The sequence below is a fragment of the Geodermatophilus sp. SYSU D00684 genome (assembly GCF_054050455.1).
On record NZ_JBJGZI010000032.1, the window covers coordinates 1 to 56,438 of the forward strand.

The 56,438-nt window shown below is 74.6% G+C and carries 57 protein-coding genes and 1 tRNA gene (1 of these 58 running past the window's edge); 30 read left to right on the forward strand and 28 right to left on the reverse strand.

The window, feature by feature from the left end; translation table 11 throughout:
- Positions 1–86 precede the first annotated feature (86 nt).
- From ACI79L_RS20080 to ACI79L_RS20090, 3 genes are all read right to left on the reverse strand, one after another.
- Positions 87–398: a rhodanese-like domain-containing protein gene (locus ACI79L_RS20080; RefSeq protein ID WP_456938479.1), complete on the reverse strand. Its 312-nt coding sequence runs from the start codon at positions 396–398 to the stop codon at positions 87–89.
- Positions 399–418: 20 nt separating this feature from the next.
- Positions 419–685, reverse strand: coding sequence for a metal-sensitive transcriptional regulator (locus ACI79L_RS20085; protein WP_456938480.1), 267 nt, complete (start codon positions 683–685; stop codon positions 419–421).
- A 458-nt stretch (positions 686–1,143) separates the two neighbouring features.
- Complete coding sequence (locus ACI79L_RS20090) at positions 1,144–1,998, reverse strand: hypothetical protein (protein ID WP_456938481.1); 855 nt, start codon at positions 1,996–1,998, stop codon at positions 1,144–1,146.
- A gap of 563 nt (positions 1,999–2,561) precedes the next feature.
- Between ACI79L_RS20090 and ACI79L_RS20095 the strand changes: the two genes are divergently transcribed.
- Positions 2,562–2,768 carry a hypothetical protein gene (locus ACI79L_RS20095; RefSeq protein ID WP_456938482.1) on the forward strand — a complete coding sequence of 69 codons (207 nt, stop codon included), beginning with the start codon at positions 2,562–2,564 and terminating at the stop codon, positions 2,766–2,768.
- Positions 2,769–2,964: 196 nt separating this feature from the next.
- Here the strand turns inward: ACI79L_RS20095 and ACI79L_RS20100 are convergent, their stop codons facing one another.
- Positions 2,965–3,264: a hypothetical protein gene (locus tag ACI79L_RS20100; protein ID WP_456938483.1), complete on the reverse strand. Its 300-nt coding sequence runs from the start codon at positions 3,262–3,264 to the stop codon at positions 2,965–2,967.
- A 119-nt stretch (positions 3,265–3,383) separates the two neighbouring features.
- Between ACI79L_RS20100 and ACI79L_RS20105 the strand changes: the two genes are divergently transcribed.
- Complete coding sequence (locus ACI79L_RS20105) at positions 3,384–3,755, forward strand: sigma factor-like helix-turn-helix DNA-binding protein (protein WP_456938484.1); 372 nt, start codon at positions 3,384–3,386, stop codon at positions 3,753–3,755.
- Between the two features lie 68 nt (positions 3,756–3,823).
- Here ACI79L_RS20105 and ACI79L_RS20110 read toward each other — a convergent pair whose 3' ends face one another.
- Together ACI79L_RS20110 and ACI79L_RS20115 are read right to left on the reverse strand one after the other, a co-directional pair.
- Positions 3,824–4,396, reverse strand: a complete 573-nt coding sequence (locus ACI79L_RS20110; RefSeq protein ID WP_456938485.1) for a hypothetical protein — start codon at positions 4,394–4,396, stop codon at positions 3,824–3,826.
- The gene (locus ACI79L_RS20115) at positions 4,393–5,388 is read right to left on the reverse strand and encodes a hypothetical protein (protein ID WP_456938486.1); all 996 of its coding nucleotides are present in this window, start codon (positions 5,386–5,388) and stop codon (positions 4,393–4,395) included. The genes ACI79L_RS20110 and ACI79L_RS20115 overlap by 4 nt, the downstream gene beginning before the upstream one ends.
- A 515-nt stretch (positions 5,389–5,903) precedes the next feature.
- Between ACI79L_RS20115 and ACI79L_RS20120 the strand changes: the two genes are divergently transcribed.
- Positions 5,904–6,110 (forward strand): hypothetical protein, encoded by a 207-nt coding sequence (locus tag ACI79L_RS20120; protein WP_456938487.1) that lies wholly within the window; start codon positions 5,904–5,906, stop codon positions 6,108–6,110.
- A 22-nt stretch (positions 6,111–6,132) separates the two neighbouring features.
- On the opposite strand, the gene ACI79L_RS20125 is transcribed toward ACI79L_RS20120, so the two are convergent.
- Positions 6,133–6,393 carry a hypothetical protein gene (locus ACI79L_RS20125; protein ID WP_456938488.1) on the reverse strand — a complete coding sequence of 87 codons (261 nt, stop codon included), beginning with the start codon at positions 6,391–6,393 and terminating at the stop codon, positions 6,133–6,135.
- Between the two features lie 270 nt (positions 6,394–6,663).
- Between ACI79L_RS20125 and ACI79L_RS20130 the strand changes: the two genes are divergently transcribed.
- Genes ACI79L_RS20130 through ACI79L_RS20140 form a run of 3 tightly spaced genes read left to right on the forward strand, consistent with a single transcriptional unit; the run spans position 6,664 to position 9,898 of the window.
- The gene (locus ACI79L_RS20130; RefSeq protein WP_456938489.1) at positions 6,664–6,930 is read left to right on the forward strand and encodes a hypothetical protein; all 267 of its coding nucleotides are present in this window, start codon (positions 6,664–6,666) and stop codon (positions 6,928–6,930) included.
- The gene (locus tag ACI79L_RS20135; protein ID WP_456938490.1) at positions 6,927–8,504 is read left to right on the forward strand and encodes a hypothetical protein; all 1,578 of its coding nucleotides are present in this window, start codon (positions 6,927–6,929) and stop codon (positions 8,502–8,504) included. Before ACI79L_RS20130 ends, ACI79L_RS20135 begins: the two co-directional genes overlap by 4 nt.
- Positions 8,501–9,898, forward strand: coding sequence for a hypothetical protein (locus tag ACI79L_RS20140; RefSeq protein ID WP_456938491.1), 1,398 nt, complete (start codon positions 8,501–8,503; stop codon positions 9,896–9,898). Before ACI79L_RS20135 ends, ACI79L_RS20140 begins: the two co-directional genes overlap by 4 nt.
- A 95-nt stretch (positions 9,899–9,993) precedes the next feature.
- Here the strand turns inward: ACI79L_RS20140 and ACI79L_RS20145 are convergent, their stop codons facing one another.
- Together ACI79L_RS20145 and ACI79L_RS20150 are read right to left on the reverse strand one after the other, a co-directional pair.
- Positions 9,994–11,688, reverse strand: coding sequence for a tyrosine-type recombinase/integrase (locus tag ACI79L_RS20145; protein WP_456938492.1), 1,695 nt, complete (start codon positions 11,686–11,688; stop codon positions 9,994–9,996).
- A 267-nt stretch (positions 11,689–11,955) separates the two neighbouring features.
- Positions 11,956–12,459, reverse strand: a complete 504-nt coding sequence (locus ACI79L_RS20150; RefSeq protein ID WP_456938493.1) for a hypothetical protein — start codon at positions 12,457–12,459, stop codon at positions 11,956–11,958.
- A gap of 297 nt (positions 12,460–12,756) precedes the next feature.
- Here ACI79L_RS20150 and ACI79L_RS20155 point away from each other — a divergent pair, with 297 nt between their 5' ends.
- Positions 12,757–14,925, forward strand: coding sequence for a zinc-ribbon domain-containing protein (locus ACI79L_RS20155; RefSeq protein ID WP_456938494.1), 2,169 nt, complete (start codon positions 12,757–12,759; stop codon positions 14,923–14,925).
- A gap of 14 nt (positions 14,926–14,939) precedes the next feature.
- On the opposite strand, the gene ACI79L_RS20160 is transcribed toward ACI79L_RS20155, so the two are convergent.
- The 4 genes from ACI79L_RS20160 to ACI79L_RS20175 all read right to left on the reverse strand — a co-directional run bounded on the left by ACI79L_RS20160 (position 14,940) and on the right by ACI79L_RS20175 (position 18,390).
- The gene (locus ACI79L_RS20160; protein WP_456938495.1) at positions 14,940–15,407 is read right to left on the reverse strand and encodes a hypothetical protein; all 468 of its coding nucleotides are present in this window, start codon (positions 15,405–15,407) and stop codon (positions 14,940–14,942) included.
- 568 nt (positions 15,408–15,975) lie between these two features.
- Positions 15,976–17,157 (reverse strand): hypothetical protein, encoded by a 1,182-nt coding sequence (locus tag ACI79L_RS20165; protein WP_456938496.1) that lies wholly within the window; start codon positions 17,155–17,157, stop codon positions 15,976–15,978.
- 404 nt (positions 17,158–17,561) lie between these two features.
- On the reverse strand, positions 17,562–17,921 hold the full coding sequence (locus tag ACI79L_RS20170; RefSeq protein ID WP_456938497.1) for a hypothetical protein: 360 nt from the start codon (positions 17,919–17,921) through the stop codon (positions 17,562–17,564).
- Positions 17,922–18,018: 97 nt separating this feature from the next.
- Positions 18,019–18,390, reverse strand: coding sequence for an antitoxin Xre/MbcA/ParS toxin-binding domain-containing protein (locus tag ACI79L_RS20175; RefSeq protein WP_456938498.1), 372 nt, complete (start codon positions 18,388–18,390; stop codon positions 18,019–18,021).
- 83 nt (positions 18,391–18,473) lie between these two features.
- Here ACI79L_RS20175 and ACI79L_RS20180 point away from each other — a divergent pair, with 83 nt between their 5' ends.
- From ACI79L_RS20180 to ACI79L_RS20200, 5 genes are all read left to right on the forward strand, one after another.
- A complete protein-coding gene (locus tag ACI79L_RS20180) occupies positions 18,474–18,860 on the forward strand; it encodes a hypothetical protein (RefSeq protein ID WP_456938499.1) in 387 nt (128 codons plus the stop codon).
- Positions 18,857–19,636, forward strand: a complete 780-nt coding sequence (locus ACI79L_RS20185; protein ID WP_456938500.1) for a DUF2442 domain-containing protein — start codon at positions 18,857–18,859, stop codon at positions 19,634–19,636. Before ACI79L_RS20180 ends, ACI79L_RS20185 begins: the two co-directional genes overlap by 4 nt.
- Positions 19,633–20,601, forward strand: coding sequence for a tyrosine-type recombinase/integrase (locus tag ACI79L_RS20190; RefSeq protein ID WP_456938501.1), 969 nt, complete (start codon positions 19,633–19,635; stop codon positions 20,599–20,601). Before ACI79L_RS20185 ends, ACI79L_RS20190 begins: the two co-directional genes overlap by 4 nt.
- Positions 20,602–20,624: 23 nt before the next feature.
- Positions 20,625–21,071 (forward strand): hypothetical protein, encoded by a 447-nt coding sequence (locus ACI79L_RS20195; protein WP_456938502.1) that lies wholly within the window; start codon positions 20,625–20,627, stop codon positions 21,069–21,071.
- A gap of 111 nt (positions 21,072–21,182) precedes the next feature.
- Positions 21,183–22,202, forward strand: a complete 1,020-nt coding sequence (locus tag ACI79L_RS20200; RefSeq protein ID WP_456938503.1) for a hypothetical protein — start codon at positions 21,183–21,185, stop codon at positions 22,200–22,202.
- Positions 22,203–22,282: 80 nt separating this feature from the next.
- Here ACI79L_RS20200 and ACI79L_RS20205 read toward each other — a convergent pair whose 3' ends face one another.
- Positions 22,283–23,326, reverse strand: coding sequence for an HNH endonuclease (locus tag ACI79L_RS20205; protein WP_456938504.1), 1,044 nt, complete (start codon positions 23,324–23,326; stop codon positions 22,283–22,285).
- 307 nt (positions 23,327–23,633) lie between these two features.
- Here ACI79L_RS20205 and ACI79L_RS20210 point away from each other — a divergent pair, with 307 nt between their 5' ends.
- On the forward strand, positions 23,634–24,758 hold the full coding sequence (locus ACI79L_RS20210) for a DUF3644 domain-containing protein (RefSeq protein ID WP_456938505.1): 1,125 nt from the start codon (positions 23,634–23,636) through the stop codon (positions 24,756–24,758).
- Positions 24,759–24,838: 80 nt separating this feature from the next.
- Here the strand turns inward: ACI79L_RS20210 and ACI79L_RS20215 are convergent, their stop codons facing one another.
- From ACI79L_RS20215 to ACI79L_RS20235, 5 genes are all read right to left on the reverse strand, one after another.
- Entirely contained in the window at positions 24,839–25,114 is a 276-nt protein-coding gene (locus tag ACI79L_RS20215) for a hypothetical protein (protein WP_456938506.1), read from the reverse strand.
- On the reverse strand, positions 25,111–25,644 hold the full coding sequence (locus ACI79L_RS20220) for a hypothetical protein (RefSeq protein WP_456938507.1): 534 nt from the start codon (positions 25,642–25,644) through the stop codon (positions 25,111–25,113). The genes ACI79L_RS20215 and ACI79L_RS20220 overlap by 4 nt, the downstream gene beginning before the upstream one ends.
- Before the next feature lie 198 nt (positions 25,645–25,842).
- On the reverse strand, positions 25,843–27,162 hold the full coding sequence (locus ACI79L_RS20225) for a hypothetical protein (protein WP_456938508.1): 1,320 nt from the start codon (positions 27,160–27,162) through the stop codon (positions 25,843–25,845).
- Positions 27,163–27,222: 60 nt separating this feature from the next.
- Positions 27,223–27,930, reverse strand: coding sequence for a hypothetical protein (locus ACI79L_RS20230; RefSeq protein ID WP_456938509.1), 708 nt, complete (start codon positions 27,928–27,930; stop codon positions 27,223–27,225).
- A gap of 272 nt (positions 27,931–28,202) precedes the next feature.
- Positions 28,203–28,290: transfer RNA gene (locus ACI79L_RS20235), tRNA-Leu, on the reverse strand.
- A 119-nt stretch (positions 28,291–28,409) separates the two neighbouring features.
- Here ACI79L_RS20235 and ACI79L_RS20240 point away from each other — a divergent pair.
- From ACI79L_RS20240 to ACI79L_RS20250, 3 genes are all read left to right on the forward strand, one after another.
- On the forward strand, positions 28,410–29,729 hold the full coding sequence (locus ACI79L_RS20240; RefSeq protein WP_456938510.1) for a M20/M25/M40 family metallo-hydrolase: 1,320 nt from the start codon (positions 28,410–28,412) through the stop codon (positions 29,727–29,729).
- 162 nt (positions 29,730–29,891) lie between these two features.
- Positions 29,892–30,698, forward strand: coding sequence for an SDR family oxidoreductase (locus ACI79L_RS20245; RefSeq protein ID WP_456929045.1), 807 nt, complete (start codon positions 29,892–29,894; stop codon positions 30,696–30,698).
- Between the two features lie 56 nt (positions 30,699–30,754).
- Positions 30,755–31,708, forward strand: a complete 954-nt coding sequence (locus ACI79L_RS20250; RefSeq protein ID WP_456938511.1) for an NADPH:quinone oxidoreductase family protein — start codon at positions 30,755–30,757, stop codon at positions 31,706–31,708.
- A 73-nt stretch (positions 31,709–31,781) separates the two neighbouring features.
- On the opposite strand, the gene ACI79L_RS20255 is transcribed toward ACI79L_RS20250, so the two are convergent.
- Positions 31,782–31,982: a DUF5703 family protein gene (locus ACI79L_RS20255; RefSeq protein ID WP_387989578.1), complete on the reverse strand. Its 201-nt coding sequence runs from the start codon at positions 31,980–31,982 to the stop codon at positions 31,782–31,784.
- A gap of 121 nt (positions 31,983–32,103) precedes the next feature.
- On the opposite strand from ACI79L_RS20255, the gene ACI79L_RS20260 reads away from it, so the two are divergent.
- Positions 32,104–32,367, forward strand: coding sequence for a hypothetical protein (locus tag ACI79L_RS20260; RefSeq protein ID WP_456938512.1), 264 nt, complete (start codon positions 32,104–32,106; stop codon positions 32,365–32,367).
- A gap of 128 nt (positions 32,368–32,495) precedes the next feature.
- Here the strand turns inward: ACI79L_RS20260 and ACI79L_RS20265 are convergent, their stop codons facing one another.
- Positions 32,496–32,642: a hypothetical protein gene (locus ACI79L_RS20265; RefSeq protein ID WP_456938513.1), complete on the reverse strand. Its 147-nt coding sequence runs from the start codon at positions 32,640–32,642 to the stop codon at positions 32,496–32,498.
- Positions 32,639–33,262, reverse strand: coding sequence for a 5'/3'-nucleotidase SurE (gene surE, locus ACI79L_RS20270; protein WP_456938514.1), 624 nt, complete (start codon positions 33,260–33,262; stop codon positions 32,639–32,641). The genes ACI79L_RS20265 and surE overlap by 4 nt, the downstream gene beginning before the upstream one ends.
- A 110-nt stretch (positions 33,263–33,372) precedes the next feature.
- Between surE and ACI79L_RS20275 the strand changes: the two genes are divergently transcribed.
- Together ACI79L_RS20275 and ACI79L_RS20280 are read left to right on the forward strand one after the other, a co-directional pair.
- Positions 33,373–33,861 carry a hypothetical protein gene (locus ACI79L_RS20275; protein ID WP_456938515.1) on the forward strand — a complete coding sequence of 163 codons (489 nt, stop codon included), beginning with the start codon at positions 33,373–33,375 and terminating at the stop codon, positions 33,859–33,861.
- 66 nt (positions 33,862–33,927) lie between these two features.
- Positions 33,928–34,698, forward strand: coding sequence for a DUF2470 domain-containing protein (locus ACI79L_RS20280; RefSeq protein ID WP_456938516.1), 771 nt, complete (start codon positions 33,928–33,930; stop codon positions 34,696–34,698).
- A gap of 40 nt (positions 34,699–34,738) precedes the next feature.
- Here ACI79L_RS20280 and ACI79L_RS20285 read toward each other — a convergent pair whose 3' ends face one another.
- Together ACI79L_RS20285 and ACI79L_RS20290 are read right to left on the reverse strand one after the other, a co-directional pair.
- Entirely contained in the window at positions 34,739–36,688 is a 1,950-nt protein-coding gene (locus tag ACI79L_RS20285; RefSeq protein WP_456938517.1) for an AAA family ATPase, read from the reverse strand.
- An 11-nt stretch (positions 36,689–36,699) separates the two neighbouring features.
- Positions 36,700–37,680 carry an aldo/keto reductase gene (locus tag ACI79L_RS20290; protein WP_456938518.1) on the reverse strand — a complete coding sequence of 327 codons (981 nt, stop codon included), beginning with the start codon at positions 37,678–37,680 and terminating at the stop codon, positions 36,700–36,702.
- 177 nt (positions 37,681–37,857) lie between these two features.
- Here ACI79L_RS20290 and ACI79L_RS20295 point away from each other — a divergent pair, with 177 nt between their 5' ends.
- The 4 genes from ACI79L_RS20295 to ACI79L_RS20310 are packed head-to-tail and all read left to right on the forward strand — an operon-like array spanning position 37,858 to position 40,743.
- A complete protein-coding gene (locus tag ACI79L_RS20295) occupies positions 37,858–38,691 on the forward strand; it encodes an undecaprenyl-diphosphate phosphatase (protein ID WP_456938519.1) in 834 nt (277 codons plus the stop codon).
- An 18-nt stretch (positions 38,692–38,709) separates the two neighbouring features.
- Positions 38,710–39,396 carry a histidine phosphatase family protein gene (locus ACI79L_RS20300; RefSeq protein WP_456938520.1) on the forward strand — a complete coding sequence of 229 codons (687 nt, stop codon included), beginning with the start codon at positions 38,710–38,712 and terminating at the stop codon, positions 39,394–39,396.
- Positions 39,397–39,431: 35 nt separating this feature from the next.
- A complete protein-coding gene (locus ACI79L_RS20305) occupies positions 39,432–39,983 on the forward strand; it encodes a DUF3090 family protein (RefSeq protein WP_456938521.1) in 552 nt (183 codons plus the stop codon).
- Positions 39,984–39,999: 16 nt separating this feature from the next.
- A complete protein-coding gene (locus ACI79L_RS20310; RefSeq protein WP_456938522.1) occupies positions 40,000–40,743 on the forward strand; it encodes an SCO1664 family protein in 744 nt (247 codons plus the stop codon).
- A 100-nt stretch (positions 40,744–40,843) separates the two neighbouring features.
- Here the strand turns inward: ACI79L_RS20310 and ACI79L_RS20315 are convergent, their stop codons facing one another.
- Both ACI79L_RS20315 and ACI79L_RS20320 read right to left on the reverse strand, forming a co-directional pair.
- Positions 40,844–41,560, reverse strand: coding sequence for a maleylpyruvate isomerase family mycothiol-dependent enzyme (locus ACI79L_RS20315; protein ID WP_456938523.1), 717 nt, complete (start codon positions 41,558–41,560; stop codon positions 40,844–40,846).
- Between the two features lie 41 nt (positions 41,561–41,601).
- Positions 41,602–42,585, reverse strand: a complete 984-nt coding sequence (locus ACI79L_RS20320) for a sugar-binding transcriptional regulator (protein WP_456938524.1) — start codon at positions 42,583–42,585, stop codon at positions 41,602–41,604.
- A 178-nt stretch (positions 42,586–42,763) separates the two neighbouring features.
- Here ACI79L_RS20320 and ACI79L_RS20325 point away from each other — a divergent pair, with 178 nt between their 5' ends.
- The 5 genes from ACI79L_RS20325 (at position 42,764) to ACI79L_RS20345 (ending at position 49,366) form a co-directional block, all read left to right on the forward strand.
- On the forward strand, positions 42,764–44,509 hold the full coding sequence (locus ACI79L_RS20325) for a glycerol-3-phosphate dehydrogenase/oxidase (protein ID WP_456938525.1): 1,746 nt from the start codon (positions 42,764–42,766) through the stop codon (positions 44,507–44,509).
- A 140-nt stretch (positions 44,510–44,649) separates the two neighbouring features.
- Complete coding sequence (locus ACI79L_RS20330; protein ID WP_456938526.1) at positions 44,650–45,375, forward strand: MIP/aquaporin family protein; 726 nt, start codon at positions 44,650–44,652, stop codon at positions 45,373–45,375.
- An 88-nt stretch (positions 45,376–45,463) separates the two neighbouring features.
- The gene (glpK, locus tag ACI79L_RS20335) at positions 45,464–46,981 is read left to right on the forward strand and encodes a glycerol kinase GlpK (protein ID WP_456938527.1); all 1,518 of its coding nucleotides are present in this window, start codon (positions 45,464–45,466) and stop codon (positions 46,979–46,981) included.
- 91 nt (positions 46,982–47,072) lie between these two features.
- Complete coding sequence (gene mshC / locus ACI79L_RS20340) at positions 47,073–48,335, forward strand: cysteine--1-D-myo-inosityl 2-amino-2-deoxy-alpha-D-glucopyranoside ligase (RefSeq protein WP_456938528.1); 1,263 nt, start codon at positions 47,073–47,075, stop codon at positions 48,333–48,335.
- Positions 48,335–49,366, forward strand: coding sequence for an HD domain-containing protein (locus ACI79L_RS20345; RefSeq protein ID WP_456938529.1), 1,032 nt, complete (start codon positions 48,335–48,337; stop codon positions 49,364–49,366). The genes mshC and ACI79L_RS20345 overlap by 1 nt, the downstream gene beginning before the upstream one ends.
- A 202-nt stretch (positions 49,367–49,568) precedes the next feature.
- On the opposite strand, the gene ACI79L_RS20350 is transcribed toward ACI79L_RS20345, so the two are convergent.
- Entirely contained in the window at positions 49,569–50,432 is an 864-nt protein-coding gene (locus ACI79L_RS20350) for a PAC2 family protein (protein ID WP_456938530.1), read from the reverse strand.
- Between the two features lie 160 nt (positions 50,433–50,592).
- On the opposite strand from ACI79L_RS20350, the gene metH reads away from it, so the two are divergent.
- A complete protein-coding gene (gene metH / locus ACI79L_RS20355) occupies positions 50,593–54,396 on the forward strand; it encodes a methionine synthase (protein WP_456938531.1) in 3,804 nt (1,267 codons plus the stop codon).
- A 5-nt stretch (positions 54,397–54,401) separates the two neighbouring features.
- Here the strand turns inward: metH and ACI79L_RS20360 are convergent, their stop codons facing one another.
- The gene (locus ACI79L_RS20360) at positions 54,402–55,880 is read right to left on the reverse strand and encodes an AAA-type ATPase lid domain-containing protein (RefSeq protein WP_456938532.1); all 1,479 of its coding nucleotides are present in this window, start codon (positions 55,878–55,880) and stop codon (positions 54,402–54,404) included.
- A gap of 173 nt (positions 55,881–56,053) precedes the next feature.
- Here ACI79L_RS20360 and ACI79L_RS20365 point away from each other — a divergent pair, with 173 nt between their 5' ends.
- Positions 56,054–56,438 carry the 5' portion of an amidohydrolase family protein gene (locus ACI79L_RS20365; protein ID WP_456938533.1) on the forward strand. Its footprint extends 665 nt past the window's final position, so 385 of the gene's 1,050 nt are visible here — the first part of the coding sequence; its start codon is at positions 56,054–56,056; its stop codon lies beyond the right edge, outside the window.

The following is a 56,438-nucleotide window of genomic DNA, read 5'->3' on the forward strand; positions in this document are numbered from 1 at the left end:
CGGTGGTCTCGATGACGTCGATCTGCACGGAGAGCTCCTCGGTACGGTACGGGGCAGGGGTATCTGCGGGTGACGCGAGAGACCGGTCAGCGGGTCGCGACCGGCCGGCCGTCGGCGGTCCAGGCGGTCATGCCGCCGGCGAGGTTGGCGACGTCGTAGCCCTGGGCGGCGAGGAAATGCGCGGCCTGCGCACTGCGGCCGCCGCTGCGGCAGACGGTGATGACCGGACGGGCGCGGTCGAGCTCGAAGGCGCGGGCGGCCAGCTGGCCCAGCGGGACGTGGGTGCTGCCGGCGATGTGGCCCTCGGCGACCTCGGCGGCCTCGCGGACGTCGAGCAGGACGGCCTCTGGGCGGTCGGCGGCCTGGGCGGGGCTGAGCTGGGGGATCTGTGGGTGCATGGCTGCTCCGGTGTTGTCGGTCAGGCGAGGGTGAGGAAGAGGCGCTCGAGCTCGCGCAGGTCGACCTCGCGGGTCTCGCCGTCCTCGGCGGTCGAGCAGTAGCGCATCCCGGTGGAGATGACCGCGAAGCCGGCCTTGCTCAGCGCCTTCGACGCCGCGGCCATCTGGGTGACCACGGCCGAGCAGTCCCGGCCGTCCTCGATCATCTTCACGATGCCGCCGATCTGACCCTCGATCCGGCGGAGGCGCTTGACGACGTCGGCGAGTTCGCCCTGGGGGATGTCCACGTCCTCCATCATGCATACCCCCCGGGGTATGTGCAACCTGCCGATCCGTGGTGGTCGGCACAGCCGCGCGCACTTCCGCGTTGCCGGGCCGCGGACGGTCGCCGCGTGGTGACGCGCGGATCGAAGGGGAGGCCGAGGCGGCCCTGCGGGGCCCGGACGGCTGAGCTCGGGGGTGAGGTCGTCGACGGGGCGGCGTACGTCTACAACAGGGCGCCTTCCCCAGTCACTTTGCCGGCGGCGTAGCCATCCCCTCGAACCGGTCGCCCTTGAACGCCTTTGTGTCCGCGATGACAGTCGTCGCCCAGCCCAGCATGGAGTCACAGCTCAATGACGGGTAGCTCAGCCGTGTCCCACGACGAGCACGGCCTCGCATCCTGAGCGGAAGCGAGGCCGTGCTGGTGGGTGTCAGCGGCTCGGACTGATGGGTGAGCGGCGAGCCGGCGCGATGACGCGACGCCTCAGCGGACGGTCGAGTGGATCGTGGCCACGACGTCGAGGAGGTCGTTCAGGGTGCCGGGGAAGGCCTCCTGGACCTGTCCCGCCGTCCTGCGCTCAGGGGTGCCGACGCCGAGGCGCGCGTCGAGGTAGCCCTGCATCCGTGCGCGAGAGGCCTCCCTCGAGACGAGCAGTGGCACCGGCAGGAGCGCCACGCCCACGTTGGGATGCGTGAGGGCGGCGATGGCCACGTGCGACCAGGCCTGGTCGCAGTGGTGTTCCGCGATTGCGGCGATGGTCTGTGCGGTTGCGCGGGGGTCGCGGACCACCATGTAGGCGATCGACGGTCCTCGTTCGGCCAGGGCGGTGAGCGCGGACACGGGGGCGCGGTGCCTCACGGCGAGCCGCTCCGCCTCCCAGATGTCGACCTCGGCGGCCAGTTGCGCGGCCGTGGCGTCGTCCAGGTCGGCGATGCGCCTGACGATGGCGTCGCGGAAACGGCTGCTGGCGATCTGCTTGAGCTGGTCGAGGGTGAGTGTCTCGTCGCACTCGAGGGCGCATCGGACCATTCGCACGGAGTTGTCGGACAGTGGGTCGGCGTCAGTCCAGCCGCCCTGCGCGGCGAGGTCGAAGGCGGCTCCGCGGCGGCCGATCTCCTGGGCGATCAGTGGTGCGTCCGCTCCCGACTGGAGAGCGGTGAACTGCAGGACCTCGGTCGACAGCGTGGCGAGGCGGCCGGCGACGTCCCCGTTGAGCGTCCAGGGGAACGCCTCGCGGAGGCTGCCCCGGTCGACGTCGGCGGGCAGGAGCGCGGTGCGGTGCAGGAGGTCGTTGGTCGGGTTGTCGCGGAGCCGGGCGACTCGCTGCTTGCGGCTCATCCGGGCCAGTTCGCCGCACGGGCGGCAGAGCGGGCCGCTGGTCTCGCGGTACCGGCTGGGGCCGACCGGCTCGCTGCAGCGGTGGCAGTGTGCGGTGGCGGCCCGGGCGGTGTGTGCGGAGTGCGCCGCGGGCTGGACGGTCGTGCTGCTGGGGGCGGCCCCCGTTCGCGACGGGGGCGGGGTGAGGGAGTTGCGGTGGTCCGGCGATGGGGTGTTGCGCTTGATCATGCACGGCACCCGTGTCGAGCCGTCGCGGGTGCGCAATCGGCTCCAAGGTTGTTGCCGCCGGTGTACGACGATGATCGCGCGATGCAGTGGCCGGTGCCGGAGAGGACGGTGCGCCGTGCTGAGCGGCGCAGGGACCCTGCACGTTCATCGTCCGCTGTGTGAGAACGCTGGAGCGGTCGTCGCTGGCGAACCCAGAGGTTCGCCGTGCTCAGGGCTTGGGTGCCTCTGCAGCGGCGGGTCGGCCAGGTCGCCGCTGCCACGGTCGATTGCGGGCGCTTCGCTCCCCGGAACGGTGTCCAACGGGCAGCAGCGCCCAGGACAGACGGGGAGGAGCGATGTGGGTCGTGGTGCGCCAGGACGACTGGGTCGGTGGAGAGGACGTGCTCGGCGTCGTCGGCCCCTTCGGCACGGAGGCGGAGGGCCGGGCCCAGCTGATGGACATGCAGCGCCGGCTGCCCGCGAAGCCCTACCCGCGCGAGCGGCTGTGGCCGATGCCGATCGAGCTGGCCTTGATCGGCGCTGAGGGCACGGTGCAGCCGTAGCCAGCGGTTCGGCAGGGGCAGCGGGCGGTGTCAGCCCTCGGTCCTAGCCCCGCTCGCCCTGGCGGGTACGCGCCGACCCCGCGCATGGGGAGGCGGTGCCCGGCGTGGTGCTGCGGCCTGTTGACCGCGGGGAAGTCGATGGGCAAGACGCAGCGACCGGTGTAGGGGGTCCGCCCTACATGCGGGTGGGACTGCTTCAGGCGGTGATCCAGGGATCGTCGTCCGGTGCCGGTGGCTGCCGACGTGCGCAGCGGGACGTGGAGGTGCTGAACGAGCTGGCCGTCCGGGTGAACGCCTGGCGGGTCGACCACGCGGTGCGCCGGTTCGCGCCCTTGATGGCGCCGGCCCAGCTGGAGGAGGTGCAGGCCGCTGCCGCGGAGGCGCTGGTGCGGTCGGTCATGACCTTCGACCCGGCGCGCGGCCGGTTCGGGCAGTGGGCGTTCAAGGCGATGCGCGGGGCGGTGCTCCAGGCGGTGCACGCGCTGGTGGACCCCATGCTGAGCTGGTCGGAGTTCCTGAGCCGTCCGGCGGTCCTGGCCGCGCGCGAGGCCTTGTCCGGCTCCGGGCGGCAGGAGCCGACCCGTCGCGGACGTCGCGGCGGCGTGCGGGACCGGTGTGACACCAGGCCAGGTGGCGCGGGTGCTGCGGCCGGCGCAGCTGCGGAGCCTCGAGGGCTTCGTCGGCCACGACGGCCACCGCCTCGAGAACGTGCTGGTCGACGAGGGGACCTCCGTGGAGGACGCGGTGGTCCACGCGCTGCTCGGCGCCTCGGTGCTCGAGTCCGGGCTGGTCGAGCTCGACGCGCGGGAGCACTTCGTCATCGTCCGTCGCTTCGGACTCGACGGTGAGCCGGAGCAGTGCCTGGCCAGCATCGGCAGGCAGCTGAAGCTGACGCGAGAGGCCGTGCGGCAGATCGAGCGGAAGGCACTCGACCGGCTGCTGACCGTCATCCATGGCGCGCCGGCACCGCAGCGCTCCTCCCGCTGACCGATCCGACTGTGAGCCCGCACCAGCTGGTGCGGGCTCACAGTCGTTGAGCACCTCGTCGCTCTTGCCTACTCGTGTCGGCCGACCGGCACGGTCTCGGGTCGGCAGAGATGGTCAGGATCGCTGAGGACGGCGGCGATGATGGCCGTCGTCTCGGGCGGCGTGAGGTGCGGGTCGCGGGTCCAGAGGGTGAGCGCGAGCTGGCGGGCCGGTGGGGGCTGGCCGTCGAGCCACTCGGCCCAGCGGGCCTGCCGGACGCGTCGGCAGGCGAGTACCCGCACCAGTCTGTCCGCCTGCAGGTGGCGGAACTCGTCGGCGGTGGCGGCGTAGATGGCGGCGACGGCGGCCCAGGTGGTGGGGATGGTGGTCGCGATGTGGTCGCGGGTGCAGCCGCCGCCGGGCAGGTCGAGCGCCGGCGGGAACGGCTGGGGGAGGGCCAGGCTGGCCTGCCACCGCTGGGCGCGCCGGCCGCAGGTGGTGCAACGGCCGCGGACCGCGTCGCGGCGGCCGAGGTAGACGGTGCCGCCGTCGTCGCCGACGGGGCCGGGGACGGTCGCCCGCCAGGCGGGCCAGCCCGGGCCGGTGTGCCGCCGCCATCGCCACGTGGGGGACGGGCGGGAGGCGTCGGGCGTTTCGCTCACGGCCGGTGGCCTCCGGCGGTGGCCGCCAGCCGTGACGCGGTGGCGACGCCGGTCGGGGTTGTCGGCGGTGTGGGCGCGGCTGCGGCGGCGGTGCGCGGGCCGGCGAGGTCGAAGACGGTGGTGGGGGTGCAGAACTGGCAGCGGCACCACTCGGTGGTGGCGGAGGCGGGGATGGGCAGGCGGCCGTGGGGCCGGGCGGCGCGCTGGGCGGCGTAGTCGGCGAGCGCATCGCCGGGGGTCGTGACACCGGCCGGGTAGAAGACGACGACCTTGCCGTGCTGCACGTGGCCGACCCGGATGTCGTGGTCGTCCTCCCGCTGGGTGAGGTCTCTGCGGGTGACCGCGTCCTGGCGCACGGAGTTCTGGGTGGCGCCCGCGGCGGAGAGCATCGCGACGACCTGGTGGGTGTCGACGGCCCTGCCTCCCAGGCGGTGGAGGAGCGCTGCTGCGTGGTCTCGGGCGTTGCGCAGGCGCCATGCGGCCACGTTCACGCGGCCGGCGTGCGCGTACACGGAGATGGCGTCAGCGATCTGGCGGCCGAGGGCGTCGGCGAGCGCTCGCTGGGCCGGGGTGAGTCGGCGGACGGCGTCGGCGGCGCTGGTGCGGACGTTGAGGGCCCGGACGCGCATCGTCCGGTACCGCAGGGTGGCTGCCTCGACGGCGAGGAGGAGGTCCAGACCGTAGGGCTGGGGCCGGGTGAGGGTGCTGAGCGCGGCGGGGCGCAGCTGGCTGACCCGCTGCCGCAGGGAGGTGATGACCCGGTGGCCGCTGATCTCCTCGCTGATCCCGGTGTAGTCGGTGAGGCCGCAGACGCCGTTGCCGAGGAAGTTGTAGAGCAGGGTGTTGCGGGCGGCGGCCAGCCGCAGTGCCGTGTTGGGCGGGGCGACGGTGATCGTCAACTGGCAGTGGTCGAGCAGGTGGACGGTGACCGGCTGGACGGGGATGCCGTGCACCAGCGAGAGGGGGCCGAGCGGGCGGACGAGCGGGGACATGCACACCTCCGTGCGAGTCGGACAAGATCGACTGCAGAAGCGTGTGCTGTGTCTCGGACAGCGGATCGGGCCGGTGGATCGTGGGTGGCGGATCGCCCGCGCGCGTGCTCGGGGGCGTAGCGGTCGGAAGCGTGGCGGCGGATCGGTGCGACTGATGGTCGTGAAGGCGAGGACCCCGGCACCGGGCGGTGGCGGGGTCCTCGGGGAGCTGGCGTGCGAGCCGTTTGGCGGATCGGGTCTTGGTCAGGGGGTCATCCCGGCGACGGGCTCGTGGATCAGCCAGGGGGTAAGGAGCTTTCCCGTGTCCCGTGGAAAGGCCGCGGGGCAGCGGGTCGGGCCGGCGAGGCCGTGCCGAGTCAGCAGCATCTCGAGGAAACGCGTTGACGGCTTCAGCGCCGGAGGTGGGGCCGATGCGGCCAGCCACCGAACTCGTCAGCAGCTCGGTGGCATCGTGCCGCGCGCCGCCGTTGCCGAACGGGGTTGAGCTTGAGGCAGCCGGCGCGCACGCTGGGCGCGTGACCGAGCCGGCGTCGGAGCTCCAGACCGCTGCGGACTACCTCTCCGGCCTGACGGCCGCGGAGCATGAGGCCCTCCTCGCGCGCAGCGCGCGCGAGTACGCCGAGGGAGAGGGCCGGCCGGAGCCGCTGCACGCCTACCGGTGGGATGGGCCGGCGCCAGTGCATCGTGTGCCGCCCCCGTCCGCCGAGGTGAGCCCCAGCTGACCGCTCACCGCCTGGTCTGCGGTCAGTACCAGAGCAGAGCCGACGGTGCGGTCGCCGAGCCGTCGAAGGTGAACAGCTGGTCGCCGGGTCGCTGACCGACGACGCAGGTGTGCAGCCGCTGCCGGAGCAGGGCGGCGCGCAGCCAGGGCGGTACCGGCACGGTGCTGCCACCAGGGACGGTGAGCTCGGAGGCGTCGGCGGCGAGGTCGCGCACCTTCGCGCGGGCCAGCCGGCGCTCATCGGTGAGGCCGAGCTGGTGCAGTGCCCAGATGGCTGGCTGCACGGGGGCGCGGGGGTGTGTGCGACCTCAAGTGCTCAGGCGGTGGCGGGGGCGCCGGCGCGGATGGCTTCGACGATGGCCTGGCATGCCGGGCCCGCACGCCGGAGTCCGGCCAGCGCCCGCTCCGCCGCAGAGTCGTGCGCACTCCCGCGCACGCGAGCGCCATCCGCGCACGCGGCGCCGTCGTAAGCACGTGCTCGCACGCCGCAGAGGTGACGCTCGCCCACAACAACCTACGTGCGCCCGGACCGCAGGCACGGACGGTCGCCGTGCATGGCGCAGGACAGCAGTACGCCCAGGATGTGGTCGGCCGGTCCCGAGGCCGACCTCCTCAATCTGCTCGTTGGCCTCGGGCAGCAGCGCGAGACGGACGAGCGGCACGGCGGCGCGTCGTGGGCCGAGTTCAGCGACTGGTGCTGGGCTCTGGAAGCTCCACGTACGGCGGATTCCCTCGATCTCTTCGCGGCTGACCGGTCGACGCCCTTGTCGGTGGGTCAGCTCGACCGGCTGCGGCAGCTCGTGGCCGAGGAGCGGTCGTGACCGGCCGACCGGGATGGCGTCCGGCCAACGTGTACGTCCCACAACTGGTGGACCTGGACGTGCTCCGTGCCCGGTTGGCGGACTACATGAGCAGGCCTCGTCTGGCCGCACGGTCCGAGGAGACGTACGAGCAGTGCCTGAGCCGGTTCCGCCGCTGGTGCGAGAGTCGTGAGGTGGTGGCTCTGCCCACCTCAGTTCCGGTGCTGGGGGCATGGATGGTCGCGGCCCTGACCGGCGCGGCCCGAGTCGACGCGTTCGAGGCCACCGATGAGCAGGGGACGGTGCCGGAGGAAAACGACGAGCGGCCCCCCTTGTCGATGACGGTGATCGACCAGACGTGGGCGGCCCTGGCCTGGTGGCACCACGGGCAGAAGCTGACCAGCCCGACCGACGATGCGTGGGCGCAGACGGTCCGGCGAGGGCTGAGGCGCGCACTCGCAGGCCACCAGGTCCGGAAGGCGCATCCGCTGTCGCCTGACGACGTGCGGACACTGGCCTCCGTTGAAGCGACCTGGACGCCAGTGGGCCTGGCCGAGCGTGCGCTCCTGCTCGCCGCCGTCGATCTGCCGCTTCCGCTGGCCGAGCTGGCCGTCGTGCCGCCGTCCGCGCTGCAGTTGACCTCGCCGACCGAGGGGACCTTCAGCTGCTCGGGACGCACTGCGGCGCTCCGCTGCGCTGATGACGGCTGCGGTGCCGACTGCCTGCTGTGCGCACTGTGGGCGTGCGCTCAGCTGCTGCCGGCCGAGGCGCCCTACCTCTTCGGCATCGCATCGGGCGTTGATAGGGATCAGGACGATTACCGGGTGCGGGACAGCGGTGAGCATCGCGCCCAGGCCACATGGGCCTGGCGGACGGTGCATGCTCGGATGCGCAGCGGCAAGGGCTGCTGGCCGATCGAGCTGCGACAGCGGCGGGTCCACGCGCTCGGTCATGTGGCCGCCGATGCCCGTTTGATGGCCGGGCTGCGGCTCGGGCTGACTCTCAGTACGTCGGACGACGGGTTGAGGCTGCTGCAGCAGCGGGCTGGGCTGCTGCTCTCCTGGCATCGCGGGCTGCGCAGCGATGACCTGCGCCGCCGCTCCCGCCGTTGCCTGGAGCGCACTGAGCAGGGCTACAAGCTGACGGTCGAGGCATCGAAGGGGGATCGCCGGCGGCGGGGCGTCGTGCTCGGTGTCCGGCCAGCGCAGGATCCGCTGTTGGACCCGGTCGCGGCGCTGGACGACTGGCTGGCGGTTCTCGACGCGGCCGCCGCCGGCATGGTCGCCGAGGACGGGCTGCCGGTGTTTGTGCGCTGCCCCCGGGGAACCAACCTCGTGCTGAAGCCGGTGACCTACAACTGGATGTGGCGACACTTCGCCGACCTACAGCGGCGGGCGGGGTTGTCAGGCTTCACCCTGCACTCGACGCGGACCGGGTTCGCGGTGACGGGGGCCGATGCGCAGGCCACCGTCGACCAACTACGCCGGGTGATGCGTCAGGAGCGGGTCAACGTCGCGGTCGGCTACGTGATGGCCCGCGCGGCCCGCTCCCGCCCGGCGCCGCTGGCCCTGGCGCGCGCGGCAGGTGCCGCGTGACCGCCGTGGACTACCCCGCGGACGCTGCCGGCGCCGGGGCTGAGGTCGTGCGCGAGGAGTTGTTGGCCCACGGGGGCCTGGCGGAGGGGACGCTGGAGAACTACCGCGGCTGGGCGGAGCGGTACCGCCTCTGGTGCGAGCTGCACGGGCTGGCGGCGTTCCCTGTTGACGACGACGTTGCGCAGCTGTTCGCGCACGCGCACCACCCGCAGTGGCGGTGGTCGTATGCGAAGGCCCTGTGTCCCGCGCTGCGGCTCGCGCACCGGGAGCGGGGCCTGCCCCGCCCGGAGCTCAAGGGCTTGGCGGAGTACCTGCGGCGGCTGCGTACCGATGAGGAGACCGCGGCCCCGCAGCCGCTGGTGGAGGCGCTGCGGGCGCAGGAGGCGGACCGCATCCGCACCGCGCTTGAGGGGCAGGTGCCTCGGGACCCGCGGGTGGCGCGGATCCGGGCTGTCCTGGTGGTGTCCGCCGTTGCAGGTCTGCCGCTGCTCGAGGTCTCGGCCCGTCGCCTTGAGCAGCCTGATCTGCTGTGGGCGGAACGGCTGCAGACGGCGAACTTCCGTGCCTGCGCCACGGAGGTCCGGGTGCACATTCCGGGCGGGGAGACCGTCCTCGTCGACGCCCGGCGCCATCCGGTGGAGTTCGACGTGCTGACTGGGGCCCTGGCCGACCCGGCGCCAGGAGACTTCCCGCTCGCTGGCCCGCCTGGGGAGGCCCGGCGGCTCGCAGCGGCCGCCGCCGGGCGCTCGGGCTTGGCGGCGGCGGTCGGCCGGGGCCGGTTGGCTGAGCTCTCGCGCGAGGACCTGGTGTTCCTGCTGGCGCACGTGGACGAGGACCACCAGCGGCGGGTGCGGAACTGGGGGTACGCACTGGTCGGGCTGTTCACCGCCTGCCGACACGACGAGCTCTCCCACTTCATGATCGAGAACCTGCGGCCGACGTCGCAGGGCTACGACGTCTGGGTCGAGCGCACGAAGAACTTCCCGGAGGGCCACTGGTTCCCGGTTCGGCATGCCGGGCCCGATCCGCTCACCTGCACTCATCCGTTGTGCCCTGCGTGCGCGTTGCGCCGTCAGCGCGACCTGGTCGAGCGGGCCCACGGCCGCTCCACCGGCCCGGTGTTCGCCACCCGCTACGCCGGCGAGTGGCGGGTGATGACCCGGCAGAACGGGCGCCTGGTGGTGCAGGATCTGTGGGACCGGGCGGGCCTTCCGCAGGGCAAGCGCGTGGCGACCCGGGCGCTGCGGGCCGGTGGCATCACGACCTACAGCGAGGCCGGCTGGGAGCGCTGGCGGATCGCCGACGAGGTGTCCTTCCACCGGGACCTCAACGTGCTGGAGCTCTACGTCCGTAAGCGCGACCCGTTCTCCGACGAGTTCTTCCTGCCCGTGTAGGCGGCGCACCGTCCGCGGACCCGGACGCCAGCGCCAGCCGGCCCGAGCTTGCCCTCGGGCCGGCGGGGTGCGTCCCCGGCTGCCGGGCTGGGCGGTCAGCCGGACAGCCCGATTCGGGCGACCAGCTCGCGGACCGGGTTGTTGTGCTCGCGGTCGTGCGTGCGCTGGTAGCGCATGAGGGTGTTCATGTCGCGGTGCCGGGTGACCTCGGCGATCGCGGCGATGCTCATGCCCTGCTTCAGGCACTCCGTGACCCAGCCGACCCTGCATGAGTGCCCGCCGAACGGGTTGCGCCACCGGCGGCGCTCTTCCGGGTCGGTGGGCGGGGTGGCCAGCCCGGCGGCGATGCAGTGCCGCTGCACCATCGCGTTGAAGCCGTGCTCGTCCAGCGGGCGCAGCCGGCCGGTGCGGTCGCGGCGGGCGCGGCCGTTGCGGTCGACGGAGACGAACACCGGGGCCTGCGGGGTGGCGGTGACCGGGTCGGCGCCGAGCAGCGCGGTCACGTGGGCGCGCCAGGCGGTCAGCGCGGTGACCGGGCACATCATCGGGTCGGTGACCGGCGGCAGCCACAGCTCGTACCCTTCGCCTTCCTGATCGTTCTTAGCACGGGACAGGAACAGCCGGATCTGGCCGCCCTCCCACGTCAGGTCGGCCCAGGTGAGGTGGGTCAGCTCGGTGCGGCGCAGCGCGGCGAAGAACCCGGTCAGCAGGGCGGCCGCGTCGCGCAGCTCGGCGGTCAGCAGCTCGGCGGCACCCGTGGCCAGGCAGCCTCGCAGCGCGGCGTCCAGCCGCCCCGGCGTCGCGTCCAGGTCGAGGTCGGACGGCAGCCGCCGGTCCAGCAGCTGGTAGACCGCCTCCCGAGTCATCCGCCGCCCGCCCGGGTGCACGGTCACCTCGTTCAGGTGTGGCGCGACTTCGCGGAGTTCACGCAGCGCGGTGACGAGGCACAGCCGCGGGTCGCGGTGCGCGGTGACGGTGCTGGTGCGCTCGGGGCCGCCGCGGCGGCCCGGCGGCAGCGTGACGCTGGCCCGCATGCCCTCGACGACGATGGCCGGCCAGCGCAGCCGGGCCAGCTGGCCGCCCGTGGCGCGGGTGCGGGCGCGCAGCAGCAGCAGGGCGTGGTCGCGGCGCTGGGCGAACCGGGCGGCGTGCACCACGGTGAGTACCTGCCGCAGCCGGGGCAGGTCGAGGGCCGCCTTCGCGTACCGGGGGCGGACGGAGAACGCGCGCCGGACGCCGCGCAGCATGGTGCGCAGCTGCTCGTCAGCGCCGGGCTTGGGCCGGCCGAGCAGCTCGAAGGCCTTGTCGATGGCGGCGAGCCGGGTGGCGACCGAGACGGCGGCGACCGCCGGGACCAGCTTGCCGTCCGGGGTGCGCCGGGGCCGACCGTGCTCGTCGTAGGCGACGGCGTAGCCGCTCAGGTGCAGGCCGACCTGATGCGGGGTGGCCTGGAGCGGGTCGATGCCGCGGGCGCGGCACCAGGTCGCGAACCCGTGCACGTGGGAGCTGTAGCTAGCCCGGGTGGTGGGAGCCAACGCGTTGGCGGCCAGCTCCTCGGCGACGGCCAGCTCGGCCAGCAGGACGGCCGGCACCGCGCCGCCGACGGTAGGCAGTTCCTCGGCTGGCGGCCTGGGCCCGCGGCCGAACAGGGCGACGACCGCGTCACGGTCGCGCAGGTCGTCGGTGCCGGCCGGCGCGGGCCACACCGCCGGTGCGGCGGGGGGCTCGTCGGCGGCGAGGACGGCGACCAGATGAGGGCGCGGCGAGCGGGTGGGGGCGGGGGTGGGCATCGGGGGTCCTGTCCGTCGACGGTGCGGTCGGACGGGACGGTGACGGTGGACGCCGCAGCGGCATTCATCCACGGACCTGCAGAAACGGCATGTCGGTGTGAAGTTCGGCGTCCGTGAAGGGCGGTTCACGCACGCCGAACTTCACACTGTTCGGGTTCGTCGTTGGTCCCCGATCAGCCGATGCGCGGGCGTCGTCGGTCGTTCGGTGTCGCAGCGTCGGGGACTGGCGTCGGTCGTCGTGTGGACGGTAGGTCCGTGACGCTCTGATCAGGCCCCCGCCGGTGCGGTGATCATCTCGAGGATGCCGGGGTCCCCGAGGCGCCGGAGGGACTGCCAGATCTCCCAGTCCCATCGACGCCGTCCCCAGGCAATGTGCGCGGTGCTCGGTGCTCCCGCGATCGCCGCCAGCACGGCGCCACGGGCCACGAGCGCGTCGTCGAAGGGGTCCGTGTGCAGGTCTCGACGGTGCAGCAGCCGCCACGCGACCTCGAACTGTCGGACGTCGAACGGCGGTCGGCACTCGGCCAGGAGGGCGGCGCCGAACACGGCGACCGGGTACAGCCGGACCGCCCGGTAGGAGATGACGCCGCTCAACCGGTCGTGCAGCTCGAGGAAGACCGGCGCGGCCTCGGGACCGCCGATCCACGTGATCGTCACGTGGTCCCCGCGGGTCTTGACAGTGAGGCCGGGCAGGTCGAGGACCTGACGGAGGCGGGCGGCGATGCGCGGGGTCGTTCGCGGCCAGCGGTTGTGCGTCTGCGTGATGTACATGGCCCTCAACGTCCGGCCGGCGCCCTAATCCGCAGTCGCCCTCCCTGTGGACACGCAACGAGTGGTACTGGCTGCTCGATGGGTCGCCGCGGAGGCGTCCGCTCGGTGCAGGTCGCCCCGCTATCCCTGGTCGTCCTGGGGGACCCGCCACACCGGGCAGACGCCGTCACGGCCCTGCGCGGCGCTCATGCCGGCCCGGAACCGTCGTACCGTGTTCCGCGCTTCCGTCGGCGGAGCGGCCTAGCCTGCGGCCTTGTGTCCCGAGTGCGGAAACAGGTTCTCCGCATCCCACCCGGGGTGACCCTCGCCTACTACCCGGCGCTCGCCGCGGAGCTGGACCCGGACGAGGGTCCGGCGGACCGCATCCCGGCCGGCGGTGGCAAGGACGTCGGCTGGATCTGCGACAAGGGCCCCGACCACAGGTGGCAGGCGCCGCCGCGCCGCCGGGTGGCCAACGGCGCTGGGTGCCCGTGCTGCACCGGCAAGAAGCCCTCGGTGACCAACAGCCTCGCCGGGCGGTTCCCGGCGCTCGCCGCCGAGCTCGACGTGGAGGCGCCGGCGACCTGTGGGCTGACCGCCGACCAGATCATCGCCGGCTCCCACCGCCGCGTCGGCTGGCGCTGCAGCACCTGCGACCACCGCTGGGAGGCGCAGATCGGCCCCCGCACCGAGCGCGGTGTCGGCTGCCCGGCCTGCGCCGGATCGGTCGTGACCGACACCGGCAACCTCGCAGTCGCCCGGCCGGAGGTGGCCGCGCAGTGGCATCCCACCCGCAACGGCCGGCGGCGACCGCAGGACGTCCGCCCCGGCAGCTCGACCCGGGTGTGGTGGCTGTGCCCGGTTCATCCGGATCACGAGTGGCGCGCCACCCCGAACGCGCGCACGAAGCCGGTGCAGCCGACCGGCTGCCCGGCATGCGCCGGCTACCAGCTGTCGGCGACGAACAACCTCGCGGCCCGCTCCCCGGCGATCGCTGCCCAGTTCGACCCGGCGCTCAACGACGGCCGCCGCCCCGAGCAGGTCCTCGCCGGCACCAAAGAGGCGGTCACCTGGCGCTGCGACCGCGGCCCGGACCACGTCTGGCGCGTCTCGGTGGTCTCCCGCACGTCGCAGAACAACGGCTGCCCGTGCTGCGCCGGCAAGCAGCTGTCACTGACCAACTCGCTGGCCCGCCATCCCGAACTGGTCGCCCAGTTCGACCACGAGGCGAACGCGCCCGCGACCCCGCTCATGCTGGGGGAGTCCTCCGGCAAGCCGGTCTGGTGGCGCTGCCCGCACGGGCCCGACCACCGCTGGCGCGCCCGCGTGGCCTCCCGCGCCCTGCACCAGCGCGGCTGCCCGTTCTGCTCCCGCAACCGGGTGTCGGTCACCACCAGCCTGGCGACCCGCTGCCCGCAGGCCGCCCGCGACCTCGACCCGACGCTCAACGGCGGCCTGACCGCCGCGCAGATCACCGCCGGCAGCGGTCGCAAGGTCACCTGGTCGTGTCCCAACGGGCTCGGGCACACCTGGCAGACCACCGTCGCGAGCCGGGTCAACGCACTGACCGCCGGGCACGGGGACTGCCCGCAGTGCAAGCCCCGTGACGTCTCGCAGCGGCAGTTGGCCGTCGCGTCCGCGCTCGCGCACGCCCTGCCCGGCTTGCGCGTGGATCCGCGGCCCGAGGCGGTCGTCACCGCCGGCGGCCGCTGGCGGCCGGACATCACCGTGGCCGAGCTGCGCCTGGTCGTGGAGTACGACGGCGCCTTCTACCACCGCGACCGCGGCGCTCATGACGTCCGCAAGTCCGCCGACCTGCGCTCCGCCGGCTGGACGGTGGTGCGCATGCGGGAGCAGCCGCTGCCGCTGCTCGACCCGGATGACCTGCCGGTGCCGGTGCGGCCGGCGGCCGCCGCCGACGAGCTGGTTGCCCTGCTGCTAGCCCACCTGCGGGCGGTGCTGCCGCCCGCAGCCCGGCACCTACTGGAGGCGGCGCTGGGCCGGGCCGCCGCAGCACCGCGGCGGCCGTGGCGCTGGCAGGCCCCGCCGGGGCGCTTCCACACTGGGCTGGACCTGCTCGCCGCGTTTGCGGAGCGCGAGGGGCATGCGTGTCCGCCCAGCGAGCATCAGGAGGACGGCTTTGCCCTCGGCCGGTGGGTGATGGCGCAGCGGCGCCTGCACCGCGCCGGCAAGCTCCCCCCGCCCCAGGCCGCTCTGCTCACCCGCCTGACCGGCTGGATCTGGGACTACCAGGCCGACCGGTGGATCCGGTTCGAGGACGCGTTGGCCAGCTACCTCGCCCGCGAAGGAACGGCCCGTGTGCCCCAAGAGCACGTCGAGGACGGCTACCGGCTTGGGCAGAAGGTCGCGAACCTCCGCCTGCAGCACCGACGGGGGCAGTTGAGCCGGGAGCGAGCCGCACAGCTCGAGCAGCTGCCCGGATGGACCTGGGGCATCCGGCGGTCCTCTCGACGCCCGACGGGATAACGGCTAGCAGCCCCCTACTGCTCAAGCAGCGATTGCGTCCGCCAGGGACCGCCGGGCCGGTTACGCCAGCGCACCGTGATGTGGCTATCCGCGGGAGCGCTCATCCTTCGGGCCACCCGGACCATGAGCTGCCCGCCGGCCGGCAGCTCAGCTGCGGTCGTGCGGGCGCCGATGACGCGCATCGACTCCGGAACCTCGACGTGGACGTCCAACGCGGCTCCCTCACCGACATCGGTCAAGGTGGCCGCGGCGCTGCCGGTCCGCTCGAGGCGCCACCGGACCGCGCGCTCCTCGGCCTCGACCTGGGCGCGCTGCTCCTCCCGTTGGGTCACGTCGGCGGACCGCTCAGAGGCGTCGGCCGACCGCTTGGCTTCGGTCGCCGACCTCTCGGCCGCCAGCGTGGACCGCCGGCTGTAGAGGAACGCCGCCACCGACACCAGCAGCGCGACCACGGCGGTCACCCCGACGACCACGTCCATCACTCAGCCAGGGAAGCAGACGCGCGCCACCGGTCCGCAGAGGGCTGGCGGCGCGGAGGTGACGCTTCTTCTGGCTCCCGCAGCCGGTGCACTCCGACAGCTGCCCTGCGGCGATCGACCCGGGGTAGGGCACCAGCGGGGCATAGCCCGCCGCACGGAGGCGGCGCTCCACCCCGCCAGCGTCGACGAGCACCGTCCACCCCGTGTGGCAGATGACGCGTAGGAGTGGGTGGTCCGGCCGTCCCGCCGGTTGCGCAGCAACTGCTGCGCAGCTGGCGCTCCATGGCAGGGAAGTGGCCGTTATCTGTCATGTCATCGGGTGACGACGAATCAGCTGGTTTGAAATGCACAGTGCGGTCTTCGACGGCGTCGTGAGGCGTGCAGGCTCGGCGGCGGCGCCGCACAGCCGAGGCCCGAATGGAGGACGGGTGCTCCGCTCAGCTCCGCCGAGCGCAGGCGGGCTTGGGTGCAGGAGGCTTGCACTCGACCGGATGGTCCGTGCACTCCTTCCAGCTCTGGAAAGTGCGGTCAGGCAGGCGCAGGAAGTCGTGACCCGATGCGCCAGATGCGGTCACTCGTCGGCTAGTCCCTGGCTGTTGTCCGCGAACCAGGCGCCCGACTTCAGCCCGGCGCCGAGCACCATGCCGGCGAGCAGTCCCCAGCCGCCTCCGGCGACGCCCACGGCGGCTCCCATCCACAGGCCATTGGCGTCCTCTTTTGCCGGCCCGGCGGCGTCGGTGGGTGCGGCGCCGAACGTCTCGTTGTCCCGCGCAAGGACGACGCTGTCGGTCAGAACAGAGGCTGCGCACAGCGCAAACGGATTGGTGGTCCCCCGACGGTCCTCGCGCAGCAACCGGTCGGCGGTGGAACGAGTGTCGCGGACGACCCGGTCGGCTTCGGCGACGTCGGTGGCTCGGTCGATCGAGTCACACAGGTCATCTAGCTGCGTGAGCGCGTCGTCCTCTTCGGCGGTGGCCATTCCGCGTCGGCGGATCTCCTGCCGAAGCCTGGCGTTCGCGGAGCGCCGATCTACCTGGGGGACCTCGCTGCGAATCATCCGGCGCAGCAGGTAGTTATGGAGCGGACCGGCTCCCAGTGCCAGGATGTTGAGCGCTGCGGGGTCCTGCGGTATCGCCGTCTCTCCTGATGTCATCCACGCCGGGAGGTCGGGCACCGGCGCCCCCGATACCGCTGCGTCCTGCTTGTGGTCAATACCCCACGCCAGAGAGCCGATGGCCGCGCCATAGATGCCACCCAAAAGTCCGCCGGCAAGCTGGCCGACCACAGGGAAGGCGGTGCCAGCGGCAACGCCAAAGCCCGCCCCGACCAGCCCCCCGTCGACGTCGGACATCGCCGGTCCCCGCGCCCCTTCAGGCAGCGCCGATAGGTCGGCGAAACCGGCGAGTGCAGTGCGGGTGTTTGCGGCGGCGTCGTACATGATGCTCGCGAGGGCGACGGCGACCGGGCTCCCCGTGGTGCTGTAAATGTCCTGGGCGGCGTCGGCCACATCGACCAGCGGAGCCTGCTCGCCACTGTCGACGCGCTCCGCGTACCCGATCAGCCTCTCCAGCCGTTGCCGGTCGCCAGCGTCGATGACTTCGTGGTCGCCAAGCCCAGCAAGGCGTGCCCGGCGGTAGGTCGGCCAGTCGCCGTCGGCGTCACGTAGCGCCCTCATATGCTCCGAGACGAGATCGCGGTGCTGATTTCCCGCTCGGACGGCGAAGTCGCGGAGAGCATGCGGGGTTTCGGACATGAGTGCTTCCCTGTCAGTGAGGGTCCTCTGTCAGTGGAAAGCCGACGGTAGGGCCGCGACCACTGGGCGTGAAAGCAGCGACGGTCGACGTGCTTGTTGCGCTGACGTTGCGCAATGCCGCAATGGCAGCCTGTACGGACTGACCCGGCCGCGGGTCGATGCCGCCGGTGCCGTCATCGTCACGCCGCCGGTCGATGACCCCGGCTACGGGACGCTGAGGCGGTACGCGAGCGCGGCCGCCGCGGTGGTCGGCGGGCTGGGTGAACGTCGTCGCGGAGGGGGCGCCCGCGGCCGCAGGGGACACCACGCCGTTGTGAGCGCGCTCCGGGGCTGTGCCCGGCGGGGCGCCGCCCGATCCTCGCCGGGCGGCGGCGGTGCTCAGCGGTCGGTCGGGTCGGCCCGGGTCAGCACGCGGTAGCGGGCGTAGAGGCTGCTCCACGCCATGAGGTCTTGATGGTCTCCGGCAGCGGGCCGCTGGCATCGTGAAAGGCCGCGGCATCGGTCAACCGGTCGCTGGATAGCCCATAGCGCTTCTCGAACGCGCGCAGCTGGACGCGCATGGCGTCGAGTTCGGCGGCGGCGCCCCGGCGGTACACCAGCGGCGGGAGCGGCCGGGTCACCCGGTGGGCGTTGATCGGATCGGGGCGGCCCTCGTCGGCGGCGAACTCGGCGTCGCTGCGCGCCACCAGCTCGGCGTACTGCTCGCCGGACAGGGCGGCGAGTCTGGCGGCCGCGGTCTGCAGATCCGGCTTCGGCTCGGTCATAGCCCCATCGTGCGTCTCGGTCCGGCGCGGGCTCAACCTTCCCGCTGGTGCCCGCGCCGCGGCCGGCGACGGGGGGCGGCCTCGCCGCGGCGCCGGGTCAGGCCCTGGCGCTGTCCGCCAGCTGCCGGGCCAGCTCGAGCACCCGGCCAGAGTCGCCGTCGCGCAGCAGGTCCGCCGGCCGCCGGCCGCCGAGGACCCGGTTCGGCCCGGTCAGCCAGGCGGCGACGGCCAGCGGCTGCAGCGCAGGCGTCAGCGTGGTCACCACCTCGCCGACCCCGAGCAGCGGAGCCCGGCCGGCGAACTGGAACACCGGATAGACCGGCCGCCCATCCCGGTTGTGCAGCTGCAGCAGATCCGGAGCCCGCCGCACCTCCTCTGGGCTCAGGTCGAGCAGCCGGGCGGTGTCCGCCTCGTTGAGGGCCGGGCCGATCTGCGCGGCCCAGCGGTCATCGTCGGTGTCCACCTGCACGGACGCAGTCTGCCGCGGAGGGTGGGCCTGCGGGCCGTTCGTGGCCTGTCCGGTGTCGGTGGGGTGGCCTACGGTCCGCGGATGTGAGGAGTGAGCGCCGGCCGCTGCCGGCCGGATGGCTGACGTTGACCGAGGTCGCCGCCCGGCGCGGCGATCCGAACCTCGCCGGGGTCGGCGGGTGGGTGTACCGGCAGGTGCGGGACCGGACGCTGATCGCGACGGAGGACGGCGACACCATCCGCGTGCCGGCGTTCATGCTCACCGCTGACGGTGAGCCCCGCCCCGAGCTGCGCCCGCTGCTGGAGGCCCTGCGCGGCGCCGGGCTGGACGGCCCCACCCGAGCCGCCTGGCTGTCCGCCCCGAACGAGGAGCTGGCGGGCGGCGTACCCGAACAGGTCGCCGTCAGCGACCCGCCGCAGGCGCTTCGAGCCGCCGCCCGGTTCGCCACCGCCGCAGGGGCGGCCCGGTGACCGGAGATGAGACGCCGGGCGGAGAAGCTGCAAGGGAGTTCGTCGACGTCACCGGCGTCCGTGTGCTCGGCAACTACGTGCTCAAGCTGACCTGGGCCGACGGCGTGGTGATGATCGTGGACGTCGAGCCCTACCTGAACGGCCCGGCGCTGGAACCGCTGCGAGACCCGGCGGTCTTCGCCACGGTCACCGTCGACGCCGAGGCCGGCACCGTCGTCTGGGACAACGGTGCGGACCTCTCCCCCGAAGAGCTGCGCCGCGTCGGGCGCCGGGTCAGCGGGCACCCGCGCCGGAGTCGCGGCGGGCAGTTAGCCGCCGTCGATGCCCTCCTCGCTGAGTGGGAGACCGCCAGGAAGGTCAGCACCGAAGAGGAGATGAACCAGGCCTTCGGACTTACCAGGGGCCGCCCCGTGGAGAAGCGGCTCCACCTTGAGCAACTGCGCCGCCTGCTGGTGCACTACGTCGTCGCCGGCAAGGTCGCCGCCGACCCGAACGGCATGCGGACGCTGGCCTGGGGCAGGCTGTCCCGGCTACGCAAGCAGCATCCCTTCGCGTCCCCGTGGCATTCCCAGTGGGAACGGCTGCTCGACGGTCCGCTGCTGAACCTGCTTGATGCGCTGACCTCCCGGTCGCAGTACGCGCACGACCTGCGCCAGCGAAGCCCGTGGGAGGGCGTCCTCACCGCCGCCGAGGAGGAGCAGGTGCGCGCGGTCGCCCACGCCGTCACCGGCACCGCCCCGTCGACCGAGCGGACAACCCCCGGGGACGGGCGATGACAGCGGTAACCCGCCTGCACCGTGCGGCCAGCCCGGCGACGCTGGCCGAGGCGTCGCGGCGGTTCCTGCGCCGGGACGCGTTCGAGCCGACCACCCGCGACGCCTACGGCCGCACCCTGACCGCGCTGGCCGACGTCGTCGGTGCCGACACCGATGTGGCCGCGGTGACCACTGAACAGCTGGAGGACGAGCTGCTCGCGCGGTGGGCGAACGCCGCGGCCACCACCTACAACCGGCACCGCGCGGCGCTGCTGAGCTTCTTCGGCTGGTGCCTCGACCGCGGCTACCTCGCCGCCAACCCGGCGGCGCTGGTCGAGCCGCGCAAGGTCCGCAAGCGCAGCGAGGACGAGCGCCGGGAGCGGCCCATCAGCCGCGACCTGCTCGCCGAGCTGTGGACCCTCGACGGTGTCACCGGCCGCGACCGGCTGTTCTGGCGGATGGCCTACGAGACCTGGGCCCGCGCCGACGAGCTGCTCGGGCTCAACATCGAGGACCTCGACACCGGCCGCCGCGAGGCCCGGGTGCACGGCAAGGGCGGCGACGTCGAGACGGTGTGGTGGGCCACCGGCACCGCCCGACTGCTGCCCCGCGTCACCGCCGACCGCACCGCCGGGCCGCTGTTCCTCGCCTCCCGTAGACCGACCCAACCGATGCCCGCCGCCGACGTCGACCCGATCAGCGGCCGGGCCCGGCTGTCCTACCGGCAGGCCGAGCGGATCTTCGCCGAGGCCGGACGGCGGCTGGACCCCGACGGCCCGCCGTGGACCCTGCACCGGCTCAGGCACGCGGGCATCTCGCACGCCGTCGAGGACGGCTACTCGGTCGCGGCCATCCGCGCGAAGTCGCGGCACGAGTCGCTCCGGTCGCTGGAGATCTACACGAACCCCAGCGCCGACTCGATCCGCGCGATGACCGACGACCTCGACGGCACCGCCCGCCGGCGCCGCCGGCAGGGCACCCACTGAACGGGCGCGCGCAGGCGCTGGTCATGCTGCTCGCGCCCTATGCCGACCCGGAGTTCGAGCAGATCGGCCGGCTCGTCGGAGTGCCGCCGGCCGTCGGCGAACGCGCCCTGCGCCTGCTGGCATCGGACCAGGTCACCGCGCGCTGCAACGGTGCGCAGCCGCCCATGTCCTGGCTCGTGCCGCAGGCCGACCTCCTCGGCGGGCAGCTGGTCGGCGGGCTCGCGCCGGGCCGGGCCTACGTCCGCTTCGATGGGGTGCAGCTGGCCCCGGGGTCGGCCCGCGTACTGGCCCACCGGATGGCCGCGGAGTGGCCGGCGTCCGCGGAGGCCGGCGACGCCCTGACCGCAGCGGTCGCCGAGACCTGGACGTCGTGGACGGCCCGGCAACCCTCGTGGACCGGGACCGGCATCGACCTGCTGAGCGGGGCGCTGCCGCCCGACACCGCCTGCGTGGGGTTCTGGTGGGACTGACCTGGTGCCGCCGTTGCGGCAATGCGGCACTGCGGCAGACCGCGCGGGGTGCGCTGGCGGCGGGCAGGAGCAGCCGTAGCGTGCCCCGGTGAGGAAACGGGGGACGCGGCGGTGACGAGCGGCAACGGGGCGTGCAGCACTCCGGGCTGCGGGAACGAGTCGCGGTGGCCGCGGCGCAACCGCGGCATGGGGTTCTGCGACGCCTGCCTGACGGGGCTGGTGCAGGTCTGCGACGCAACGGTGGTCCGGCTCGGCGACGGGCCGCGGGACCGGTTCCGTACCCGGCACGACCCGTGTGGTGCGGTCGCGGACATCTCGCTGGCGATGCTGCGGCGCGGCGGCTGGGTCTGCCAGATGTGCAAGTGGCTCGAGCTCGGGCCGCCGTACCGGGCGATGAACGCCTCCCGCCGGGACTGGCCGGTGGCACTCCAGGAGCAGCTGCTCGCCGCCGCCGGGATGCGGTCGGTGCTGCCGCTGGGTGACGCGGACGGCTTCGACCCGATCAACTACGAGTGCCTGCAGTGCGGAGGAGCGCAGGCCGACAGCCTGGACGGCATCTACGGCGGCGTGCGGGCGTCCTGGCTGCCGTGCGCGCACTGCAACGCCGCGCGGTTCCGTCCGACGACCGAGACGGTTGCCGCCCGCTTCGAAGCGCTGGGCCTGCAGCTGCTCGACGAGTTCGACGGGGACCCCGGCCGGCCGCTGCAGGCCGTATGCCGGCGCTGCGGCGCTCCCCGGGCGGTGGCGTGGACGGCCATCTGCTCGGGCACCCCGCCGTGCCTGCGCTGCGACGGCGCCCGGCTGGACCCGGACGCCCCGCATCGGGTCTACCTGGTGCACTTCCCGCACCTCGGCGACGTCGGCGTCTTCAAGGTCGGCATCACCCACTGCACCGACGACGGGCGGCTCAATGCTCACCGGCGCGTCGGAGGCGTCGTGCTCGACACCGTGCAGGTCCGCGACCGGGCCACCGCGCTGGTCCTCGAGCGGCGTGTCCTCGAGCGCTACCTGCCCGCGGCCACGGTGTCGTTCCCGCCGGAGCTGCTGCCGCACGGCGGCGCCACCGAGTGCTGGTCCGCGCACGCCGGCTACCCCGACCTTGCTCACGCCGCCGACGGACTGGCCCGGTAGCAGTCGCCGTCGGCGAAGTTGCCCCACAGGTTGTGGGACGACTTCAACGGCAGCGGCGCGGCTCCGCCTTCACGGTCCGCTCAGCGCAGCGGGCGGTCATCGGGGTCCTCTGTCCGGGCGCCCTTCTGCACGTTGCAGAGCCAGTGCGCGAGCTGGGTGTTGTCGCGGCTGTGCGCGCCGCCCGCGACGAGCGGCACGACGTGGTCGAGGCTCGCCGACGCGGGGTCCGGCCAGCGCAGGTCCCGGTCCACCGGGCCACCGCAGAGCCGGCAGTGCCAGCCGTCCCGCTCGAACACCTCGATGGGGTCGAAGCGCTCGACGGTCGCGCCTTCGAGGCGGACCCGGCGGGCGTGCCGGGCGGTCGACGACGAGGTGCGGCGCCGCTCCTCGGACAGAGCGGTCCGCGCGGCGGTCCAAAGGGTGATGGGATGTCGGGCGGCCACCGGAACGCAGACCACCGCCTCCCAGCGGAACTCCCGGCCCTCGGGCGTCACGTCGCTGATGAGCTCGTGCGTCCAGTGCAGCGTCTTCCCGTCGACCTCGAACGGGCCCGAGCGCTGCTGGCCGGAGGGGTCGAACTCACCGATGAGGCCGGACCCCCGGCCGTCGACCGAGGCGGTCTGCACGAGGTGGTGGCCGGAGGTGTGCTGTGCGAGGAAGAAGCCGTGGGGGGCGTGCTCAGGAACGCGCGGCAGCTCCTCCGGGCGCACCCACTCGTAGACGGTGACCTCGCCGTCGCGCTCCACCACATCGCCGGAGCGCGGGCTGAATCCGTCGAACTCGTAGCGCAGGCCGTTGTCCGCCGGCGTCGGGAGGGTGGCGAACACCCGCGGGGACGGGTCCTGCCGCGGGTCCGGCATCGGCGCGGGCCGGGGGATGGGCAGGTCGGCGCCCTTGTCGATCAGCCGGTTGAGCTGCCGACCGAGCTTAGTGTTGCACCGGTCGCTGCAGACGTGCCGGTCGCGGTACCTCCAGAAGGCGTTCGCCGGCACCGGCTGCCCGCACTTGACGCACGGTTCGCCTCCGGCCGCTCGGCCGTCGGGGTGCCGCAGCAGCGCGTTGCGCCACTGCCAGTAGTCGTCGATCTGGGCGTGGTCGGCCGCTCCCGCGGAGCTGGTCGTCACGGGCTTCCTCTCGGGTTCACTGCTGGGCGACGCGGTTCTCGCTGATGATGCGGCCGGTGACCCGCACGAACGGCGCGGCTCGCTCGTTCAAAACGGACGGGCGTCACCCCCTGCTGCCGAACTCCGAGCCCTCCGAAGCCCACCAGGCGTGCGACCTCGCCCCGACGGTCAACTTCCGTCCAGGGGCCGACGGGCCCGGCCGCCCGGCTCGCGTGCCCGCACCCTCGGCGACCAGCCGCTGAACGGCTCGTAAGGTCGGTCCACCGGCCCGCAGCACGAGGCCGGACACACGGGGGAGCGGGGAGCGGTGCGGCTACGCAGACGGGCGGCGATGTTCCGGGCGGCCGCGGTCGAGTCCATGACCCTGGCCGTGGAGCTGTTCAACCGGCCCAGCCCGGTCGCGCGCGACCACGCCGTCGTCATGATGGCCGCGCACAGCTTCGAGATGTTGCTGAAGGGGATCATCTTCCAGGCGCGCGGCACCGTGCGGGAACCCGGCTCGGAGGACTCGCTCAGCCTCGGCCGGTGCATCGACATCGCCGCCGACGACCTCACCGTCTTGCGACCCGACGAGCGGGTCGTCCTGCGCTCCCTCAAGCAGGACCGGGACGCCGCCACCCACGACGTGATCGTCATGGCCGAGGAGCTGCTGTGGGTGCACATGCGCTCCGCGGTCACCATCTTCCAGCGGCTCTCTCGCGACGTCCTCGGCGTCGAGGAGGCCGCGCTGCCCGGCCGCGTCCTGCCGGTCAGCGCAGCGCCGCCCGAGGACCTCGGCCTGCTCCTCGACCAGGAGGTCGAGGCCGTCCGGCAGCTCCTGCAGCCCGGGCGGCGGCGCCGGGATGAGGCGGCCGCCCGCCTCCGCCCTCTGCTCGCCCTCGACGGCAGCGCCACCGGCCGCAGCGACCCTCCCACCGACCGGGAGGTCGCCCGCGCTGAGCGGGCCTTGCGCGCCGGGAATGACTGGCGCACCGTCCTGCCCGGGCTCACCACCCTGAGCGTCCGCAACCGCCCGCACCCGGACGCCAGCGAGATCGTGCTGCAGGTCGGGAAGGCCCCGGACGCCGTCCCCGTCCGCCGCGCCCACGCCGGCGAGGACGCGACCGCGCTCGCCTACCGCCAGTCCAACCCGTTCGACGAGTTCAGCATCAAGCTGATCTCCTTCGGCGAACGCCTCGGCCTCAGCCGCCAGCAGGGACTGGCGATCGTAGAGCACCTCGAGCTCAAGGACGACGACCGGGCCTACTTCATCCGACGCAACCGAAACGGCAACGTCGTATACCAGGGGCTCAGCGCGCGCGCCCTGCACCTCGCCCGTCAGGCCCTCGACGACGGCCTCGACGTCGACGCGGTCACCCAGGCCTACAACGCCCGCCGCCGACCCGGCGCGAAGGCCCCGCCCCGCCGCGCCGCGCCAGCCGAGAGCGCGTAGCTCCATACCAGGAGGTCTTGTAGTCACGGACAGCAGGAAGCCCCCGACGGCCGAGGGTCGTCGGGGGCTTCTTGTCCTGCTCAGCGGTCCGTGCTGCTCGGGTCGTCCTCGGCCGAGAGCTCCGGCTGGTCGCCGAGGAGGTGCCGCTTGAGCCGGCCGAGCCGTCGGCGCTCCACCTCGGCGTCGAGCACGGTGTGCGGGGCGTTGCGGCGGCGGAGCCCGCCCGACGCCTCGACGTTCCCGCCGATGGACCAGATGAGCCGGATGCTGAGCGCGCGGACCGCCGACGCGGTCAGCGTGGGCCCGCCGTGCTGGCGGATGCGCGCCGCCAGCGAGGTCAGCCGCCTGCTGGTCACCGGGCGCACCTTCCGGTCGAGGAGGAAGCCGTCGGCGTCGAAGGTGTCGATCGGCCGCCGGTAGAAGACCGGGTCGTCGGGGCTGAGCGCCGGGACGCCGGCGCGGCGCACCTCCTCGGGGCGTCCGGCGGGGCCGGCGTCCGCGGCCCACGCTCGGCCGCGTGCGTGGCCAGGGCGGCCACGTGCTGCGGCGTCGACGGCCGCGTCTGCGCCCGGTGCAGCCGGCTGTTGCGCACGGTGATGGCGGCCTCGGCCAGGTCGAGGTCGCCGCAGCGCAGGGACAACAGCTCACCGGCCCGGGCCGCCTCGATGAGCAGGTGCTGCAGCAGCAGCCCGTCGAGCGCCGGGTCGTCGCCGGTGGAGACGGCGAGGGCGTAGGCGGCGTGGAACTCCTCGAGGGAGAGGTGGGTGAGGCGCGCGGGGCCCAACGCCACCCGGTCGAGGACGGGCCGGCAGTCCGGCACCTCCGCAGGCTGGCCCTCGGGGATCGGGTCGGGGGAGTGGGCGTCGGGGCTGGGGGTGACGGTCACGGCCGTCTCCTTCCTGTTCGCCGGCGGGGCCGGCTTTGGTGGGACGCCGGTGACGGTGCGCTGCTGCCCGAGTTGCGCAGTCACCCCGCGGGAAGCCCCGCCTGCCATGTCGGTGCGGCCCGGTCCAGCCGCCGCGGGGCCCGGAGACGCCGCAGGCCCACCGGAACGTCGCGGTGGGCCTGCGGAGGGGGTGGCGGGCTACGGCTGGTCGCCGTCCCGCCGCGGCTCGAAGAGCTGCTCCTTGAGCTTGGCGAGCTCGTCGAGCCGCTCCTTGAGGTAGTGATCGGTGGTGGTGCCGCCGTCGTGGGCCAGGTGCAGCTTGGCCATCTGCTGGTCGGCGGCCTTGTAGATCATGCGCCCGCTGGTGTGGCGGATGTCGTGGCAGCGCAGCTCGACGTTCTCCGTCCACGTCAGGTGGCGGCGGATGCGGGTGAACAGCGACTCGATGCGCTTGCGGGTGATCGGTCGCACCGTGCGGGAGACGAAGTAGCCGTTCTCATCGAAGGTGTCGACCGGCTGGGCGTAGAAGACCGGCGAGGTGGCGGTCAGCGCGGGGATGCCGTGCCGCCGCTCCTCCTCGGAGGCGTCCGGCGGCGCGGCCACCCGCGGACCGCGCACGATCGTGTGGGTCACCAGGTCGGCCAGGTGGGTGCGGGTCGTGGGCCGCCACCGCCAGGTCTTCTTCTTCTGGTCCCAGTAGCGGATCCGGCAGTTGGCGACGTCGAGCCCCTCGCAGGTGCTGTCCAGCAGCGCGCCGCGGCGCACGCCCTGGATCAGGAGGTGGCGCAGGATCAGCCCGTCCAGGGTGGGGTCCTGCCCGGTGCTGACCGCGACGCCGTAGACCTCGAGGAACTCCTCGGGGGTCAGCGAGCGCGCCGTGGCCTCCTGCCGCGCCGGCAGCGTCACCTTCGCGGCCGGATTGGTGTGGACCTTGCCGGTGTCGACCAGCCAGGTGAACATCCACCGGCAGCCCTGGATGAACGACTCGCGCGCCCCGCGCCCGTCGCTGTGCAGCAGGTTGCGGCCCTTCTCCTCGCGCTTGACGTTGCGGGCGACGGTGCGCTTGAGGCCACGGCGCTCCGCCCACCAGGCCGCGTCCTCGATGACCTCGCGGTTCACCTCGTCGGCAGGCAGCTCCGGCACGCCGCGGAAGCGCTCGGCGCAGTCGCCGTAGGGCTCGCCGTCCGGCATGGCGCAGCTGTCGTGGTGGCCCGCGGCTCCGCCCGGGCACGGGCAGGTGCCGCTGGCGCAGGCGGGGCAGGGGCAGGGGCACATGTCAGGCAGCCCGTCGACCAGCAGCCGCAGGTAGGGCGCCCAGGTCTTCTCGCTGCGCGGCTTGTGCTTGCGCATGGCCGTGATCGCGTCGGCGACGGCCTGCTGGACCCGGTAGATCTGCTCGGCCGTCGGCGGCGCGGCGAAGGCCGCGTCGATCATGGCGGGGTCGTAGCCCTGCGCGATGAGGGCCGCGCGCATGGCCTCGCGGGTCGCCTCCCCGCCGGTGGGCGTGGCGGTGGTCATCGTGGTCTCCGTTCGGTCGGCGGCAGCGGTCCTGCCGCGGGACGCCGGGGACGGTGCGGGTCAGCCGACGCTGCGCAGTCGCCGTCCGGTGCCCGGGTCGTCGGCCGCCGCGTCGGGCGCGTCGGGCGCGACGAGCGGCTCCGTGACCGGCTCGGCGGGCAGCTCGGCGGTGAGGTGGGTGCCGGAGCGGTCGGCCGCGGGGGAGGGGCTGCGCAGCCCGTCGAAGGCGTCCGCGAGAGCGGCGGTGAGGCGGCTGGCCGCGGTGAGCACGACGGTCCGGCGCTCGGGGTCGATCCGGGCATAGACGTCGGCGCCGTCGGGGATGCCGACGGCCTGCCGCACCGCGGCGGTCAGGGTGAGCCGGCCGCGGGCGTCCAGCGGCAGCGGCGCGGCAGTGAAGTTGGGCCGGGGGCCGTCGGTCGCGCCGGGCAGGAAGACGGTGATCACCGCGCCGTCCCGCTCGGCGGGCACCCGCGTCGCGGTGGCCACCTCCAGCGGCAGCATGAGGCGGCCCTTGCCGTCCAGCGCCCGCAGCACGGTGTTGCTGCGCGCCGGCGCCATCGCGGCGTCCATCGCCCAGATGCCGGAGACGTCGACGGCAGCGCCGGTCTGACCGGTGGAGGCTACGGCGGCGAGAGTGAGCGCGTCGGTGGGCACCCGCTCGCCGACGCCGGTCAGCAGCGCCCCGATGCCGGCGAAGGAGGCCGGCAGCCCCGCCGGCGCGGGCGTGGCCGTCGGGGCGGCGGTCCGTCGGGGCGCGTTCGGCACGGAGGACGCGGGGGTCGGCTGCGGTGGGCCCGCGGCCCGGCGGCGTGCGCCCGCGGGCTTCGGTGGAGCGGCGTTGGGCATTGCCCGGACCGTCCGTGCCGCCACCTGCTCGGCAGTCGCGCCCAGGACGCGCCGCAGCACCGCTGCGTCGGAGGCGGCCGTGACCGCCGCAGGGGAGGGGATGGTTGCCGATCGAGGATCGGCGGGGACCGTGTCAGTCGTGGACGCGGAGCGTGGCTCCGGCCCGAGCAGGTGGGAAGAATCCCACTCCGTGGTGTCCGAGGGGGGACTTGAACCCCCACGCCCGATAAAGGGCACTAGCACCTCAAGCTAGCGCGTCTGCCATTCCGCCACCCGGACGAGTGCGAGGCCAAGACTACCCGACGCCCTGCGCGGCCCGGCACGGGTACCCCGCCGTGTCGCATCGCCCGGTCGTCCGTGCCCCTCGGCGGCGGGGGCGGGCCCGTAGTGTCGCCGGGGTGGAGAACCGAGGTCCCGTCCAGGCCCAGGCCGAGGTCGCCGAGCTGCTCAGCGAGCTGATCCGGATCGACACGACCAACACCGGCGACACCGCCACCAGCGCCGGCGAGCGGACCGCCGCCGAGTGGGTCGCCGGCAAGCTGGACGAGGTCGGCATCGGCTCGCAGATCCTGGAGTCCGAGCGCGGCCGGGCCAGCCTCGTCGCCCGCATCCCCGGCGCCGACCGCAGCCGCCCGGCGCTGCTGGTCCACGGGCACCTCGACGTCGTCCCCGCCGACCCGGCCGAGTGGAGCGTGCACCCGTTCTCCGGCGAGGAGCGCGACGGCTACGTGTGGGGCCGCGGCGCCGTCGACATGAAGGACATGGACGCGATGGTCCTGGCGCTGGTGCGCGAGTGGGCCCGCACCGGCGTGCAGCCGCCGCGCGACGTCGTCCTCGCCTTCGTCGCCGACGAGGAGGCCGGCGGCCGGCTCGGCGCCCGCTGGCTGGTCGACGAGCACCCCGACCTGTTCGCCGACTGCTCCGAGGCGATCAGCGAGGTCGGGGGCTTCTCCATCACCGTCCGCGACGACCTGCGCCTCTACCTCGTCCAGACCGCGGAGAAGGGCCTGGCGTGGATGCGGCTGACCGCCGGCGGCCGGCCCGGGCACGGCTCGTTCGTCCACGACGACAACGCCGTCACCCGGCTGTGCCAGGCGGTCGCGCGGCTGGGCTCCACCCGGCTGCCCACCGTGCTGACCCCGCCGATGCGCCAGTTCCTCGCCGCGGTCGAGGAGGCCTACGGCATCGAGATCGACCCGGACGAGCCGGAGGAGGCGCTGGCCCGGCTGGGCAGCATCAGCCGGATGATCGGCGCGGCGCTGCGCAACACCGCCAACCCCACGATGCTCACCGCCGGCTACAAGACCAACGTCATCCCCGGGACGGCGAGCGCCATCGTCGACGGCCGCTTCCTGCACGGCCAGGAGGAGGAGTTCGAGCGGCAGCTGGCGAGCCTCGTCGGCGAGGGCGTCCAGCGCGAGTGGCTCGTCCACGACCAGGCCGTGGAGACGACCTTCGACGGCCCGCTGGTCGACATGATGACCGAGGCGCTCACGGCCGAGGACGACGGCGCGCGGCCGGTGCCGTTCACCATGAGCGGCGGCACCGACGCCAAGAGCTTCGAGCGCCTGGGCATGCGCTGCTTCGGCTTCTCCCCGCTGCGGCTGCCCGCCGACCTCGACTTCGCCTCGCTCTTCCACGGCATCGACGAGCGGGTGCCCGTGGAGTCGCTGCGCTTCGGCGTCCGCGTGCTCGACCGGTTCCTGCGCGGCGTCTGACGCCGTCCTCAGCAACGATCATGGCGCCGTGGCGGCGACACGCCGTCGGCCGTCGGCGTGTCGCCGTCACCGCGCCATGATCGCGGGAACGGAGGGCCGGTCGCGCGGGGACGGGACAGGACGGGCGGCGTCAGCGGAGGGCGCCCGTGGTGTGATGCCGGGGTGACCTCTCCCACACCTCCCGGCCCGGGTTCCGTCGCGCTGATCACCGGAGGGACCGGCGGCTTCGGCCGCGCCCTCACGCAGAAGCTCCGCGAGCGGGACGTCACCGTCGTCGCCGCCGACCTCGACTCCGAGCGCAACCGGTCGGTGGCCGAGGAGCTCGGCGCGCACTTCGTCGCCCTCGACGTCACCGACCGCGCCGCCAACGAGGCCGTCGTCGCGCAGGTGGAGGCCGAGCACGGCCGGCTCGACGCCGCCTACCTCAACGCCGGCATCTCGGCCGCCAAGAGCGACGACGCCCTCGACCTCGACGAGTTCATGCGCGTGGTCGACATCGACCTGTTCGGCGTCGTCTACGGCGTGCAGGCCGCGCGCCCGGCGATCAAGCGGGCCGGCGGCGGCGCGATCGTGGTGACGGCGTCGCTGGCGGGCCTGTCGCCGATGCCCACCGACCCCGGCTACAGCGTGGCCAAGGGCGGCGCGATCGCGTTCGTCCGGTCGATGGCGCCGCGGCTGACCCGCGAGGGCATCACCATCACCGCGATCTGCCCCGGCTTCGCCGACACCGCGATCATCGACCGCATCCGGCACGAGTTCGAGGCCGCGGACTTCCCGGTCATCCCGGCCGCCGAGGTCGCCGACGCGATGGTCATGGCCTGGACCTCGGGCGAGCCCGGCGCCGCGTACGTCATCCAGCCCGGCGTCGGCACCGTGCCCTACAAGTTCAAGGGCGTGCCCAGCGCGAAGACCGCGACCGGCGAGACCGCCGTCGTCCCCGAGGCGCTGCGGCCGCCGTCCATGCTCTGACCGCTCCTGCCGGGGGCCGGTGACCGGCGTCACCCGGCCTCTGGCAGGGTCGGCGCATGCGTGCATGGCGGGTACACGAGCTCGGCGACCCCTCGGAGGTCATGCGGCTGGAGGACGTCGAGGAGCCGACCCCGGCCGAGGGCCAGATCAAGGTGCGCGTGCGCGCGGCGGCGCTGAACTTCCCCGACGTCCTCATGGCGCAGGGGCGGTACCAGGAGCGCCCGCCGCTGCCCTTCACGCCCGGCGTCGAGCTGTGCGGCGAGACCGAGGACGGGCGCCGGGTCATCGGTGGCCCGGCCGGCGGCCCCGGCGCGTTCGCCGAGTACGCGCTGATGAACGCCCGCGACGCCTGGCCGGTGCCGGACGGCCTGTCCGACGAGAAGGCCGCCGCGCTGTACCTCACCTACCAGACCGGGCACGTCGGCCTGCACCGCCGGGCGCACCTGCAGGCGGGGGAGTGGCTGCTGGTGCACGCCGGCGCGGGCGGCGTCGGCTCGGCGGCGATCCAGCTCGGCAAGGCCGCCGGCGCCAAGGTGATCGCCACCGCCGGCGGCGCGCACAAGGTCGAGGTCTGCCGCGAGCTCGGCGCCGACCACGTCGTCGACTACACGGCCGAGGACTTCGTCCCCGTCGTCAAGGAGCTCACCGGCGGCGAGGGCGCCGACGTCGTCTACGACCCGGTCGGCGGCGACGTGTTCGACAGGTCGCGGAAGTGCATCGCCTTCGAGGGCCGGCTGCTCGTCGTCGGGTTCACCAGCGGGCGGATCCCCGAGGCGCCGGCCAACCACGCGCTGGTCAAGAACTACAGCGTCGTCGGCCTGCACTGGGGCCTGTACAAGAAGAAGGACCCGGCCGTGATCGGGCAGACCCACGACGAGCTGGTCCGGCTGGTCACCGCGGGCGCGATCGACCCGCTCGTCGGCCAGGTCCTGCCGCTGGACCGGGCGCCGCAGGCGCTGGCCGCGCTGGCCGACCGCGGCACCGTCGGCAAGGTCGTGCTCGTCCCCTGAGGACGCACCCCTGAGGACACGACAGGGCGTGCTCCCCACCCGGGGAGCACGCCCTGCGCCGTCTCCGCGCCGGCTAGGTGACCGGCATCGGCAGGTAGGACAGCCGCGCGCGGCGCCGCAGGACGACCTTGCGGGTGCCGTCCGCGTGCAGCTGGAGGCGGGCCAGCTCCCACCCGCCGACGTCGGATTGGAGGCTCAACATGGTCGCCGCTGCGGAACGGGACGTGCCCGGGGGGATCCGCAGCGGCGCGTACTCCCAGTCGGCGGCGTTCACCCGCCCGATGTTGCCACGGTGGACACCTGCCGGTCACCAGGGTGCCGGTCCCCGGACTGCCGCTGCCGGGGACCGGCGGCAGGATGGACGGCGACCCGATCCGCACCCGAGGGAGGACGACGTGACCGATCCCGGTTCCGCCACCGACGCCGACCGCGCCGAGCAGGAGGCCCTCCTCGAGCCCGCGGCCCCCGCCGGGGCCGGCGACGCGGGACCGGTCGGCGACCTCGACGCGAACGAGGCCGACGCGCTCGAGCAGCAGCTGTCGACCGCGCCGGGCTCGGCCGGCCCGCTGCGACCGGTCGGCGACGTCGACGCCAACGAGGCCGACGTGCTGGAGCAGGAGGCGGACGTCCCCTTCGACGACGACGACCGCACCGTCTGACCGAGGGATCGTCCGTGGGGGCGAGCAGACCCCCGGCGCGGCGGTCGTGGCGACCACGCCCACCGGCGACCCACCACGCCGACGACGCTCGCCGCCCGGGCGCACGAGCAGCCGCGCCCGCTGCTCGCTCAGGCGCCGTCGAGCCCCGGGTAGTCCGCCCCGGGCGCCTCGGCGGGCGGCCGCAGCAGGGTCACGGTGGCCCACCCCTCCTGCAGCAGGGCGTCGTCGGTGCCCGGCTCGGGCCCGTCGGGGGTCTCGTGGAAGGTGAGTGTCACGAAGTCCTCGCCGGCCTCGCCGACCTCGACTGCACCGCGCCGAAGGTCGCCAGCCGGGCCGGGCACAGCCCGCGCAGCCGCTCCGGCGGGACGTCGGGGGCGTTGACGTTGACCACCACCGGCCCCGGCGCGTGCCCGAGGGTCCACCGCAGCGCCCGGCGGGCGACCTCCTCGGCGGTGGCCCAGGCGTGCTCCGCGGCCGGGTCGGCGGTGCCGGCCAGCGACACCGCCAGGGCGGGCAGCCCGTGGGTGGCGCCGGTCAGCGCGGCGCCCACGGTGCCCGAGTGCAGCACCGCCGTGCCGGTGTTGGGGCCCCGGTTGACGCCGGAGAGCACGATGTCCGGCCGCGGCCCGAACGCGCCGCGCACCCCGGCGAAGGCGATGAGCGCGGGGGAGGCCTCGACGGCCAGGGTGCGGACGGTGCCCGTGCCGGGCGGCTCGTGCTCCCGGACCGCCAGCCGGTTCCCCTGCAGGAGCGCGGTCAGCGAGGCGCTGGACCCGCTGTACTCCTGGTCGGGCGCGGCCAGCGTCACCTCCAGGCCTGCCTCCGCCGCCACGCGGGCCAGCAGGTGCACTCCCGGGCTGTCGATCCCGTCGTCGTTGGTCACCAGTGCGTGCACGCGGCCCCCTCCCGGTCGGGTCGGCGCCCTCGTGCCCCGCGGGAGCGTCCGGCACACCCGTCCGGGGTGGCCGCGTCCCCGGGCCCGCACCCGCCCGGCATGCTCGGCGGGTGCCCCTCGTGCTGGTGTTCCTGCTCCTCGTCGCGCTCGTGCTGCCGCTGCTGGCCTGGTCGCTCGCCGGCCGCCGGTTCTGGGCGGACCTGCGCGGCCCGGGCACCCGCGACCTGCGCGCCGAGGTGGTCGCCCGGCACGGGCTGAGCGGCGCCGAGGCCGACACCGTGCAGACGGCGGTGACCCGCGGCCGGCCGGTGGACGACGCGCGGCTGCGCCCGGCGGCCGCCGACTGGGCCGGCACCACGCTCACCGTCCTCGACGAGCAGCACGCCGCGCACGCCGGCCGCGACCGCGCCGCCTCCGTCGTCCTCGGCCTGGCCGGGCTGTGCCTGCTGGCCGCGGTGGTGCTGGCCGTCGTGCTCGACGCGGGCGGGGTGGTCTACCTGCTGGTGGTGCTCGCCGCGGGGGCGATCGGCAACCTGGCGCTGCTCCCGGCGACGGTCCGGCGCAACCTGCGGCGGGCGCGCACCGTCAACGGCGGATGACGTTCCGCTTCCCCTCCGCCGGTGGGTGTGGTTAGGCTTCCCTTACCGTCGTCTCGAGGGGGAGCCATGACCACCTGCCCGGGTACTCCGGCGCTCTCCGTCGCCGGCGCCCCCGAACGGGCCCGCACCGCCGCGACCCGCAGCGCCGCGGCGCTGTGCGTCGCCGGCCGCGAGCCGGGCCGCCCCCTCGCGCACGCCACCACCGCCGCCGGGCAGGTGCTCGTGCTGGTCCCCGCCGACGGCGAGGTCGCCGCCGCCCTCGAGGCCGCGCCGGACCGGGACGTGTCGGCGCTGCTGATGGTCAGCGACCGCGCGCCGGTGCCGCTGCGCGACCCGGTGCGGGCGACCCTGTGGCTGGCCGGCTGGCTCACCCCGGTGCCCGAGGTCGACCGGCGCGCGGCCGCGGTGGCCTTCGCCGAGGTCCGGCCCGAGGGCGCGCTGCTCGACGTCGGGACGTCGGCCACGCTGCTGCGGCTGGACCTCGCCGAGGTCGTGCTGCGCGAGGGGGACGCGTGCGCCGAGGTCTCGCCGGGCGAGTTCGCCGCCGCCCGCCCCGACCCGCTCGCCGCCGTCGAGGCGCGGATGCTGCAGCACCTCGACCGCGACCACCCCGACGTGCTCGCCGTCCTGCGCAGCCGGGTGCCGGCCGGGCCGGGGGAGACGGTGCGCCCGCTGGGCGTCGACCGGTTCGGCTACCGGCTGCGGGTGGAGCGGCCCGGCGGGCACCGCGACGTCCGGGTGCCCTTCCCGCGGCCGCTGACCTGCCCCGGTCAGCTGCGCGCGGCGACGTCGCAGCTGCTGCGCGCCCTGCGCGCGGGCCTCGCCCGCCGCGACTGAGCCCGCCGGGCGGCGGACATGGCCATCTCCGCCGCCCCGGTCAGGCGTCCAGGTTCTCGCGCAGCAGCCCGGCCAGGCGGGTGCGCCGCGGGCGGACGTCGACCTCCCGCACCGCCCGCGCCAGCGCCGCGCCCGACGCGTGCACGATCGACAGGTGCTGCTGCGCCCGGGTGAGCGCGGTGTAGACCAGCGGCCGCGACAGCATCCCGCCCGCCTCCGGCGGCAGCACCACGACGACGCCCGGCCACTCCGAGCCCTGCGCGCGGTGCACCGTGATCGCCCACCCGTGCCTGAGGTCGGGCAGCGCGTCACCGGTCACCGTCACCGGGCCGGAGGAGAAGTCGACGGTCAGCGAGCCCTCGCCGGTGCCGGTGACCACGCCGACCTCGCCGTTGGCGAACCCGATCGGCTCGAGGTCCAGGTGGTTGGCGGTGGCCACCACCCGGTCGCCGACGTCGAAGCCGAACACCGTGCCGTCGCCGGGGTTGAGCCGCTCCTTGAGCGCCCTGTTCAGCTCGATGGTCCCCGCCGGCCCGCGGTGCACCGGCGTCACCACCTGCACGTTGCGCGGGTCGATCCCCAGCGCCCGCGGGATCGAGTCGGTGACCAGCTGCACCACCCGCCGGGCGGCCTCGCCGCTGCCCGTGGCGGGCACGACCACCACCTCGCGGTCGGGGGAGTCCACCGGCGGCAGCTGCCCGGTGCGCACCGCCGACGCCAGCCGGGCGATCGCGCCGCCCTCGGCCTGCCGGTAGAGCGTGGTCAGCTCGGTCACCGGGACGACGCCGGAGTCGATGAGGTCGCCGAGCACGTGGCCGGGGCCGATCGAGGGCAGCTGCGCGGGGTCGCCGACCAGCAGCAGGTGGGTGCCGTCGGGGCAGGCCTCGATCAGCGCCGCGGTCAGCTCGACGTCGAGCATCGACGCCTCGTCCACCACGACGACGTCGGCGTCCAGCGGCCACTCCTCGTTGCGGGCGAACCCGCCGCCGAAGCCCTGCGCGCCGAGCAGCCGGTGCACGGTGACGGCCGGGTGGTCGGTGAGCTCCTCCAGCCGCTTGGCCGCCCGGCCGGTGGGCGCGGCCAGCGCGACCTCGGTGCCCTTGGCCCGCAGCAGCCGCACGATCGCGGCCACGGTGCGGCTCTTGCCGGTGCCCGGGCCGCCGGTGAGCAGCGAGACGCCGGCGCCGAGCACCTGCGCCACGGACTGCTCCTGCGCCTCGTCGAGCCCCTTGGACACCGACCGGACGGCGGCCGGGTCGGCGATCCGCTCGGCGGTGGCGGCCAGCCGGGCCACGCCCTCGGCGACGGCCTCCTCGGCCATGCCGAACCGGGCCAGCGACAGCATCCGCAGCGCGGGGTCCGGCTCCGGCGGCTCCTCGTCGGAGGACTCGTCCCACTCCGGCTCCGGCGGCTCGTGGTCGAGCACCTCGCCGGACTCGACCGCCGCGACGATCGCCGCCGCCGGGTCGCTGACGCCCTCGGCGCGCAGCGCGGCCACGACCAGGTCGGCGGGCAGCACGGTGTGCCCGTCCCGGCTGGCCGTGCGCAGGGTCATGACGACGATCGCGCGGCCGCGGCGGGAGTCCTGCCGGTCGGCGCCGGGCAGCAGCGAGATCGCCAGCCGGTCGGCGTCGGTGAGGGTGACGCCGTGCAGCCCCAGCAGCGCCCACGGGTCGTCGCGCAGCCGCCGCGCGGCGTCGTCGCCGAGGGCGTCGGCCGCCGAGGACGCCAGCTTCGCCTCCAGCCCGGCCCGCACCAGCAGCTCGACCACGCCGTAGGTGGGCTGGGCCGACAGGAACGAGGAGAACAGCCGCTCGGCGCGCTGCTTGCCGACCCGCGGCATCTTCAGCAGCTTCGCGGCGGTGACGTCGTCGGGGGAGGTGATGCCGGCGGCGGGCAGCTCGGCGGCCGCCCGCTTGCCCAGGCCCGGCCACAGGCCGGCGGCGACGAAGGCGGCGAAGACGGGGTCGGGGGCGGGAGCGGTGCTCACGGAGGTCGTCGTCATCGGGCGGTGCGCTGGTCCGGGTAGGAGAAGTGCGGCGCGGAGACGTCCTCCAGCGCCGTGCGGATGGCCGCGGGCAGCCGGACGCTCTCGGCGTCCAGCGAGGCCTGCAGCTGGACGGCGGTGCGGGCGCCGACGACGGGCGCGGCGACGCCGGGGCGGTCGCGCACCCAGGCCAGCGCCACCGCCAGCGGGGTGGTGCCCAGGCCGTCGGCGGCGGTGGCGACCGCCTCGACGATCCGGTCGGCGGTGGCCGAGCGCAGGTCGTCGACGAACCCGGCCCACTGCGGCGAGGCCCCGCGCGACTCCGCCGGGGTGCCGGTGCGGTACTTGCCGGTGAGCAGCCCCCGGCCCAGCGGGGACCAGGCGAGCACGCCCAGCCCCAGCGCCTCGGCGGCGGGCACGACCTCGCGCTCGACGCCGCGCTGCAGCAGCGAGTACTCGACCTGGGTGCTCACCAGCGGCGTGCGGCCCGGCCAGGCGCGCTGCCAGGTGGCGGCCTGCGCGGTCTGCCAGCCGGTGTAGTTGCTCACCCCGACGTAGCGCACGCGGCCGCTGGCGACGGCGGCGTCGCAGGCGGCGAGGGTCTCCTCGACGGGGGTGTGGTCGTCCCAGGCGTGCAGCTGCCACAGGTCGACGTGGTCGACGCCCAGGCGGGCCAGCGACGCGTCCAGCGCGGCCAGCAGGTGCCCGCGGGAGGCGCCGCGGCCCAGCGGCCCGGGCCCGGTGCGGCCCACGGCCTTGGTCGCGACGAGCACCTCCGACCGCGGGACGACGTCGGCCAGCAGCCGGCCCAGGGTCCGCTCGCTGTCGCCGTCGCAGTAGACGTCGGCGGTGTCCACGAGCGTGCCGCCGGCGTCGACGAACGCGGTGAGCTGCAGCGCCGCCTCGTCCTCGTCGGTGTCCCGGCCCCAGGTCATGGTGCCCAGCGCCAGCCGGGAGACGACCAGGCCGCTGCGTCCCAGCGCCCGTTGTTCCACGACCGGCCAACCTACCGTCGCGGACCGACACCGGCCGGTGGGCGCGGCGGTGTGAGGACGGCGACCCGCGTGGTGCCCGGCCGGTCCCGGGGGACCGACCTAGGCTGTCCTCCCGTGCTCCGACCGAACCCGCGCACCGCGTCCCGCCCGACCCCCGGAACCCGGGGCTGAGCGGCGGTGGGGTGGTTCGAGGCCGTCGTCCTGGGGCTGGTGCAGGGGCTCACGGAGTTCCTGCCGATCTCCTCCAGCGCGCACCTGCGCGTCGTCGGGGAGGCCGCGGGCTGGGGTGACCCGGGCGCGGCGTTCACCGCGATCACGCAGATCGGCACCGAGGCCGCGGTGCTCCTCTACTTCCGCAAGGACATCGCGCGGATCGTCGTCGCCTGGCTGCGGGCGCTGCGGCACCAATCGCGGCGGTCGGACCCCGACGCCCGCATGGGCTGGCTGATCATCGTCGGCAGCATCCCGATCGTCGTCCTGGGCCTGCTGTTCCAGGACGACATCGAGACGACGTTCCGCGACCTGCGGATCGTGGCCATCTCGCTGGTCGCGTTCTCGCTGGTCCTGTACTGGGCCGACCGGGTGGGCCGCAAGAAGCGCGAGCTGGCCGACCTCAGCGTCCGCGACGGCCTGCTGTTCGGGCTGGCCCAAGCGATGGCGCTGGTGCCGGGCGTGTCCCGCTCCGGCGGCACGATCACCATGGGCCTGTTCCTCGGCTACACCCGCGCGGCCGCCGCCCGGTACTCGTTCCTGCTGGCCATCCCGGCGGTGCTCGGGTCGGGCTTCTTCCAGGTCTACGAGGCGCTCACCGGCGACGTCGCGGGGGAGACCGTCTCCTGGGGGCCGACGATCCTGGCCACGGCCATCGCGTTCGGCGTCGGCCTGTCGGTGATCGCCTGGCTGCTGCGCTACCTCGACCGCGGCACGTTCACGCCGTTCGTCGTCTACCGCGTGGTGCTCGGCCTGGCCCTGCTGGCGCTGGTCGGCGTCGGGGTGCTCGCCCCGCGCTAGCGCCTAGGCTCGGGCGTCGTGACCACCGTCATCCTCCTGCGGCACGGCCGGACGACGGCGAACGCCGGCGGCGTGCTGGCCGGCTGGACCCCGGGCGTGCGGCTCGACGAGACGGGGGAGGAGCAGGTGGCCGCGGTGGGCCGGCGGCTGGCGCCGGTGCCGCTGGCCGCGGTGGTCAGCAGCCCGCTGGAGCGCTGCCGGCAGACCGCCGAGGCCGTCCTCGCCGACCGCGACCTGGAGCTGCAGGCCGACGACCGGCTCGGCGAGGCCCGCTACGGCGACTGGACCGGCCGGCCGCTCAAGGAGCTGGCCGAGGACCCGATGTGGAAGGTCGTGCAGCAGCACCCCTCCGCCGCGGTGTTCCCCGGCCCGGAGGGGGAGGGGCTGGCGCAGACCCAGGCCCGCGCGGTGGCCGCCGTCCGCGAGTGGAACGCCCGGCTGGGGCCCGACGCGGTGTGGCTGGCGTGCAGCCACGGCGACGTCATCAAGGCCGTCCTCGCCGACGCCCTCGGCCTGCACCTGGACGCCTTCCAGCGGATCGTCGTCGACCCGGCGTCGATCTCGGTCGTCACCTACACCGAGACCCGCCCGTTCGTCGTCCGGATGAACGACACCGGCGGCGACGTCGCGGCACTCCTCCCGAAGGAGGGGACGGCCGACTCCGACGCCGTGGTGGGCGGCGGGGCCGGGGCGGCCACGACCTGAACGCAACCGTCCGCCTCCCCGCGTAACCTGGGCGCGTGCCTCGCCAGGTCTTCCGCTTCGACCGCCCGTCCCGGTTCGTCGCCGGCACGGTGGGCCAGCCCGGGGACCGCACCTTCTACCTGCAGGCGTCCGACGCCGAGGGGCGCGTGGTCAGCGTCGCGCTGGAGAAGTCGCAGGTGCAGGTCCTCGCCGAGCGCATGGACGAGCTGCTCGACGAGATCGCCACCCGCCCCGGCACCGCCGTCCCCGCCACCGCCGACGTCGACGACCTCGAGCCGCTCACCGCGCCCGTCGACGAGGAGTTCCGCGTCGCGGCCATGGGCCTGGCCTGGGACGGCGAGGCGCAGGCCGTCGTCGTCGAGGCCGTGGCCGCCACCGACGAGCCGGTCGACGAGGAGACGATCCTGTCCGACGCCGAGGAGGGCCCCGACGCGCTGCGGGTGACCATCACCCCCGGCGCCGCCCGCTCGTTCGTGGCCCGCGCCCGCCGCGTCGTCGCCGCCGGCCGGCCCTCGTGCCCGCTGTGCTCGCTGCCGTTGGACCCGACCGGGCACGTCTGCCCCCGGCAGAACGGCTACCGCCGCTGATCCCCGGACGACGGCGATGAGCGAGCCCGCGCAGGACCTCCGCGCCCCGGCCAGCGCCGCCGAGGCGCGCGCCCTGCTGCGCGAGGGCGAGATCGACGTCGAGGGCCGCATGCTCGACGCGAGCAACGTGACCCTGTTCGGCACCGTCCGCACCGGCACGCTCGAGGCCGAGTGCGTCTACAAGCCGGTCGCCGGCGAGCGGCCGCTGTGGGACTTCCCCGACGGCACCCTCGCCGGGCGCGAGGTGGCGGCGGCGCTGGTCAGCGAGGCCACCGGCTGGGACGTCGTCCCGCCCACCGTGCTGCGGGAGGGCCCGTTCGGCCCCGGCATGGTGCAGCTGTGGATCGACGGCGACCCGGACGTCGACCTGGCCGCGTTCGTCCGCTCCGACCACCCGGGCCTGCGCCGCATGGCGGTGTTCGACGCGGTCGTGAACAACGCCGACCGCAAGGGCGGGCACATCATCCCGACGGCGTCGGGCCACGTGTACGGCGTCGACCACGGCATCTGCTTCTCCACCGACCCGAAGCTGCGCACCCTGCTGTGGCGCTGGGCGGGCAAGCCGCTGCTGCTGGAGGCGCTCGCGGTGCTGGAGCGGCTGGCCGACGACCTGCGCGGCGACCTCGGCGAGGCGCTGCAGGAGCACCTGACCCGCCGCGAGGTCCGGTGCACGCAGCAGCGGGTGGCCGAGCTGCTGCGCACGCAGGTGCACCCCGAGCCGTCGGGGGACTGGCCCGCCCTGCCCTGGCCCCCCTTCTGACCCGCCGCGCGGGTTCGACGGTGTGCGCCGACGCCGCATCCCGGGCGCCGGAACGCGGCCTCGGCGCACCCGCTCGGGACCGTCGAACGCCCCCGCGGGCTCAGGACAGGTCGACCGCGGCGATCATCGCGGCCGCCTGCAGGCCGTCGCCGTCGACGGTGAGCACCTCCAGCGGCACCCGCCGCCAGCACGCCAGCAGCAGGTCCCCGGCGGTGCCGCGCAGGGTGGCCACCGGCTGCGGCCGGGTGCCGGCGAACAGCGTCCGCTCGACGCCGGCGTCGATCGCGTGCAGCACCACCGGGTGCGCGCCCTCGGGCGGGCCGTCGGGCAGCGCGCCGGGCACCATCACCTCCAGCCACTCGTCGATGCCGTCGAGGCCGACGTCGGGAGGGATGGGGCGGACGTCGCCGAGCACCTGCTCGACGTCGACGGTGTGGACGACGGCCTCCTGCACCTGACGCCGGAGCACGAAGCCGACGTCCTTCCGGGGCGCCCAGGTCCACACCCGCTCGGCGGGGTCGGCGCCGGCCAGCGCGGCCTCCAGCTCCGCGGACTGCCCGGCCGCCCAGCCCAGCAGCTCGTCGTCGGGACGGCGCTGCGGCGCTCCGTACCCGCCGGGGTCCTGGGCGCGGGTGCGCACCACCCAGGCCCAGAAGTGCTGGACCTCGCCGAGGTGCCAGACCAGGTCGGCCAGCGTCCAGCCGGGGCACCCGGGCACCGGGGCGGTCCAGCCGCCGGCCAGCACGGCCTCGGCGGCGGCGTCGGCGAACCGGGCGTCGGTGCGGCGCAGCACCGGCAGGTAGCCCGACAGCTCCATCGCGGCCTCCTCGCGCGGGGACGGGCCCCGACGCTAGCCCGTCAGCGGGCCCACAGGGCCGGCACCGGGCGGGCCGCGGCCCGGCGCAGCAGCAGCGCCGCGGCGGTGCGCTCGTCGAGCACCAGGTCGGTGACCAGCCCGCCGGCCAGCGCCGCGGCCAGCGCGGTGACCTTGTTGACGCCGGCCACCGCGCACACCCGGCGCGGGATGCGGCGAAGCGCCGGCGGGACCAGGCCGCTGGTGCGTGCGTTGATCGGGATGCCCTCCCAGGTCCCGTCGCCGCGCAGGAAGACGGTGCACACGTCGCCGACCACCGAGGCGGCGGCGAGGTCGGCGCGGTCGGCCGGGCCGAGGTAGCCCTCCGCCCAGACCCGGCTCGGCACCGGGCCGGCCATCGCGCCGACGCCGAACAGCGCGACGTCGGCGGACTGCTGGATGGCCAGCACCCGGCGCACGCTGCGCTCGCGCCACATCGCCTGCCGGGTCTCGGACCGGTCGAAGAACGCTGGCACGGGGAAGTGGTGCACCTGCGCGTCCCAGGCGGTGCCGAACCGGCCGAGGACGTCGCTGCCGTAGCCGACGCCGCTGCTGTGGGTGTTCATCGCCCCGTTGAGCTGGACGACGTGCGCGTCCCGCAGCGGCCGGGCCCGCAGGTGCTGGCCGACGGCGCTGGTGGTGGTGCCCCACGCCAGCCCGAGCGTCATCCCGTCGCCCATCGCCTCGTCCAGGACCGCCGCGGTCCGGCCGGCGACCAGCTGCAGCCGGGCGACGTCGGGGGCGTCCTCCGGCACCGACACCACCCGCGCCGTGACGCCGTACCGCGCGCCGAGCTCGCTCGCCATCGAGGCTGCACGTCCGTGCACGGCGCTGACCGAGACGGTGACGATGCCGAGCGCCCGCGCGGCGTCCAGCATCCGGGACACCGTGGACCGCGAGACCCCCTCCTCGGCGGCGATGTCCTCCATCCGCACGCGGTCCAGCCAGTACCGGCGGGCCACCCGCTCGAGGTCCTCGTCGGCCGCCACGCCCTGGCTCCCTCCCGGCGCGGGCGACCCCGCGCACCGGTCCCACGCTAACGCCGCGGTGCACGGACGTGCAGGTGGTTGCCCTGCGAGGCCAACAGGTGCAGGTTGACCCTCGTCCCCGGGTGCCGGCACCCCGCCGGCGCCCCGCACCACCCCCGCACCACCTCAGGAGTGCCCGGTGTCCACAGCCCTCTCGCCCGAGGTCCGCACCAACGCCCTCGACCGCATGTCCCGGGACGTCCTGGACGTCCTGGTCATCGGCGGCGGGGTCACCGGGGCCGGGGCCGCGCTCGACGCGGCCAGCCGCGGCCTGACGGTCGGCCTGCTCGAGCAGCGCGACTGGGCCTCGGGCACCTCGAGCCGGGCCAGCAAGCTGGTGCACGGCGGGCTGCGCTACCTGGAGATGCTGGACTTCGCGCTGGTCCGCGAGGCGCTGCACGAGCGCGGCCTGCTCGTCGGCCGGCTCGCCCCCCACCTGGTGCACCCGGTGCCCTTCCTCTACCCGATCCGGCACCGCGTGTGGGAGCGGGCCTACATCGGCGCGGGCATCGCCCTCTACGACACCCTCGGCGGCCTGCTCGGCCGCCGCGACGGCCACGGCGTGCCGCTGCACCGGCACCTGTCGAAGAAGGCGCTGCGCCGGGTGGCCCCCTCGCTGAAGGACGACGTCGCCGTCGGCGCCATCCGCTACTGGGACGCCAAGGTCGACGACGCCCGCCTCGTGCAGGTGCTCGTGCGCACCGCGGTCGGGCACGGCGCGCTGGCCGCCAGCCGCACCCAGGTCACCGGCTACCTGGAGGAGGACGGCCGGGTCGCCGGCGTGCGCGCGGTGGACCTCGAGACCGGCCGCGAGCTCACCGTCCGCGCCCGCCACGTCGTCGGCGCCACCGGGGTGTGGACCGACCAGACGGAGGAGCTCTTCCGCGCCCAGGGCCTGACCGTGCGCGCCTCCAAGGGCGTGCACATCGCCGTGCCGCGCGAGGCGATCGCCGGCGAGGACGGCTTCATCCTGCGCACCGAGAAGAGCGTGCTGTTCATCATCCCGTGGCCGACGCACTGGGTGATCGGCACGACCGACACCCCGTGGGACCTGGCCAAGGACCACCCGGTCGCCTCGGCCGCCGACGTCGACTACCTGCTCGACCACGCCAACGCGGTGCTCGAGCGCCCGCTCACCCGCGACGACGTCCTCGGCGTCTACACCGGCCTGCGCCCGCTGCTGCAGCCGGTCGACGAGGAGGCCGGCGGGACGACCCGGGTCTCCCGCGAGCACACCGCCGCCACCGTGCGGCCGGGCCTGACGATGATCGCCGGCGGCAAGTACACGACCTACCGCGTCATGGCCCGCGACGTCGTCGACATGGCGCTGCGCGACCGGGCGCCCGGCGAGGACCCCGACGCGCCGATCCCGGCCTCGCTCACCGAGGAGCTGCCGCTGGTGGGCGCCGACGGCTACCGGGTCCGCTGGAACCGCAAGGCGCACCTGGCCGCCGCGCACGGCTGGACCGAGCAGCGCGTGGAGCACCTGCTCGACCGCTACGGCAGCCTGGTCGACGAGGTCCTCGCCCTGGTCGACGCCGACCCCGAGCTCGGCCGCCCGCTGGAGGGCGCGCCGGACTACCTGCCGGCCGAGGTCGTCTACGCCGTCACCGCCGAGGGTGCGCTGCACCTGGAGGACGTGCTCACCCGCCGCACCCGGCTGTCCTACGAGCAGGCCGACCGGGGCACCGCCTCGGCCCGCGCCGCGGCCGACCTCATGGCGCCGCTGCTCGGCTGGGACGACGCCCAGCGGGAGCGGGAGATCAGCACCTACCTGGCGCGGGTGGAGGCCGAGCGCGCCGCCGAGGCGATGCCCGACGACACCTCGGCCGAACAGGCCCGCCTGCGGGCGCCGGAGATCCGGCCCTTCGCCGGCGCCTCCTGAGACCCCGGGCCGGCGGGGCGTCCCGCCGGCCCGGCGCGACCGCCGCTGCCGGAAGGAGGTGGACAGAGGGCTCGGCACGACCCGCCCGCACCGGGCGGGCCCCCATCACGGCACAACCGGACACAGAGAGGTGTCTCAGCGTGTCACTGACCTCCGTCTTCTTCTCCGAGGTGCTCGGCACCGCGATCCTGCTGCTCTTCGGCGTCGGCGTCGTCGCCAACGTCCTGCTCACCGACTCCAAGGGCCACGGCGGCGGCTGGCTGCTCATCAACTTCGGCTGGGGCCTGGGCGTCTTCGCCGGCGTCTACGCGGCCTACCGCAGCGGTGCCCACCTCAACCCGGCGGTCACCGTCGGGCTGTGGGCCTTCGGCGCCGACGAGTACGCCCCCGGTGTCGACGTCACGTTCGGCAGCACCCTGGTCTACTTCGCCGGCGAGTTCGTCGGCGCGTTCCTCGGCGCCGTCGTCGCCTGGCTCGCGTACCAGAAGCACTACGCCCGGCACGACGAGCCCGGGGAGATCCTGGCGACCTTCTCCACGGGCCCGGCGATCCGCAGCCTCCCGTGGAACGCGGTCACCGAGGCCATCGGCACCTTCGTGCTCGTCTACATCATCCTGAAGTTCGGTGACACGCCGAGCCAGATCGGGCCGCTGGCCGTCGCCCTGCTGGTCGTCGGGATCGGCAACTCGCTCGGTGGGCCGACCGGCTACGCGATCAACCCGGCCCGCGACCTGGGGCCGCGGATCGCGCACGCCGTGCTGCCCATCCCGAAGAAGGGCGGCAGCGACTGGGGCTACGCGTGGGTCCCCGTCGTCGGCCCGCTCGTCGGCGGTGCCCTGGCCGGCCTGCTGGCCCAGGGCTTCTGACCGCCCGGCCGTCCCGCCGGCCACCCGCCCCGACCGTCCGCACCCGACCCCTGCACCGTCCCCCTGCAACGACGCACCCGGAGGAACCGTGAGCAGCTACATCGCCGCCATCGACCAGGGCACCACCAGCACCCGCTGCATGATCTTCGACCACGACGGCGCCGTCGTCGGCGTCGGCCAGACCGAGCACCGGCAGATCATGCCGCGCGCCGGGTGGGTCGAGCACGACCCGATGGAGATCTGGACCAACGTCCGCGAGGTCGTCGGGCAGGCCCTGGCCCGCGCGGACCTGGTCGGCTCCGACCTCGCCGCCGTCGGCATCACCAACCAGCGCGAGACCACCGTCGTCTGGGACAAGAACACCGGCGAGCCGGTCTACAACGCGATCGTCTGGCAGGACACCCGCACCGACCGCATCTGCACCGAGCTCGGCGAGCTCGGCGGGGGAGCGGACCGGTACAAGGAGAAGGTGGGCCTGCCGCTGGCCACCTACTTCGCCGGGCCCAAGGTGACCTGGATCCTCGACAACGTGGAGGGCGCCCGCGAGCGCGCCGAGCGCGGCGACCTGCTCATGGGCACGGTCGACAGCTGGCTGCTCTGGCACGCGACCGGCGGCACCACCGGCGGCCAGCACATCACCGACGTCACCAACGCCTCGCGCACGATGCTCATGGACTACCGCACCCTCACGTGGGACGAGTCCATCGCCGCGGACATGCGCATCCCCGTGTCGATGCTGCCGGAGATCCGGTCCAGCTCGGAGGTCTACGGCGAGGGCCGGCACGCCGGCGCGCTGGCCGGCGTGAAGATCGCCAGCGCCCTCGGTGACCAGCAGGCGGCCACCTTCGGGCAGGTCTGCTTCCAGCAGGGCATGGCGAAGAACACCTACGGCACCGGCAACTTCCTGCTGCTCAACACCGGCGAGGAGGCGGTGTCCTCGCGCAACGGCCTGCTGACGACGGTCTGCTACCAGATCGGCGGCCGCAAGCCCGTCTACGCGCTGGAGGGCTCGATCGCCGTCACCGGCTCGCTGGTGCAGTGGGTGCGGGACAACCTGCGCCTGATCGGCGGCGCCGGGGAGATCGAGGCGGTGGCCCGGTCGGTGGACGACAACGGCGGCGCCTACTTCGTGCCGGCGTTCTCCGGCCTGTTCGCCCCGCACTGGCGCTCCGACGCGCGCGGCGCGCTGGTCGGGCTCACCCGCTACGTCAACCGCGGCCACCTGGCCCGGGCGGTGCTGGAGGCCACGGCCTACCAGACCCGCGAGGTCGTCGAGGCCATGAACGCCGACTCGGGGGTGGCCCTCACCGAGCTGCGCGTCGACGGCGGCATGGTGGTCAACGAGCTGCTCATGCAGTTCCAGGCCGACATCCTCGGCGTCGACGTCGTCCGCCCGAAGATCGCCGAGACGACCGCGCTGGGCGCGGCCTACGCCGCGGGCCTCGCGGTCGGGTTCTGGGCCGACGAGGAGGAGCTCACCAGCCAGTGGGCCGAGGACAAGCGGTGGAGCCCGGGCATGGACGACACCGCCCGCGACCGGCAGTACCGCAAGTGGCAGAAGGCGGTGACCCGGACCCTCGAGTGGGTCGACGAGGACGACGAGTAGCCGACCGGCAGCCGGCCGGGCTCCGCGGGCGCCGTCCCCAGGTGGGGGCGGCGCCCGCGGGCGCGCCGGCACCGCAACTAGGCTCGTTGACGTGCTCAGCTGGCCCGCCCCGCTCCTGCCGACCCTCCCGGGCCCCGGTCCGGTCCTGCGGCTCTACGACACCGCGCGCGGGCAGGTCGTGGACACCGAGCCCGACGCCGTGGCGCGGATGTACGTCTGCGGGATCACCCCCTACGACGCCACCCACCTCGGCCACGCCGCCACCTACCTGGCCTTCGACCTGGCCAACCGGGTGTGGCGCGACGCCGGGCACGCGGTCCACTACGTGCAGAACGTGACCGACATCGACGACCCGCTGCTCGAGCGCGCCGAGCGCGACGGCGAGGACTGGGTCGTCCTGGCCATGCGCGAGACCGCGCTGTTCCGCGAGGACATGACCGCGTTGCGGGTGCTGCCGCCCGAGGACTACGTCGGCGCGGTGGCGGCGATCCCGATGATCGTCGCCCACGTGGAGACCCTGCTGGACGCGGGCCTGGCCTACGTCCTCGACGACGGCACCGGCGACGTCTACCACGACGTCGCGCAGGCCCCGGGCTTCGGCGAGGAGTCCGGCTACGACGAGGCGACCATGCTCGCGCTGTCCGCCGAGCGCGGCGGGGACCCCGACCGCCCGGGCAAGCGCAACCGGCTCGACCCGCTGCTGTGGCGCGGCGCCCGCGAGGGCGAGCCGTCCTGGCCCGGCCCGCGCGGCATCGACGGCCGGCCCGGCTGGCACGTCGAGTGCGCCGCGATCGCGCTGGACACCATCGGCATGGGCTTCGACGTCCAGGGCGGCGGCAGCGACCTGGTCTTCCCGCACCACGAGTACTCCGCCGTCCACGCCGAGGCGCTGACCGGGACCAAGCCCTTCGCCCGGGCCTACGTGCACGCGGCGATGATCGGCCTGGACGGCGAGAAGATGAGCAAGAGCCGGGGCAACCTGGTGTTCGTCTCCAAGCTGCGCGGCGAGGGCGTGGACCCGATGGCGATCCGGCTGGCGCTGCTGTCGGGGCACTACCGCACCGACCGTGCCTGGACGCCGGACCTGCTGTCCGCCGCCGAGGCGCGGCTGGCCACCTGGCGGCGGGCCGTCGCCCGCGACGCCGGCGCCCCTGCCGCGCCGGTGCTGGCGGCGCTGCGCGAGCGGCTGGCCGACGACCTCGACAGCCCCGGCGCGATCGCCGCCGTCGACGCCTGGGCGGCCGCGACGCTGGCCGGGGACGGGGAGAGCGAGGAGGGCGCCCCGGCGATGGTGGCCGACGCCGTCGACGCGCTGCTCGGGATCGAGCTCGACACCGCGCTGCAGGAGGGCTGATGGGCGGGGGCTTCTGCTTCACCGACCGCGCCGCGCGCGAGCGGGAGGAGCAGGGCCTCGCCCCGGCCGCGGCCCGGTCGGCGGCCACCCGCGGCCGCGCCGTCGACGAGCCCGAGGACCCGCTGCGCACCGCCTTCGAGCGGGACCGGGACCGCATCCTGCACGCCAAGGCATTCCGCCGGCTCAAGCACAAGACCCAGGTCTTCCTCAACCCCGACGGCGACCACTTCGTCACCCGGCTCACCCACACGCTGCAGGTCACCCAGGTGGCCCGCGCGATCGCCCGCGCGCTGGGGCTGAACGAGACCCTCGCCGAGGCGATCGCGCTGGGCCACGACGTCGGTCACTCGCCGTTCGGGCACATCGGCGAGGACGCCTTCGACCCCTACGTGCCCGGCGGGTGGCACCACGCGGCGCAGGGCGTGCGGATCGTCGAGGTGCTCGAGCACCTGAACCTCACCTGGGAGGTGCGCGACGGCATCCGCGCGCACAGCTGGAAGATCGCCCCGCCGCCGGCCACGCGCGAGGGGGAGTGCGTCCGGTACGCCGACCGGATCGCCTACCTGTCCCACGACGCGCTCGACGCCGTACGCGCCGGCGTGCTCCGGGTGCCCGACCTGCCCGCCCGCGCCTGCGCGCTGTTCGGCGAGCCCGGCAGCGCGATGGTGGGCGCGATGGTCGACGCCGTCGTCGCCGGGTCCCTGGCCGACGGCGGCGCGGTGGTCATGGCCGCCGAGCCGCTGGCCGCGATGGACGAGCTGCGCACGTTCATGTTCCGGCGGGTCTACCTGTCCGAGACCGCGGCGGGGCAGAAGCAGCTGGCGGTCGACGTCATCCGCCGGCTGGTCGACCACCACCTCGCCGCGCCCGGCCTCATCCCGGCGTCCTACCGGGACACCGAGGCCGACGTCGTCACCCAGGTCGTCGACTACGTGTCGGGGATGACCGACCGGTACGCGCTGGCCACCCACGACCGGCTCTTCGGCGACGACGCCGCCGCCCGCATGGCCCCGCTGCTGCGCCGCGAGTGAGCGGGCGGGGCCGGGTCGTCGGCGCCGCGCCCGCCTGATGCCGGGCCGGTGCCGGCGTCGCCCGTGCCCTGCGGGTCCTGCGGCACCGGCAGTGCACGGGGAACGCCCGCACTGCCGCCGTCTCGACCGTTATCCCCAACTCGGCCGCGGCTCCGGCCGGTAGGCGCCGCCGGAGGCGGGGCCGGTTGCCGGGGAGGGCCGCTCAGTTGGGCGAGGAGCCGCGGCGGCGGAGGTAGCGCTCGAACTCGCGGGCGATCTGGTCGCCGTCGGCCTGGGACAGGTCGCTCTCCGTGGCGCGCTCCTCGAGCGAGCGCACGTACTCGACGACCTCGGCGTCCTCCTGGGCCATCTCGTCGACGGTCTTCACCCACTCGTCGGCCTGCTGGGGGAGCGCGCCGAGCGGCACGGCCAGCTCCAGCACCTCCTCGACCCGCTGCAGCAGCGCGACGGTGGCCCGCGGCGAGGGCGGCTGGGAGACGTAGTGGGGGACCGCCGCCCAGAAGCTCACCGCCGGCAGGCCGGCCTGCACGCACGCGTCCTGGAAGACGCCGAGGATGCCGGTGGGCCCCTCGTAGCGGGAGGTCTCCAGGCCGTAGGTGCGCGCGGACTCCTGGTCGTAGGCCGAGCCCGAGACCGGGGTGGGCCGGGTGTGCGGGGTGTCGGCGAGCAGCGCGCCCAGCGCCACCACGGTCTGCACGCCGAGCTCCTCGCACAGCTCGATCAGCTCGGCGCAGAACCCGCGCCAGCGCATGTTGGGCTCGATCCCGCGGATCAGGACGACGTCGCGGTCGCTGCCCGGCGGGCGGGCCACGGAGATGCGCGTCGTCGGCCACTCGATGCGCCGGCTCACCCCGCCCACGAGCGAGACGGTGGGCCGGTTGACCTGGAAGTCGTAGTAGTCCTCGGGGTCGAGCGCCGCCAGGGGGGTGGCGTCCCAGATGAGCTCCAGGTGCTCGAGCGCCCCGGTGGCGGCGTCCCCGGCGTCGTTCCAGCCCTCGAAGGCGACCACCGCCACCGGCTGGTTCAGCTGGGGCAGTTCCTCGGGAGCGGACTTCGGGTCGATCACCCCTGCGAGCCTACGTCGGTCGGGCGGCCCGGCCGGGGTGGAGCGGGATGGGAAGATGTCCCGGACGTCCCGGGTTGCTCCCCGGACCACCCGGCTCCGGTGTGGGGCACGCTTGCACAGGAGTTCCCGGCACCGTCCCGAACGCACCCCGAGGATGCCCGTGACCGACGCCCCCGACCTCCGGCCCGACGCGACGGCGGAGCTCACCGCCCTGATGGAGCAGCGGATCCTCGTGCTCGACGGCGCGATGGGGACCGCGATCCAGCGGGACCGCCCGAGCGAGGCCGGCTACCGCGGGGAGCGCTTCGCCGACTGGCCGGTCGACGTCCAGGGCAACAACGACCTGCTGGTGCTCACCCAGCCGGAGCTCATCGCGGGCATCCACCGCGAGTACCTCGACGCCGGCGCCGACCTCCTCGAGACCAACACCTTCAACGCCAACGCCGTGTCGCTGGCCGACTACGGCATGGCCGGGCTCGCGCGGGAGATCAACGTCGCGGCGGCCCGGCTGGCCCGCCGGGAGGCCGACGCGGCCACCGCGCGCACCCCCGGCCGGCGCCGCTACGTGGCCGGCGCGCTCGGCCCCACCACCCGGACGGCGTCCATCTCGCCCGACGTCAACGACCCCGGCGCCCGCAACGTCACCTTCCCCGAGCTGGTCGCGGCCTACCTCGAGCAGGCCGGCGGCCTGGTCGACGGCGGCGCGGACGTGCTGCTGGTCGAGACGATCTTCGACACGCTCAACGCCAAGGCCGCGATCGTCGCGCTGGAGACGCTGTTCGAGCAGCGCGGCCGCCGCTGGCCGGTGATGATCTCCGGCACCATCACCGACGCCTCCGGCCGGACGCTGTCGGGGCAGACCACCGAGGCGTTCTGGCACTCGGTCCGTCACGTGCGGCCGCTGGTGGTCGGGCTCAACTGCGCGCTGGGCGCCAAGGAGATGCGGCCCTACGTCGCCGAGCTGGCGCGGATCGCCGACACCTTCGTCTCCTGCTATCCCAACGCCGGGCTGCCCAACGCCTTCGGCGAGTACGACGAGGCGCCGGCCCACACCGCCGGCGTGCTGCACGGGTTCGCCGAGGACGGCTTCGTCAACGTCGTGGGCGGCTGCTGCGGGACGACGCCGGAGCACATCGCGGCGGTCGCCGCGGCCGTGGACGGGCTGCCGCCGCGCACGCCGCCGGTGGTCCGCCCGGCGCTGCGGCTGTCGGGGCTGGAGCCGCTGACCGTCGACGCCGACTCGCTGTTCGTCAACGTCGGCGAGCGCACCAACATCACCGGCTCGGCCCGCTTCCGCCGGCTGATCCGCGACGGCGACTACCCGACGGCGCTGGCCGTCGCCCGCCAGCAGGTCGAGGCCGGCGCGCAGGTCATCGACGTCAACATGGACGAGGGCATGATCGACGGCGTCGCGGCGATGACCCGCTTCACCCGCCTGATCGCCGCCGAGCCCGACATCTGCCGCGTGCCGGTGATGGTCGACTCCTCCAAGTGGGAGGTCATCGAGGCGGGCCTCCAGCAGCTGCAGGGCAAGTCGATCGTCAACTCGATCTCGCTGAAGAACGGCGAGGCGGAGTTCGTCGAGCAGGCCCGGCTGTGCCGGAAGTACGGCGCCGCCGTCGTCGTCATGGCCTTCGACGAGGACGGGCAGGCCGACACCCTCGAGCGCCGGCAGCAGATCTGCCGCCGCGCGTACGACGTCCTCGTCGACCGGGTCGGCTTCCCCGCCGAGGACGTGATCTTCGACCCCAACGTCTTCGCCGTCGCCACCGGCATCGAGGAGCACGCCCGCTACGGCCTGGACTTCATCGAGGCCACCCGCTGGATCAAGGAGAACCTGCCGGGCGCGCTGGTGTCCGGCGGCGTCTCCAACGTCTCGTTCTCCTTCCGCGGCAACAACCGCGTCCGCGAGGCCATCCACGCCGTCTTCCTCTTCCACGCCATCGCCGCCGGCATGGACATGGGCATCGTCAACGCCGGCGCGCTGGAGGTGTTCGAGGAGGTCCCCGAGCGGCTGCGCGAGCGGATCGAGGACGTCGTCCTGGCCCGCCGGCCCGACGCCACCGAGCGGCTGCTGGAGATCGCCGGCGAGTACGCCGCCTCCGGCGCCGCCGAGGAGGCCGCCGCCGAGGAGTGGCGGGCGCTGCCGGTCGAGGAGCGGATCACCCACGCGCTGGTGAAGGGCATCGACGAGTTCGTCGAGGCCGACACCGAGGAGCTGCGCCTGGAGATCGCCGCGCGCGGCGGCCGGCCGATCGAGGTCATTGAGGGCCCGCTGATGGGCGGGATGAACGTCGTCGGCGACCTGTTCGGCGCCGGGAAGATGTTCCTGCCGCAGGTGGTGAAGTCCGCGCGGGTGATGAAGAAGGCCGTCGCCCACCTCGTGCCCTTCATCGAGGCGGAGAAGCAGCCCGGCGACGCCGACCGCACCAACGGCACCGTGGTCATGGCGACGGTGAAGGGCGACGTCCACGACATCGGCAAGAACATCGTCGGCGTCGTGCTGCAGTGCAACAACTACGACGTCGTCGACCTCGGCGTCATGGTGCCGGCGCAGAAGGTGCTCGACACCGCCAAGGAGGTCGGCGCCGACGTCATCGGCCTGTCCGGGCTGATCACGCCGTCGCTGGACGAGATGGTCAACCTGGCCGCCGAGATGGAGCGGCAGGGCTTCGAGGTGCCCCTGCTCATCGGCGGGGCGACCACCTCGCGGGCGCACACCGCGGTCAAGGTGGCGCCGCGCTACCACGGGCCGGTCATCTGGGTGAAGGACGCGTCGCGGTCGGTGCCGGTCGTCGCGGCGCTGCTGTCCGACGAGCAGCGCCCCGGCCTGCTGGCGGCCACCGGGACCGAGTACGAGGCGCTGCGCGAGCGGCACGCCGCGCGCACCGACACCCGGACGCTGCTGCCGCTGGCCGCCGCCCGCGCCGCCGCGCCGGCGCTGGACTGGTCGGCCTACACCCCGCCGCGGCCGCGGATGCTGCTGCAGCAGACCCGCGACGTGTGCACCGGGCCCGCCTGCGACCACGCGCACGGCGACGCCGCGGTGGCGCACACCCGGGTGCTGCGCGACTACCCGCTGGAGGAGCTGCGCGGCTACATCGACTGGCAGCCGTTCTTCACCGCCTGGGAGATGCGCGGCCGGTTCCCCGACCTGCTGCACAACCCGGCCACCGGCGACGCCGCGCGGCGGCTGTACGCCGACGCGCAGCAGATGCTCGACCGGATCGTCGCCGAGCGCTGGCTCACCGCCTCCGGCGTGTTCGGGCTGTTCCCGGCGGCCCGGGTCGACGGCGAGGACATCGAGGTCTACGCCGACGAGTCCCGCACGCGGGTGCGCGCGGTGCTGCACCAGCTCCGGCAGCAGACCGAGGGCCGCGACGGCGCCCCGCGCAGGTCGCTCGCCGACTTCGTGGCGCCCAGGGAGACCGGGCTGCGGGACCACGTCGGCGCCTTCGCCGTCACCGCCGGGCTCGGGTCGGCCGAGCGGGTCGCGGCGTTCAAGGGCGCCCACGACGACTACTCGGCGATCATGCTCGAGGCGCTCGCCGACCGGCTGGCCGAGGCGTTCGCCGAGCGGCTGCACGAGCGGGTGCGCCGCGAGTTCTGGGGCTACGCCGCCGACGAGCGGCTGGACAACGACGCCCTCATCGCCGAGCGCTACCGCGGCATCCGGCCCGCGCCCGGCTACCCGGCCTGCCCCGAGCACACCGAGAAGCAGACGATCTGGGAGCTGCTCGACGTCGAGGCCTCGATCGGGCTGCAGCTGACCGAGTCGATGGCCATGTGGCCGGGGGCGGCGGTGAGCGGGCTGTACTTCTCGCACCCGGAGGCTCGGTACTTCAACCTGGGCCGGCTGGGCCGCGACCAGGTCGAGGACTACGCCCGCCGCAAGGGCTGGACGCTGGCCGAGGCCGAGCGCTGGCTGGCCCCCAACCTGGGGTACCGCACGGACGAGGACTAGCGCCGTCAGCGCTGCGGGACGGTGATCTTGTACTGGGCGATCTTGCGGTAGAGGGTCGCCCGGCCGATGCCGAGCTCCTCGGCGACGCGGGTCATCGTGGTGCCCGGCTCGGTCAGGCACCGCACGATCTCGTCGCGCTCGAGCCGCTCCAGCCGGGACAGCGGCCGGGCGCCGCCGTCGAGCACCTCCGGGGCCAGGTGGTGCACGTCGACGACGTCGGCGCGGGCCGCCGCCTCGCGCACCACCCGCCGCAGTTGCGCGACGTTGCCCGGCCAGCCGCAGGCGGTCAGCGCCCGGGCCGCCCGCGGGGTGAACGCCACGTCCCGGTGCCGCTCCTGCCGCGCGGTCCAGGCCGCCAGCGGGAGCACGTCGTCGGCGCGGTCGCGCAGCGGCGGCACCTCGACGACGGCGTCGGCCAGCCGGGCGATCGGCTCGGGCAGCGCCGCGTACTCCGGCGCGGTGAGCACCGCCGGCTGCGGGCGCCCGGCGCGGCGGACCGTGGCCAGCACCTGCGCCAGCTCCCCGGCGGCCCAGGCCGGCAGCCGGTGCAGCCCGGAGACGATCACGCAGGTGTCGGCGTCGCGGAGCTCGGGGGTCCACAGCTCCAGCCACGGGGCGACGTCCCCGGCCTCCGGCGCGCGGGCCTGCAGCAGCCGCTGCCGGCCGGGCAGCCGCCGCCGGGCCAGCGCGGCCGCCGTCGCCTTGCCCGCCCCCTCCTCGCCGACGACGACCGCCAGCCGGCCCGAGGCGACCGCGACCGCCGCCCGGTCGACCGCCGCCCGCCACGCGGGGGAGACGCACGGGTCGCCGTCGTCGGGGGCGAGTGAGCCGCCGACCACCCGGAACACCTCGCCGCGCGGCGCCGGGCGCAGCAGCCGGCCGCGCGAGCGCACCGCCATGAGGGCGCTGGTGGCGCTGGCCGCCGTCTGCGCCAGGCCCAGGAGCAGGTCGGAGGAGGAGTCCGACCAGGTGGTCAGGTTGATGCTGCCGGCCAGCTCGCCGGTCACCGGCTCCAGCACGGGCGCGGCGGCGCAGGTGTAGCCCCGCAGGTCGGTGACCCAGTGGTCGTCGGCCCGCACCAGCGACGGCGCCCGGTCGGCCAGCGACAGGCCCAGGCCGTTGGTGCCGGCGTTGCGCTCGGCGTAGGAGAAGCCCGGCGCCAGGTGCACCCGGTCCAGCGCCCGCTGGATCGAGGTGTCGTCGCCGATCCGGGCCAGCACGAACCCGGCGGGGTCGGCGACCATGAGGCTCACCGGCTCGTTGGCGATCGTCGACTGCAGGTCGGTGAGGACCCGGTGCGCGCACTCGTAGAGCAGCGACCCGGTGTCCGGCGTCCCGGTGAACACCGGCACCACCTCGTCGGGCGGCACGCCGTAGCCCTGGCTGCGCCGCCACGACGCGCGGACCCGCGGGGCGCTGCCCCGGGCGGCCGGCACGGTCGCGGGCAGCGGCTCCGGCGGGGTGACCAGCTCGTCCACGGTCACCTCCGGACAGCAGGACACCTGTGGCCTGTGTCACCGGAAGGTACCCGCCGCCGCGGCGGCCGGGGCGTCTCAAAGTGGGACACCGGGACGGTTCTCGGCGCCTCGCGACCCGCCCTAGCGTCGGCGGCGGAGAGGTGACCCGCCTCACAACCGGAGCCGACGGAGGCCGACGGATGTACACCAAGGACGGCGAGCAGTACTACGTGGTGGACGCGCACATCGCGCTGTGGGACGCCCGGCCGGAGAACCAGCGCAACATCCACGGCAAGCAGTTCATCGACTGCTTCTACGACTACCACCGCAACCTCAGCCCGGAGTCCGAGACCTGGGGCTACGAGGAGTACCTCTACCAGGGCGGCGAGCGGCTGATGCGCGACGTGTTCGTCGACGGCATCGTCGACCACGCGGTCTTCCAGCCGGCCCGGCTGGCGGAGTTCTACCACCGCGGGTTCGGCCAGACCGAGGAGGCGTTCGCCCTCGCGCAGGCCCACCCGGACAAGCTCACCTACAACCACTACTGGGACCCGCGCGACGGCGAGAACGGCCTGGACGCGCTCC

Bases quoted from the DNA above. Each gene is read 5' to 3' on its own strand.
- ACI79L_RS20080 (WP_456938479.1), bottom strand. From the start codon at position 398: ATGCACCCACAGATCCCCCAGCTCAGCCCCGCCCAGGCCGCCGACCGC.
- ACI79L_RS20090 (WP_456938481.1), bottom strand. From the start codon at position 1,998: ATGAGCCGCAAGCAGCGAGTCGCCCGGCTCCGCGACAACCCGACCAAC.
- ACI79L_RS20095 (WP_456938482.1), top strand. From the start codon at position 2,562: ATGTGGGTCGTGGTGCGCCAGGACGACTGGGTCGGTGGAGAGGACGTG.
- ACI79L_RS20100 (WP_456938483.1), bottom strand. From the start codon at position 3,264: ATGGGGTCCACCAGCGCGTGCACCGCCTGGAGCACCGCCCCGCGCATC.
- ACI79L_RS20115 (WP_456938486.1), bottom strand. From the start codon at position 5,388: ATGTCCCCGCTCGTCCGCCCGCTCGGCCCCCTCTCGCTGGTGCACGGC.
- ACI79L_RS20130 (WP_456938489.1), top strand. From the start codon at position 6,664: ATGGCGCAGGACAGCAGTACGCCCAGGATGTGGTCGGCCGGTCCCGAG.
- ACI79L_RS20145 (WP_456938492.1), bottom strand. From the start codon at position 11,688: ATGCCCACCCCCGCCCCCACCCGCTCGCCGCGCCCTCATCTGGTCGCC.
- ACI79L_RS20150 (WP_456938493.1), bottom strand. From the start codon at position 12,459: ATGTACATCACGCAGACGCACAACCGCTGGCCGCGAACGACCCCGCGC.
- ACI79L_RS20165 (WP_456938496.1), bottom strand. From the start codon at position 17,157: ATGTCCGAAACCCCGCATGCTCTCCGCGACTTCGCCGTCCGAGCGGGA.
- ACI79L_RS20170 (WP_456938497.1), bottom strand. From the start codon at position 17,921: ATGACCGAGCCGAAGCCGGATCTGCAGACCGCGGCCGCCAGACTCGCC.
- ACI79L_RS20190 (WP_456938501.1), top strand. From the start codon at position 19,633: ATGACAGCGGTAACCCGCCTGCACCGTGCGGCCAGCCCGGCGACGCTG.
- ACI79L_RS20195 (WP_456938502.1), top strand. From the start codon at position 20,625: ATGCTGCTCGCGCCCTATGCCGACCCGGAGTTCGAGCAGATCGGCCGG.
- ACI79L_RS20225 (WP_456938508.1), bottom strand. From the start codon at position 27,162: ATGACCACCGCCACGCCCACCGGCGGGGAGGCGACCCGCGAGGCCATG.
- ACI79L_RS20250 (WP_456938511.1), top strand. From the start codon at position 30,755: ATGCGTGCATGGCGGGTACACGAGCTCGGCGACCCCTCGGAGGTCATG.
- ACI79L_RS20280 (WP_456938516.1), top strand. From the start codon at position 33,928: ATGACCACCTGCCCGGGTACTCCGGCGCTCTCCGTCGCCGGCGCCCCC.
- ACI79L_RS20310 (WP_456938522.1), top strand. From the start codon at position 40,000: ATGAGCGAGCCCGCGCAGGACCTCCGCGCCCCGGCCAGCGCCGCCGAG.
- ACI79L_RS20315 (WP_456938523.1), bottom strand. From the start codon at position 41,560: ATGGAGCTGTCGGGCTACCTGCCGGTGCTGCGCCGCACCGACGCCCGG.
- ACI79L_RS20345 (WP_456938529.1), top strand. From the start codon at position 48,335: ATGGGCGGGGGCTTCTGCTTCACCGACCGCGCCGCGCGCGAGCGGGAG.